Consider the following 57,671-nt stretch of genomic DNA (forward strand, 5'->3'; position numbering starts at 1 on the left):
TAGTTTTTCTACGCTTTCAAAACTTGGCGCCGTGGGCAATATTTGTTGCAGTAGTTGTCGCATTGCCCGTCGCTGCAAGGCCAGGGGTGCTTCGCGCAAAATCGGGCGATTTAACTTGACGGGAAGTTGAAAATTCACCTGCGGGCTGTCTGCAATTGGAGACATTGCTCGCTGTAGCAAGTCGCTGGCTGCAAGTTCGAGATATTCTACGTCGGCGCGGAGGAGTTCGGCTGTTTGAGCTAGGGCTTGTTGGGCTTTTGGGTTGAAATGAGTTTCCAAATAAGGCAATAATTCCGATCGAATCCGGTTGCGACTATATTGCAAGTCTTGATTTGTGGAATCTTCCCAAATGGGTAGTTTTTGCTCTTGACAAAATTGACCTGTTTGCGATCGAGTTATTTCGAGCAAGGGACGAACTAAATAGATTTTAGATTTTAGATTTTGGATTTTCGATTGGGAATTTTCCTCCTGATTTCCCAATCTCAAATCGGCAGATATTTGGGAGTTGGGATTTTCGCCCGAATTCCCCAATCTAAAATCGGCAATCGGCAATCGAAAATCGAGCAGGGGCCGCCTCCAGGTGAGGGCAGAAAGTCCGTCGGCGCCGCTGCCGCGAATCAGGTTGTAGAGAAGTGTTTCGGCGCGATCGCTGGCTGTGTGGCCTGTAACAATGTAGGGGTAGTTGTGGGCGATCGCAATTTCGGTTAAAGCTTGATATCGCCACTGTCTGGCCGCTGCTTCTGTTTTGGAAATGTCCGAGGCTGTTTCCAAATAGTAGGATATTCCCCAATTTTTAGCTAATTGTTCTACATGATTGGCCGAGGCTTGCGAGTCAGAACGCCAACGATGATCGCAGTGAACAATCGCTAGGTTCCAACCCCATTTTGGCTGCAAATCTAGCAGTAATTTAATTAAACACAGAGAATCTTGTCCGCCGGATACTGCTACTAGCAAGCGCTGATTTGATGGCAATATTTGTCGGTACAGCAGCGTCCTGTGAACTTGAGCGTGCAGGTGCGTCCAATTGGAAGATTCAGGCATTACAGTTGACAGTTGACAGTTGACAGTTGACAGTTGACAGTTGACAGTTGACAGTTGACAGTTGACAGTTGACAGTTGCCCGTTGATAGTTGACAGTTGCCCGTTGATAGTTGACAGTTGTCAGTTGTAGGAAGGATGCTGTTTTAAGCTCCTCAACTCAAAACTCTGAACTTAAAATTCAAAAATCTTCCTCCTTTCCCTCTGCCGTAAGTAGCAGCTTAGCTCCACATTCCTATACTTTGGGGGTCGCGGTCGGGATACCTAGAAATAGGAAAATTATTACTTATTTCTGTTGAGTCACATTGATTTAATGCCTCATCTATATCGGTTTGATTTGAGCTATCTACGGCGTAGTTTTGCACGGTGTCTGATCTTTCTGCAGCGGCAGGAAGGGCTTTTTGTTCTTTGATTTCAGGTTCGAGCGGAATGAACTCCAGACGCATTCTAAGTTTTCCTTTAGTCCAGTCTTTTCCAGCACTTAATAACTCGCAATCCAGGCCGTCTGAAAACAATTTTTCGTCTACCAATTTTGATTGCATAATTGCCATAAATTCGCTGACTTTGAATGTACATTGATACATCAAAGCGCTGGTAGGGGCAGACACAACATCGTCTTGTTGGGGAAATATTGGCGATTCGTCCATATCAATTGTCCTTATTTTAATGAATGAAGGAAGTTCGGCAACGGATTTTGTAACGGATGTAACGGATGTGAGGAATACCGAAGTTAGAAGAATGAAGAAGGGTCTTCGGCGAAGCTGAGCGGGTAAAAAAAGGGAAGAAGGAAGAGGGAGTCAATTATTAGAATTTCGCTGGTTGAGTAAGGTGGGAATTGCCCACCCTACAATCGGAGATGATATTAATCCCGATTCTTTGACTTATCCTGTTCTTCTGTGGCCCATTGGTGGATCGGGAGTTAGAAAAACCAACCGTAGGAATGTAAACCTTTGCCTAACAGATTAACGCCTAGATAGCAAATCCAAACTACCACAAAACCTGTGGCGGCTAAAATTGCTGGGCGCCTTCCTTGCCAGCCACGAGTGATGCGGGCGTGCAGGTAGGCTGCAAATACCAACCAAGTAATTAGCGCCCAAGTTTCTTTCGGGTCCCAACTCCAGTATGATCCCCAAGCTTCGTTAGCCCAAACCGCACCGGCAATAATGCCAACTGTCAGTAAGGGGAATCCTAAACCGATGATGCGATAGCTAATGTTATCAAGAGTTTCTGCTAGATTCAATCGCTGGGGCGAGAGAAGTTCTGCGGTTTGAGTTGGGGTGGTTGATGCGGTTTGAACGGTTGCTAATTCGAGCACTGCGGTGGTGCCCAAACCGTTATTGTTGGGGTTGAAAGATGGTTCGCTGAATGCTAGTGCGCTGTCGGCGACTGTTTCGATGGTTGGAGATTCGGGGTTTTGTAGGCGTTGGAGGCGGTAGTTGCCGTTGCGGCTGCTGTTGGTGCCGAAGGAACTGCCGGTGAGTTCGATTTTTTGGCCACGGGTGACGATTAAAAATGCGATCGCCAGTAGCGCTCCTACCATTAAAGTTGAGTAACTGAGCATCATGACGCTAACGTGCATCATCAGCCAGTTTGATTTGAGGGCGGGTACTAGGGGCTCTGCAGATTGCATGGTTGCCGGCAGAGTCAGGGCTGCAAAGGCGGATATTGCCATTGCTACGGGGGATGTGGCTACTCCTACTAAGCGGGAACGACTCATGTTTTCCGCGACTAGGTGGATGGCGGTGATTCCCCAAACTAGGAAAAATAAAGATTCGTAGAGGTTGCTTAAGGGGAAGTAGCCGGCTTCTATCCATCGAGAACCGAGTAAAGCGGCGATGGATAGGTTGGCGACGGCCATTCCTGCGGTGCCTAGGGCCCCCAGGTAGGGAATGCCGGGGAATGCTGCGCCCACCCAGTAAATGAGCATTGTGGAGAACAAAACGGCGAAGGAGATGTTGTCCAGCCAGTTCTGGAGTACGACCAGATCCATAAAAATTACTCCGGTAATGTTTTTACTTATTTTTGCTAACTAGATCGATCGTACTGGGCTTCGGGAGTTTTGGGTTTGGGATTTTGAATTTTTGTGGCAATTATGAGTTTTTGGCGGTTGTTGAGGTGCCCGCGGGCGATCGCACGACGATCGCACGGACGCATCAAACAAGCTACTATTGACCCACCAGACGAGTGTGATCCCGTCAAGTCACGCTTGTTGATTCTGGCTTGCGGATTTTGGATGAGTTGCATAGGCTAGAGGAGATGTTGACTTAATGCGTCGAGATTCAATCTTTTACAAGTTCTTTCAAGAAACTCCAACGCTGCTGTTTGAGCTATTGGAAGAGGCACCATCAAATGCGGAACAGTATCGATTTGATTCGGTGGCGGTGAAGGAACCGAAGTTTGAAATTGATGGGGTATTTTTGCCGCCGGATGCTGAACCTGGAGTTGTATATTTCTGTGAGGTGCAGTTTCAGCGGGATGAATTGCTTTATGAGCGATTGTTTGGTGAGTCGTTTTTGTATTTTTATCGCAACCGTCAGCGATTTACAGATTGGGAAGCGGTGGTAATTTATCCTACACGATCGACTGAACAATCAGAAACGCATCCCTATCGATCGCTCTTGAGCAGCAATCAGGTGCATCTGGTATATTTGGATGAGTTGGGTGCGATCGAACAGTTGCCGCTGGGAGTGGCGCTGATGGCGTTGACGACTATCGACGAAGCGAGTACGCCGACAGTGGCGCGATTGTTGCTGGCGCGATCGCAGCGGGAGGAGTCGGAAGCAGCTAGTCGCGCAATAATAGAGATGCTGACGACGATACTGGTTTACAAGTTTACCAATTTGAACCGAAGGGAGGCAGAGGCGATGTTAGGGATTACGCTTGAGGAAACTCGGTTTTATCGGGAAGCTAAGGAAGAAGGGCGCGAACAAGGACTCGAACAAGGCATTGAACAAGGCATCGAACAAGGCCGCGAACAAGAAGGAAGAGCCTTGATTTTACGTCAGTTAAATCGCCGTCTGTTCAATCGGCGAGTTGGAATTTTGCCGGAATCTATCACCACTAGAATTGCTGATTTGTCGATCGAGCAAATAGAATCTCTAGCAGAGGAATTGTTGGATTTTCAGTCGATCGCAGATGTAGAGATTTGGCTGGAAAATTTGCCGCAGGAAGATTGAGGCGATGTTAGGGATTACGTTTGAGGAGGCGATCGCGCCATTTACGCGCACAAACACATCAAACGCACTCCCTCTCGGATGACCGGTTTTGGGGCGGTATGAAAGTGCGTCCGCTGTTGCTGGGAGGATGTTAAGCGTGCGATCGGGCTGGCATTCTTCCGGCGATTTTCCTCTAGTTTCTGTAACTCACAGTACCTCCGGCGATCGACTTCTTTTTAAAGCAATAGATAATTGCCTCAATCGTTCGCTAACTTCTAAATTCGATTCTTGTGACTTCAAGTTATCAGGTATTTCAGCAAACATAAGTGGATTTCCCTGCAACCACTCATTGAGAGCAACGCCAGTCCAAGTACCTTCTTTGTCTCGGAAACTATCAACTAAACCCTTCAGTTCTTGAATACAGTATGACTCGAAACCAGCAGCACTAAAAATTGCATAGCGTAGGTATTCTTCAAACGCATTAATATCATTTTCCACCTCAAAAACTACAGATTCTTGGGGTAAATTTATGTCTTTAGAAACATCTACCACTATTTGCGCTGCTACCCCAGCACCAGCAATTTTTGTTGCTACTTCTGTAACTCCTAATACTTGTTGCCGAATCTCAGAATTAAATAGTAAATCTGAACCATACTTTACATATTTCTTGAGAACTTTAAAGGCAGCTTCTTCACCACTATAGTAGTTATCAATAATTTCAATATCTACCCCTAAACTTTTGATGATTTTATTTCGAGTATCACTATTAACTGGGCCGCGAATCAGCGCTTCAGCAACTGGACGCGCAAAGCGTAAAAATAATACGCTTAAGCTATTCTCTAGTTTTGCTAAAAAATATTCCTCGGAATTTTCAATGAGCCTGGGTTTTACTTGATTACTTTCCCATAATAAACTTGTCATATATTCAACTAATTTTAATGCTTCATCCTTAAGTTCTAAAGCAAGTTGATGAGCAATTGCAGAAAGAAGCTTAGTAATATCACCGTACAAATCATCACGCCAAGCAAAATTGGCTTTCATACGATCAAACTCTGGATTGGAGTTAGCAAGAAAGATAGTATCTTTCTTTTTAAATGTTTCCTCCCTGAGTTTCTGCATTTCGTTGTCAACGATTTGTAAATATCGTTCTCTAAATTTTTCTATTTGAGTGAATGACTTAGCATTAGAACTATCTAAGGATTTGTTGACAACAGAATATTCATAGTATTTTTGTAAATCAGCTTTGATTGTTTCCCATTTTCGATTCCACCATTCTGTAAATAAAACCCGCCGATTATTTTCTTCAAATAGCTTGGCTTCTTCAGGATTTTCTGGATACTTTTTGCTGACTGTAATATAAATCTGTTCGGAATTGCTGAAAATTTTATTGATAGAAGCTTCGCATCTTTTCTTTAAAATCGAGACACGCTCAGTGTTGATATAGTTAAATATTTTTTCTTTAATTTCGGGAATCCCAGTACCCTTTTTATTCAGAGTTTCTTCATCGGTAATTCCAGTTAATGTTTTTAACCGAGCTTGAATATGGGTTGCGTCCCCAATCTCTAACTTAGTCTGTTCTCCTGCTAAACCATTCAAAATTAGATAGGCTCCGGCTGAACCATATACAATGCGTTCAGGTGGAAGCTTTGCACGCTTTAACCAGTCTTGAGATGCTTCTTCAATATGTGTTTTAAGGGCCTCTGCACTACCTATTGAATCAATTCGACTTAAAAATACAAAAAGCTTATCAGCAACGGTGACGTTTTTATCGCCAAGTTCGGTAAACTTGATTATTTCTAGTTCCTTTTCTCGGAGGCTAGTAAACCGCTGTACCAATATCACCGCATCACAGTCAGAGAGCATTGCTTGTGCTTCATCAACGTGCTTTGCTAAACCTGAATCTAAACCGGGAACATCATAAAAAACAATCCCTTCAGCTTGAGCAAGTTTGTTAGTATAAAGTCGAGCCTCTAAAACAGCGTGAGCATACTTTTCATCTGCTACATACTTCTTGAGTGGTTCTCTAATATCTTCGAGTCTAGTAAAGGGAAAAGTCAGATTACCTTCTCTTCTTACCTGTTGTAAAGTTATTTCGTTTTCTCGTATAGTATTTAGGTCTTCTTTCGCCCCTACTTTCTCAAGTTCCTTGAGTAAATTGATAAACTCTTCTTCGGTTCTCGCTTGTACTTCCAGCCTTTGTTCAGATTCATTTTCAACTGAATAAATTTGTGTGGTGGTAAATGTACATCTTCCTCCTTTAGCTGGAAGTAAATCACATTCTAACCAAGCATTAATAAATGTGCTTTTTCCAGCTTTTTCTAGCCCGACAACAGCGATGCGAAACTCGCGCTTTTTGAGTCTTTCAAGTTGGCGACGAGTTGGTTCTGCTTCTTGTAAAAGTACGTCTTTTAATCGAGCCGGAACTTCAGCCTGGGGTAAGTTGGCTAAATTTACCGCGTGTCTTTGGATGTTTAAAGCGTCAGTGAGACGAGTTTCATAGTAAGAAGATGCTGTTTTCCAGTCCATTGATATATTCCTTACACGCGGTTAAAGTTTTCTAAGCCAGATACAGATAGATATTCCAGACAAGCTAATTGTCCCACCAAACCTTGTCCATTAGAAGGGAGATTTCTCTTCAAAATATATGGTACTTTCTTGCCCATCATTTCTTCTCCATCAGCAATGTTAATCCTGACGTAAAATTCTCTTTGTTCACTTACATCTTTAATATCTTCGGTAGTTAATTTTAGATGCTGCTGTATGGTATCCGCAACTTCAGGACTTGTACATAGAAAATATGAGGCATTTTCTATTAGTATTTCTATGTTAGAGATCTTAATTGTATCATTTTCTATGATATTTCTCACCACCGATGCAGGTACAATAAGACACAAAGCTACAGACACGGAAGACTTTTTTGGAGAAGGAGCTAGAGCTGGTCTATTATGTGATGAGTCTCCTTGCGTTTGCTTCCTCTTTTGTTCTTGAGCATTTGGCCGCTCGACAACTTTTAGGGTAGCTGTAGCAGCATCCTGGATAGCCTCCACAACTTTTTGGGTAGCTGTAGCAGCCGTAGCAACAACATCTTGGATAGCTTTAGCCGCAACCCTCATTTTTTCAATAGACATTTCTTTATCGCTCCAATAGCAGATTTGATTGGTGTTCCTTAATATTCATTTGAATTTAACACTCATTTTTTAGGATTATGTCCAAGCTAGAAAATTCTTCTGCTAGGTTTTGAGCTTTTTGTTCCATAGGTTGCCAAACGTTTCTTTGCTTTTCATAATCTAGAGTAATTTCTTGGTGTGCCTTATCGAGCCTTTCTTGATAACGGTCAATAATATCACTCTGAATTTTGTCTACATTTTTTTTTAGACAATCAATTTGTTTTAGTAACCAGCTTGCAACTTGATTTACTCTTTCTGACTCTTCCCCTTTTGCCTGCATTACCCACCCTTCAAGTAAATTGTCTACGCTTGGTATATCAGCATTATCACTAGAACGTGGTTGATACTCGGTTTCATAAATGGTTTTTTTACCTATCCACAATGTATACCAAGTTCGTTTTTGTTTTTCAACCTGTACTGCTTCTTCCCAAGTCCCTTGTGTAATAGCAAATCCTGCTTTAAACTGAAAATTAAATTTTAAATTACTCTCGACTTTAATCAGTTCTGATTCAGGAAATTTTATCGCTATGTTAGGTGCAAAATCATTTGCTTTATTTTCAAAATAAGACAAGTGGCAACGAAACAATTCAGACACAGCCTGATGAATTCTATTTAATTCTTGACTAGAAATTTGTTTCAGTACATCCTGTATAACAATGTTGAGATGGATAGCTAGTTCATTGAGTTCCTCATTTAGTTGTTTGAGTTTATTTTTCTCTGCCTCTGTTCTTGCTTCCATTGTTTTTCCTTCTTTAGCAACGGAAGCTTTGTAGCCTAAGTCAACTAAACGGTTCAAGTTTCTTGCAAGTAAATTGACATTTAAAATATTTGCTCTTTTTAAATTCGGACTGTCTAAGTCTACCCTTCCAGTTTCTAAAGACTTTGCCACTGCTTCTAATACTTGATTAATGCCTTTTTGAAATTCATTTTCCCATGAAGAAAGTGGAAATAATTTTTCTCCTAATTTCTTGTATGGCTCTTCCTGTTGGAGTTCCCTAATTACGGTTCTTATATAATTCACAACGTCATCTTGTGACTGTTTTGCGAGAACCTGTTTGACTTTTGTATCTAGTTTTTCAAACGGCTGTTTTAAGTTTGCATCGCTAGTTTCTAAGAAGCCTTCAAGTGATGACCTAATATCTGATATATTTTTGCATTCCTGTTGATAATCTGCTTCTGAACTATTAAGAATAGCTGTTGTTGTTTGTGTAGCCCATTCTGCCACGGCATTTCCAGCAGCCAGATTAAAACGTTCTATAATTTGTGGAATTACTAGCTGTGGGAAGTGTTGAGTAATATGTTCCTTTAAGTGCTGCTGAAACTCTTCTGCATAAGATTTTTTCCATAATGCTTCAGAAACTCGGTTTCGGTCGTGTCTAGACCATTTTTGTACGTTACGTGGCAGGTCTTCTAATATATCTTCATCAATTAATCCATTGAAATTGTTGTCCGCTTTTTTACACGCATCAACACTGAATATCTCATCATAATTTTGGATCTGAAGAGCCAGTAAAGCAGGCCATGTACTAAGTTTGACAACTTGTAAGTTCTCAATATCTTCTGTATATTCTTTTAAGTGTTCAGTCAATTCGTTTTTTATATCACGTGTAGCTTTTTCAAAAAAGCGATTTTCTGTTTCAGGCCAATTTCTATCGGCTCGAAAAACGTCAATCCGATTAAGAGTAAACAGCATACGTGCCGGGGAACCACCTAAATCTTTTACCTGCTGTACAACTTCTTGCAGTAAGCTTTTTACTTTATGTGCATCGGTTTCTGCACTATTGTATGTGACTATACATAAAGCTTCTCGGCACTGTTTAATAACATCTGCGTTACCTTGATCGCCCACATAGGCCAAACCAGGTAAATCAAGAATTTTTACCCTTGTTCCTTGTGGTAGTTCCAGTTGAGACTCTTTGACAAGCCGGAAAGGGTAAAAGATTGTAGATTGTGGACAAGCTAAATTCGGTTGTTTTTCTCTGTTTTCGATATAACTTATCATTGCTTCGTATAAGCGCTGATAAATTTTTTCCTCTCTGATACCTCTCCACTCTCCACATTCCCACAATGCTCCTGGTGTTTCATGGATTATTAGAGACTTTTCCTTGCTATATTCGATAGTGACTGCCCCTGCGCTCATTTCACTTACGGCTACAGGAACAATTTCGGCTCCACATAACAAATTTACCAAAGTGCTTTTCCCACTACTGGTGGTTCCTGTAGTCGCAAGAGTCAGAGTCGGATTACGAAGTTGATCAACCAGAGTGCTTAAAGCCTTGTCTAACTTTATAGACAGTTCTTGCATTTCAGGCTGATATGTATCTGGTAAATGCTCTGAAATTTCTGTATAAAAATTATTCCAGTATTTAGCAAGCAGTTGAGCTTTGAATTCTACTTCGTCAAAAACTTTGTATAATTGTTTACTCATGTGTTAAATACTGGTGTTGATAGTGAATATGTATCCTAGTTAACATATTTGAGTCGCAAGTCATAGAGGGCTGACAGCCGCACTGTTTAATTATGACTCTACGGTATTATACTATACCTGTCAAGATACGATCGCACTTTCTTTAAATAATTTGACAAACAGGCTCTTCAGATTGTTGCAGGTCTTCAATCAGATGATCGGCGGGCGTTGCTGGATGCAGGTATCAAACGATCGCCCGATCGCCGAATGATCGCTCTCAATTGTGATAAATTATACCCACATTGCCCAAAGCCCGATCGCACAGTCAAACAGTCGCTTAACTCAAACAAATCCGATCACCAAGGATTACCAATCATTCTAAAAGCAGACCAATAATAGGGATGAGAAAAATTGCGCGTCGCCGTGTTTGCCAATTCCGGAGGTAGCGGCACATTACCAACAGAAGTCCGCAACATCCCCCCTTCAATCTGCACATCTTGGCGCAACATCGCTAATTGCGCTTGCCGGAGTGCTTCTGCTTTAATCGGAGCAGTTTTTAACTGCCCGTAAAACTCCGCCATCAATCCTAAACTGCCCTCGTCGCTGACATACCAGAGAGTCGCCAAAGCCGATTTAACCCCTGCTTGCACGGCTAAGCCGCCAAAACCTAACTCCGCCTGTCGATCGCCCACAGCAGTCTTGCAAGCACTCAAAACTAACATTTCAACTTGCGGGCTGTGCCAATTCATTTGCCGCAACTGATCCAAACGCAATTTAGTATCCCACAACTGAATAAAGGATTCGCTAGGAGCTCCAGATCGAAATTCAGCGTGGGTAGCCAAGTGAATCATCCCAAAAGGCTGCTGCTGGCGCTGCGATTTCAAATTTGCCAGAGTGAAAGCTTCGTTCAAGAAAGACTTACCAGGCCACTCCTGCGGGGTAATTGTCGATACTTCTACCTCCACCGCAGGTAAAGGATTCATATCTGGAAATTGCGACGCGCCCATTGCCAAAACTTGAGTATTTTTGAAATTGGCGGGGCTGGTATCTGTCAAACTCAGACTCGGCATTGAGCCGACGCTGTAACGCTCTATCAGAAAGCCTTTGCCGTCGTGGAGTGCGGCCATTGGGATCGATCGCAACCCCATATCTGAGATAAAAGATAAATTCTGAATGCCTTTGGCTTGCAACTCTGCTTCGAGCGGCGCTACCATCCACTGGTAGAGCTGCTGAGCCAAGGGCAAATAACTTTTAGTGTTGCGCTTTACCGGATTAGTCAGTTCATCGCGAAATTTCCGAACAGCTTCCATTACCTGGGCGCGAGAGGTTCCAGGGATGCGCTGGCGAACGGGTACGCCTTCGGGGGTGATCACCATCAGTTCCAGTTCGTCAGAGGCTTGAATTTGCTGTTCTACGCGCAGCAACGGCGAACTGTTGTATGGTCGAGCAAGGGTAGAACCCTTGGGTACAAAGCTCATATAGACAAGAGCTGGTTTGATGCCTGTGGCTTTTTCGACACTGCGAAGGGTATTTTGGGCATCTTCTAGGGTGGCGATCGCATTTGTTGATGGCAAATTTAGGTAATCGACAAAATCACTGGTAAACCTCTCTTCTACTGGAAAAATAACGGTATTGAGGTTGGTTGGTAAGTTGGAAACGTAAATATTTGGGGAGGCGGGAGTTGAATTGCGCTGTTGTAAGGAATTAGATATCTGGTTTTGCTGTTGCAAGCTGGGGGAAAATAAAGGATTTGCGTTCCGAGGCCCGCTGACGGAGAGCACAGGAGCCAGAACCGGTGCGTTTGACGGCGCGAGATTTATTGGCGCCGCAGCAGGCACAACAGATATCTGGTTGGGTGAAACTGCTGGAGGCGTTACTGTTACTGGTGCAACTGTTTGATTTTGCACTGTCGGGGCGATCGGCAAATTTGAGACCGGTGCTGGATTTGGAGGAATTGTGGGTGCGGGTGGCACATTTGGTACCGGTGCTGGATTTTGACTAATTGTGGGTGCGGGTGGCACATTTGATACCGGTGCTGGATTTGGAGGAATTGTGGGTGCGGGTGGCACATTTGATACCGGTGCTGGATTTTGAGGAATTATGGGTGCGATCGGCAAATTTGATACTGGTGCTGGATTTTGAGGAATTGTCGGCGCTGGTGTCAAATTCGATACTGCTGCGGTAGGTTCAGTAATTGTCGGCGCTGGTGTCAAATTCGATACTGCTGCGGTAGGTTCAGTAATTGCCGGGGCTGGTGGCAAATTTGATACCGATGCTGGCGTCGGCGTCGGCGTTAGCGTTTGTGCAGGCGTAGGTGCAGGTGCAGGTGCAGGTGCAGGTGCAGGTGCAGGTGCAGGTGCAGGTGCAGGTGCAGGTGCAGGCGTCGGTGCAGGTGCAGGCGTCGGTGCAGGTGCGGGTGCAGGTGCAGGTGCAGGCGTCGGTGCAGGTGCAGGCGTCGGTGCAGGTGCGGGAGTTGGTGCGGGCGTTGGTGCTGGTGTTGGCGCTGGTGCTGGTGCTGGTGCGGGCGCAGGCGTCGGTGCAGGTGCGGGCGCAGGCGTCGGTGCAGGTGCGGGTGCAGGTGCGGGAGTTGGTGCGGGCGTTGGTGCTGGTGTTGGCGCTGGTGCTGGTGCTGGTGCTGGTGCTGGTGCTGGTGCTGGTGCGGGTGCAGGTGCTGGTGCAGGTGCGGGTGCGGGTGCAGGAGTTGGTGCGGGTGCAGGAGTTGGTGCAGGAGTTGGTGCGGGTGCAGGAGTTGGTGCGGGTGCGGGTGCAGGAGTTGGTGCGGGAGTTGGTGCGGGAGTTGGTGCGGGAGTTGGTGCGGGAGTTGGTGCAGGTGCGGGCGCAGGCGTCGGTGCAGGTGCGGGCGCAGGCGTCGGTGCAGGTGCGGGCGCAGGCGTCGGTGCAGGTGTTGGTGCGGGCGTACCCGATACTGAAGAAGCCGTAATGTTAATTCGCGTCGGCTCTACTATCTGAGGGCCTGGGCTGGAATAACCTCCAGATGCAATAACATTTTCCTTGTTCGCACCCCCAGTGGCAATGCTACCAGCAGTACCGTTCAAGCTGTTATAGTCGGGCCCGACGCCGAAAAGAGTGTTGGTGGCTTCGCCGCCGTGGCGAATGGTGATATCTCCACCATTAGCGCTACGAGTCGCAGCGGCGGAAATGCTGCAAGCTTGGGACAAGCAGTTGCTATCGTTTGTGAAAGTGCCTGTGGCTCGGAAATGACGGCCGGCTGTAATGTCAATATTTCCTCCGGCTGTTCTTCCTTCGGTGTTGATACGGGTTACTTCGATGTCGTTGCGGGCGTTGAGGGTGACTTGGCCACCTTGTTTTTCTTCGGAGTTGGCGTCTATGAACCCTGTTTGAATGCTGCTTGAGGGTGCTGCAATACTAACGTCTCCGGCGTTGCTGTTTTTGTCGATCGAGCTTGCGTTGATATTGCCTGTTTCTACTTTTCCTGTACGGCTGGTGACGGTGATGTTGCCGCCTGCGGTGGTGTCGGAGTCGGAGTTGATATCGACAGTGCTAATGTCGCCACTAGCTTCTAGGGCGATTCGGCCGCCTTGGGAACTTCTCAGGTTTCCGCTGGCTGCAATGCTGTTGGCTGCTTGAATGTCGATCGCCCGAGCGTTTGCATCTTTTAGCGCAACGTCCCCCGCAGCTACTACTCGGTTAGACGCCGTGAGTACCACTTCACCGCTGGCATTGACGCTGATGCCTGTAGCGTTTGTTTCACCGATGCCTGTGAGCAGTTCCGGCAAGGATGCGATCGGCAATGCCGAAGCTGTTACCGCTGTTCCACTGCTGCTGGTCGCTGAGGGCGGCTCGATTTCCAAACTTAGCAAATTGCCTCGCTGGCTGACGCGCACTAAATTTGTCCCGGAGACTGATGCTACGATAATTTGACCGTCTGGGGCCGAAAGGCTGCCTGTGCTGACAACGGTGCCGCCGAGCAAGGTTAAGTTCTGCCCTGACTTGACTGCTAAGTCTGCCGTGCTGATAATTGCCCCTGCTTGATCGGCCCCAAAAGCAAAGGAATTGGGCGCGCCTGTCAGAGATGTGTAGGTGTTAGTACCCACAGCGTTAAACGAGTTAGTACCAAATCCAATAGCGGTGGCGGTGGTTGCTGTGAAAGAAGCCGGCACGTTTAAGCTGGCACTGTTGCCAAATATGATGCCCGATGGATTCATCAGAAACAAGTTAGAATTGCCGCCTGTTACTTGAATTAAGCCGTTAATAATCGACGGGCTACCGCCGCCTATGCCCGCTAAAATGTTGCGAATGTTGGGGTTTGATATAAAGTTGGCAATCTGATTTTCCGACAAGCCGAATTCTGTAAAGCTGTGGAAAAGATTTTGTCGATCGCTCGATAATTGCCCGCCTTGAATATCGAAGCGAGTTTGCTGCCCAGGAGTTCCGCTTTGGGGTTCGCTAGTGACTGTTGTGTTCGTTCCCTCCGCCGCTGGAACAATAGTTTGACCTTGGGCTTTTGCTTGTAAAAAGTAAAGATTTATTAAGATAATTGGCAGAGAAAGTGCCAGTTTGCTTATTCTTTTTTTAGACAGACATCTCGCCTGTATTTGAATATTTTTGGCGGTTTCCATAGGTTTTTAAGGGGTAAAATATATACACAGAAATTAGGTAAAAAAACCTAGTTTCTCTGAAAATTTGGGGTTAAAGACTGTATATTGATGAAGCTACCGGGTTTCGGACTGCAAGTGCGTTCCAGACTCACTTTCCCAACTCACTGAGGAAAATTTCCCTGTAAAATTTGCCTCTGCATTTGCAATTCCCCGAGCGTATCTTCTGCACAATCTAAATATAACTCGCAATGCCTAGAATCTGTATCTTCCCGATGACATATAAAAAAAACTGGCTTTCCTAGACGCACTCCGACCCCTAGAAACCGTTTTTTTTACATTAGTGAGAGTTTGAAGGAAGTATGGCGGTTTAAAAAATCGGCTTCTGCGCCCAGAACTGACCGGTAAAAATCCACGTAAAAACTTTTTCCTTTCCTTTTATAAAGAACAAAAAAAGCCGGCTCTACAATTGCCGACCCTTAAAATTATGACAAAAATAAGAAGTGCTGGACGCAACGGGTACATAAAGTGTAAGGTGCGTCAGAAACGGTCGATTGCTTTTTCCTTCCTGGACGTAGAAACCGAGTTTTTTAACAAAAACACTTAGTTGCAGTCCAAGGCTTAAAAAACTCGGTTGCTTTGGTATTCCTAGACGCAGGGCTGCATAGAAACAGGGTTTTTTAACGAAAATAATTCGTTGCAGCACACAGAAACGATAAAAAACCCCGGTTTCTTTAGTGCGTATGCGTAAGTCTTGTTCTTGCTTCTTGCTTCTTGCTTCTGGCGGCTGCCTTTCGGTTTTAATTTGTTGCCCTGTTGCTGTTTAATGGGCTCTCCAGGCGGATTTGTTGAACTATTTAAGAGTTAGTTGGGAGAAGTTTGGACGGTGGGCGAGGGACTTGGTGAAGCAGGGCTCGGTGAAGCAGGGCGCGGTGAAGCAAGACTCCGTGAAGGATTTGCAGGAGGAGTGGATTGCGTGGATTTTTTGAGGCCGACAAAAGCGTCGTAACGGGTGGTACGATCGCCAATGACGGCCGCTGTAACGCCGATCGACCGCGTGGCGTCTATCCACATTTTTTGGTTGGGAGGAAACTCCGGCAAAGCTAGGTTTTTCGGGTTAAACGCACTCTCGGTGTCGATGAAGAAATTGCCATTGTGGGGTTGAAGTTGCGATCGTACAGTTTTCTGGAACAGTTCGCTGCTTAAAAGCGGACTTTTCGGTGCCGGAACGATCGCATCAACCACGGGAGCTCCTACCGTCATAAACGCTACATCGTTCATCCAACCGCGAGTTACCGTAATCCCTCCAAACGGCGATGTCCATTTAATCGCCGGTTTGCCGCCGACTTGAATTTCCTCCACTCTAAACCCTTTCATTTTCATCGTTTCATCAAGCTGTTTCAGGGATTTGTTGGCTGCGCCCCGGTTGTTTGTTTCCACCATAAATACAAATCCAGCAGCATATTTGTCTCTGGGATTCTGGGCGGGCGCGGGTATTAATGATAGAGAAAATTCTCCCGCCATCCAATTCATCAAGTCTTTATCTAAATCCATGCCGGTAGTGGATTTTAAACCTGTGCGTAAAACTTGGGGATTAATCGGGGAAATCGGGTTTGCCTCGGCTCCCAATACATAGTCTTGCCACAAACGCTGCAAGTTGCCGCCGGATACCATCATTATTGTATTGTTTGGCAGGCGGTTAACCATTTTTAGAGCATTGTTTTCTACTGCTATCCTTCTGGTAGAATCTGGTTTTAGCCAAGAGACTGATTTGAAGGCAATTCCTTCTACATCCAGCGTCGCTGTGGTGGCAAATCCCTGATTTTGTTGCAGTTTTTCGAGGCTTTCTGGCGAAATTTCACGGGCTGAGTTGGCGGCGGCATAGGCGGTGGCAACGGGCATATTGACGTAGATTTGACCGAAGGCGCCCGGACTTTTTATTTTGTCTATGGCGTCTGCATAGCCAGGGGTTTTGGCTAGGGAAGGTTCGCCTTTGTAGGTGTCGATTATTCTGTCTGTAGCGCTAGGATCTGTGGTGACTGCTAGATAGCTTGTGCCGAGTACCGCGACGGAGAAATTGCGATCGGGTACGCCTTGAGTTTCTGTGACTTGGACGCCTTTATAATTACGCTCAACTATTTTTCCTTGGCTCAGAGGTCTGGGTTTTGTTAATAATTCTTTGGCTTTGATCGGGTTGGCAATTGGCAGGATAATTGCCACTGACTGTTGAATTGGCGGAGATGGGGGCGTGTTGGGTGCCGGCGAGGGGGCTGGTATAGCTATTTTGTTGCGGAGAAAGGCTACCATTGCTGTGTTACCCACCCAGGGTTGAATGTCTTGCTGGTAGGCGTAGCCGTTGCTTGTGAGAAGGCGATCGCGCATTTCGCTTAAAAACCTTTCAAACGAAGCTTTGGACTCCGGCGTGCCAAACTCTCGCAGTCTATTCCACTGCGATTCATCGGTGCTGATGGATAGGGCCATCATCGTATCTTGCGGGACAACCGTTGCCCCCGCCGGCAAATCTTTGGCGGAGCCACGGGAAATGACGAGGTAGTAGGTGACAAAGCCTAAACCGATCAGAAGTGTGGCGGCTCCGATCGTAAACAGCAGGGAAGATTTATCTTTCTTAAACATTATTCGTAAGGTTCGGGTGCTCGCAACATCATAAATTATATTGGGGATTGGGCATGGAGCATCGGGCATGGGGCATCGGGCATGGGGCATGGGGCATTGGTAATTTGTTATTTTTTATTTCTTATTATAAAAATTACTAACAAGTAACCACTAACCAGTAATCACTATAGTCCTAGATACGGAAACCGCTTTTTTACTAAATAGTGCATTTTCGCCTTTAATACTGGTGAAAAACCCGGTTTATTTTGTATTTACGCGAATTTTTACACTATGCCCAATGCCCAATGCCCAATGCCCTAATGTTAGTTTCTAGCCTTAAAGTCTTTAAAGATAGTTTGAAACGAGTACATCAGTCGATGGACATCGTTTGTGGCTGTAGGAAAAATGTTGAGTTCCCATTTTTTGCGAGCAGTAGTTAGCAGTTTTGCTACGGGTTGGGAGTAACTGTTAGAAATGAAATAGCTGCCACCTTCGTAGCGAATATCTGACGCTAATCCGATAAAAGCACCAGCCATTTCTAGTTTAAGTTCTGAGGTGCAGTGCTGAGATTTTACTGCTAAAATTACTTGCGAGTGCCGGGGTTCGCGGTTGAGCAATCGGCAGATATTTGCTTCTTTTTGGTACAAAATTAAAACGTTGCAGTTGTGCAGAACTCCGGCTCTACCTTGGACTTTTACTCCTAGGTGAACTTCCAGGGCTGGTTTGTCGGGAAATTCCACAACAGCATGAGTGTATGGATGTGCAGTTCCGTGAATTTTTCCCGCTGTTTTTCTAAATGTTAAATATTTCGGTGTTTCGTCCTCTAAAACATTGTTATAATAAATATTCCCCCCTTCATTAGCAACTGCTTTTAGCAGAATAGTGAAGAGGTAAGTGTCAAAAATTCTGGCTTGTTCTGCAGCTGTATTAAATTCGGGATCGATCGAGCTTTTTAATTTGCTTTTAATTTCGGAATTTATGGCGTAGTTGCTGGGCTCAGAGGGCAGTTTTTCGAGTAAGTGCTTAAGGGCGATCGCCTGTTTGTGGCGGGGGGCTGTGACGCTGGAGGTAAACTCGATTGTTTTAGCAGTTTCGGCACCTGAATTCGCAAATGTAATTTTTGTGCCGAGGGGAGAGGTTTCTGATTCTACTTTCAAGAAATAAGCAATTTCGTCTTCCATTTCGGAAGTGTTCACAGTCGCTTGCTCGACAGCATCAATTAACAGCAAAAGTTGTTCTTTTGCGGTATAATCTTCTATCTTGAGCAGGGGTGTTTTTCTTTTGAGCGATCGCTCTTCAATTACTTTGCCTATCTCTACAGTATCCGCTACTTGTTGAACTACCCAACCCAAATTAAACTCATCCAGAATTGCCGCCAGTTCCTGATAGAGTTTGGCGTACTCGATCTCGTCCATAATTGTTTCTGCGCTGCACACTATTTTGATTATACAAGCAGATTTGATTTTTTGGTCAATGGCTGTTGAGCAAGTACGCAGATTGCCTGTAATGGCGGATTGGCAGAGTGTTCGAGTGTTCGAGTGGGGAAAATCTTTGTCTTGGCCCAACATCCATCCGTTACATCCGTTAAATCCCGTACACTGCTGGTTGCCGAACTTGCTGCTGCTTGAGAGAGACAATTGGGAGTAAGCTATTCTACGACATTTGTAGCGATCGAACTATGGCAACTATCAACGACAACTACCTCAAACTCAAAGCCGGCTACCTGTTTCCCGAGATTGGGCGCAGGGTGAAAGCCTTTGCAGAGGCGAATCCCGAAGCGCCCATCATCCGGCTGGGGATTGGCGACGTGACTGAACCACTACCGGAAGCTTGTCGGGAGGCGATGGTGAAGGCGGTGGAAGATATGGGCTCGCGGGATACCTTTAAAGGATACGGCCCGGAACAAGGTTATGAGTGGCTGCGGGAGAAAATTGCCGAGCACGATTTTAAGTCGCGGGGATGCGATGTTGATGCTTCGGAAATCTTTATTTCTGATGGTTCTAAGTGCGATTGTGGGAATATTCTCGATATCTTTGGCAACAATAACACGATCGCAGTTACCGATCCAGTTTATCCGGTGTATGTAGACACTAACGTGATGGCTGGACACACGGGAGATGCCAACGAAAATGGCGAATACGGCGGCTTAGTTTACCTGCCAATTACAGCGGAAAACAATTTTACTGCGGAAATACCCACCGACAAAAAAGTCGATTTAATTTACTTGTGTTTTCCGAATAACCCGACCGGGGCAACTGCAACTAAGGAACACTTGCAAGCTTGGGTAAATTATGCTAAAGCTAACGGTTCGATTATTTTCTTCGATGCGGCTTACGAAGCGTATATTACCGATCCGAGTTTACCGCATTCTATCTACGAAATTGAAGGGGCGCGGGATTGTGCGATCGAATTTCGTTCTTTTTCCAAAAATGCTGGTTTCACGGGTACTCGCTGTGCGCTGACAGTTGTACCGAAGACTTTGACTGGAAAAGCAGCAGATGGTTCCGATGTCGAAATTTGGAAGCTGTGGAACCGCCGCCAATCTACTAAGTTTAACGGAGTTTCTTACATCGTGCAGCGCGGTGCTGAGGCGGTTTATTCTGAGGCTGGCAAGGCACAGATTAAGGCTTTAGTCAATTTTTACATGGAAAATGCTGCGATTATTCGCGAGAAATTGACAGCGGCGGGAATCGAGGTTTTTGGTGGCGAAAATGCACCTTATGTGTGGGTGAAAACGCCTCACGGTTTGTCGAGTTGGGATTTCTTTCAGAAGTTGCTGGAAACTTGCAATGTGGTGGGAACTCCGGGTTCTGGTTTTGGTGCGGCGGGTGAGGGTTATTTCCGCATTTCGGCGTTTAACAGTCGGGAGAATGTGGAGGAAGCGATGAGACGAATTGTGGAGAAGTTTAAGGTGTAAAAAGGCGCGAGATAAGTCTTTTTGGGGCGGGTTCTTCGGCCCACCCCACAAGAAAATTGATCTCTTCTGGAACAGGCATCTTGCCTGTTCATGCAAATGCTGAAAAATGTGAGTTATAATCAGCTTACTGCCGAATTTTCAGGCAGCCACTCCACAAATTCCTCGAAGTTTACGAGCTTGGGTAAAGTTAGAGTTATAGGTTTTCAGAATTACTGATAATATAAATTATATCTCTATCCATCTGCGTTTATCTGTGTGCATCTGCGGTTACAAACTCCCAATCTGCCAGTAGTGCCAGATTCAGACAATTTAAAATACTGGATTTAATCGGGCGCTTTTCATCCCAAAATACGATCGCTGAATAAAAGTTAATCGCCGCCGGTGAATTCAAAAGCTCAAAAGTTTGACGCGCAACTCCCTCGTCGTCAAAGCCGAGAAAGTAAACAGTATCATCAAAAACCACAGGTTTATCAGCTATTTCACCGATCAACCTAAAATCCAGTTTTTTATAAAGCCCGCAAATCGCAATTTTCCAAAGTTTGAAGGTATAATCGCCAACTCCAAAAATCGAAAATCGAGGGTTGTTTTGATAAATTTTGCTTTTTCGATTATCTAAATATTGCCCGCAATCCTCCAGATAGCGCCCGGTTTTAGGAGCTATTTTTTTGATATTTTCAGTTGACTCCCCGATAAATTTTTGAGTAATGAGCATATATCGATCGGTAGCATTAATTCGATTTTGAGCAACACCAGAACCTTTGATTAGCGGAAACAGATAAGTGTCCTCAATATCGACAACTTCTCCGAATGTATTTACAAAATAATTGTCTATTTTGCGAAACTCCATCACGTTAGAACAGTCGTGCTTTACACCCGATCGCCATTTTGTCCCTGAATTCACAGCATATAAATTACTCAATTTACTGAAAGAATTTATATCCTTAACCAAGAGATTGTTGTGATATCCAATTCGGTGACAGTCTGAAGTTTCTAAACTGCTAAATACATCGCAGAAGTAGTTTCGCGAATGAGCATCAAATTTGCAGACTAACAAACAAGCATCAACATTTGCATCAAAATATTTTTTAGCATCTATTTTGTAAGTTGCACAGTCAGCGAGATTGAGTTTTTGAGAGTGAAGGTAATTCAATAACTTTCTAGCAGTCGAAGTCTTGCAAAGCATCGCTAGATCGGCATCGCGCTTTTGCAGCCATTGCACCGCCTGAATCAGCATCCATTCTGAGATATCGAAGTTACTCTTACCTGTGAGAGCATCTAAGCCACTGTGATTTTGAAAATTGTTTTTTTTAGGTAAATTTTCGCTACCAATAGTTCCTTGTTGCGAGTTGGTCACCCACGGAAAGTTGCCGAGTACAAGCAGTCGAGTGCTACATCGATCGACTAATGATTTCCAATCAAAATCAAAGAAATCTCCGTGCCAAATATCGCATCTCTCATCCTGAAATAATTGCTTATTTAGTCTGACTTCTTTTAAGTAATTTTGATTTATTTCAACCCCGATAATTTTGGCTGCGGATGGAAACGAACGTGCAGCAGCTTGAATAAAATTACCGATACCGCACGTCGGCTCAATTATGGTGCCAGGATTGACATTAAGTTCTACTAATTTTCGACATACCATCTCGGCTAATGCCGGCGGTGTCTGAAAATCGCCGTATTCTAGTTTGGTTTTGCGATTGTTAGAACTCATTGGTTAGATTTATAAACTGCGATAACACCTTCCTGTTGTCCGGCACGCTCAATGACCCTTCCATACTGAAGTCGCCATTGCAACGCATTAGAAATGGTCAAAAAACCTTGCAAGGGTGGGTTTCTCAGTATTTCGTCTGCAATGTTACCTGCTTCAATTTCGTCAACAGGTAGATTTTTGTCAAACATGAAAGCAAGCAAATCATCTTTATTGCCTTCGTTATCTAAAATATAGCGAATTCCACGGGTCATTTGAAAATCTGCTGTTCTTTCGGCACTAACGTAAATTGTATGCAAAATATTCAGCGTTGCAGTTCGGATGGTACTGTTGTCTGTCTTTTCGTAAACAAAGATAATCAGTGAATATCCCAGCCCAAAAATCTTTTGCCTTGCAGATTTGAAAGGACATGACGACTGCGGTTGCCTAACACTTGTTACCTTCACGTCAACCAATATCCCTGGGAAATCGATGCCGCTTGCTGAATTGCCATCTATAAATTCATATTGCTGCTTGAGATAGAGTCTGAACTTTTGCTCCAAATATGTTCCAACAGCCTTTCCGTCTGTGATTCCGTAAAGCAGAGGTTCCGGGTGTTGAGACTCGGCTGCTGAAAATATTGCCGCCTCAGAACAAAGAATTTCTACGGTCAGAGTTGTCATTTTGATGAACCACCACATTTTTAAGTGGCTGAGAAGGTAAACAGTATCATTATTATTTGCCACTCTTAATATTCTATCGATCGCCCTCGCTGGGAAAACCAAATTGGTCTGGTAATTCATCGGAAGTAATTTGCAAAATCTTTAACAACTTCTTGTATTGAACAGGCGTTAGCTTCGGTACAGATCGCCCGGATTCCCAGTTCCTTACCGTCGCTTCCGTAACTCCAAGTGCTTCTGCTAGCTGCTTTTGAGTCAAAAACCGCTGAACTCTCAGTCGCATTAGGGGCGATCGCTCGGCTCTTTCTGAGATTTCCATAGGCTATTTGTTACTTTATGTTAAATAATGCACGCTTTTATTAAATACGTTGACGTATACCGTTATTTGATTTACGCTTGTAGCAAGAGAGATTAGACAGCACCAGAACCGCAACTTGTGGTGTAGGGGAATTGCTGTCTTTTCTTCAACTTGTTATTGTACGCGGTTTTACCGTTACAAAGCATCAAACCTATCCAAAATTATTAGTCAAAGCTATGTTGCAAGATTCATCATCGAACCAAACATCGCCCAATGTTTTAACCAACCAAACCTTTGAGGGCGATCGCGAAGCAGTCCGTCACGTCATCATCGGTTCGCCGCTGGGGGTACGGCGAACTATCCACCAACTGCACGCATTGCGCTACGAGGAAGCTGTTCGTTGGACTCATCCGATCGCCATTCCCGACAATCGCATCATTATTACACCCGATCGGGGAGAAATCATGAGCCTGTTAGTCAAATTAATCCGGCTGCAATGAAGTCATAAATGTGCGATCGACCTTTCTAGAATTGAGCCAAAAGTGCGATCGCGAATCTCTTCTCGTTGCCCGTGCTAAACTCAACAGATATATCCAAAAACTCTTGTGGGGTAGGCATCTTGCCTGCCCTTGGCACAAACTTAACAACTAGCTCCCAATTCAGCTTATGATTGTTATCACTCCCGTCCTAAAACCCGTTAGCCAAATAACGCTTTCTCCCGGTAGTGTCGTAACTATTCCCAATATAAGTTGGCTGGAATTCGAGTCGATTTTGCAGGAATTAGGGGAAAAACGAAGAACCAGAATTGCCTACAGCAACAGTACCTTAGAAATCATGGTTCCCTTACTAGATCGGGAAATTCCGAAAGATTTAATTTCCGATATTGTAAAACATTTACTGAAGTCTGCGGGCAGAAGATATGAACCCTTTGGTTCTACTACTTTTAAACGGAAAGGTGCAGCAGGAGTTGAACCTGATGCTTGCTTTTATATTCTAAATTATCAGCGGATGATTAATCGCCGCCGACTTTTACCGGACGATCCGCCGCCCGATTTGGCAATTGAGACGGATGTTACTTCTAAAACTAAGATCGATGCCTATAAAATTATTGGAGTTCCAGAAGTCTGGGTTTACGACAGCGGCAGACTTCGCATTTATTTGCTGCAAGATGGAGAGTATGTAGAATCGGATATTAGTCCGAATTTTCCAGAAATCGCGATCGCACAACTTATCCCCACTGCGGTAGAACGTGCTTTACAGGTGGGAAGTTGTCAAGCGCTAGAAGAATTTGAAAGTGCGATCCTCTCCGAGGGCTTCGCTAACGGCTAAACTGGCAGGATGCGTTACGCGCTTGGCGTTTCGCATCCAAAAAACTACACAATTACTGCCAATTTGTCAACCCCCAAATGTCGATAAATTGTATCTCTTTGCTGATAATCCCGCCCCAAAGAACGAATCGCATTTTGCAAATCTTCCACAGACTGACAACTGCCGCCAACTGCACCGGCCATTGTAGTAATGTGCTCTTCCATCAAAGTGCCGCCGATATCGTTGCAGCCCCATTTCAGGGCTTCTGTAGCTCCATCTAAACCTAATTTTACCCAGCTTGGCTGGTGATTGGAAATCAAATTTCCCAAAAAGATTCTAGATACAGCAGTGAGCAACAATGTATCTGCTAAAATCGGTTGGTCGCGGCCGACTCGACTGCGTAAAGGAGCCGGTGCATCCTGTCCGACAAAGGGCAGTAAAATGAATTCTGTGATGCGCGCTGGATAGTTATTGTTAATTGCAGTTTGTTGGAGCGATCGCACTTTTTCTAAATGCAAAACCTGCTGAGAGGCAGTCTCAATATGCCCGCAAAGCATCGTGCTAGTTGTCGGCAAACCCAGACGGTGAGCCGTTCCCACAATTTCTAACCAAGTTGCAGAATCTAGTTTTTCCGGGCAAATTATCCTCCGCACCGCATCGTCGAGAACTTCCGCCGCAGTTCCCGGCATCGAACCAACTCCCGCATCTTGCAAAGCTGAAATTACATAGCTGAAACTCAGATTATCTTGTCGGGCAATAAATTCTATTTCTTGTGGCGAAAAAGCGTGCAAGTGCAACTGCGGAAACTTATCTTTAATAGTTTTTACCAATTGCAGATAATAAGGCAAAGATGCGCCGCCCTGTTTAGCTTGAAGATTTAAGCCACCCTGCATACAAATTTCTGTCGCATCCCGTCGCACTGCATCAGTTGCCTTCTCCTGAATTTGGGCTGCATCTAACCAAAAAGCACCTTCATCTCCGTCGTCGCGGCGGAACGCACAAAAACTGCAATGCTGCTCGCAAATGTTGGTAAAATTAATATTGCGATTTATAACATAGGTAACAGTATCCCCTGATTGTCGGCGGCGGAGCAAGTCAGCGGTTGCTTGAATTTGGGCGATCGCCTCTGGATCTCTTTGCTGCAAAAGTACCAATGCCTCGGCGGTAGAGATGTTATAACCTTGTAAAGCGCGATCGAGAATTGCATCCACAGTTTTACTTTGTACTCATTTATACCATGACTGCCTAGAATTAAGGCGTTTTTAGATCTTAACAAATCAATCATAGAGGAACGATCTGCTAAAATCTCAAGTCTTACAAAAACATCTTTTAGTTTGTGACACTTAAATTATGGGCATCAACCAAACAAATCATCTGTTGCCAGTGCCTTCTGGGCCTTTGCAAATTCCTGCTGTACCGACTTTCGCTTCAACTTTTACAGACGCAGATACAGCGCCCATTTATTTTTCCCTCGTCATTCCCACCTATAACGAGTGCAAGAATGTCAAGAGTATTGTGGAACAATTGAGCCAATTGCTTGATGGCATGATTCCTGGCAACTACGAGTTAATTGTAGTCGATGACGACAGCCCCGATCGCACCTGGGAAGTTGCCCTGTCCCTGACACCAGAATATCCGCAATTGCGCGTGATGCGCCGCTCAGACGAGCGGGGACTTTCTACCGCCGTAATTCGCGGGTGGCAAGCCTCTAGGGGCGAGGTTTTGGGGGTGATCGATGCCGACTTGCAGCATCCGCCGGAGACACTATTGCAGCTTTTAGCAGAAATTCAGCGGGGAGCCGATTTGGCCGCTGCGAGCCGCCACGTTGACGAGGGCGGGGTGAGCGACTGGAGCGTTGTCAGGCGATTTTTGTCGCGGGGAGCTCAAACAGTCGGATTGATTGTACTGCCGGGAGTGGTGGGCCGAGTTTCCGATCCGATGAGCGGCTATTTTATGGTGCGCCGCAGTTGCATTGCCGGCAAAACGCTAAATCCTGCGGGTTACAAAATTTTGATTGAAGTCCTCGGGAGGGGAAACATCCGCTGGATTGGAGAAGTTGGTTACGTGTTTCAGGAGCGGAAGGAAGGCGAGAGCAAAGTTACTGGAAAACAGTATATTGAGTATTTGCGGCATTTGCTCATATTGCGGTTTGCCCGCTGGCCGATGGGTAAGTTTCTGCGGTTTGGCCTTGTGGGTTTCAGCGGCGTATTTGTGAATATGGCGGTTTTGTACGTGCTGCGCGAAATATTCAATTTGGAGCTGACTCGCAGTCTGATTCTTGCTGCTGAATTGGCAATTATCAGTAACTTTTTTTGGAATGATTTGTGGACTTTTGGGGATATTTCTAAGCGGCAGCCGGGAATGAAGCAGCGCTTGAAACGGCTGTTGAAGTTTAATACAATTTGCTTGATGGGTTTGATTTTGAATGTGCTTCTGGTTAATGTGATGTTTAATATTTTGGGGATGAATGAATATTTAGCGACTTTAATTGCGATCGCAGTCGTGACTCTGTGGAATTTCTGGATCAATATGAAGCTGAGCTGGCGGGTGACGGAAGTTGACAGTTGACAGTTGACAGTTGACAGTTGACAGTTGACAGTTGACAGTTGACAGTTGGCAGTTGGCAGTTGGCAGTTGGCAGTTGGCAGTTGGCAGTTGGCAGGGAGGGTTTTAAACAGTTGATAGTTAACAACTAGCAACTAGCAACTATCAACTGTAAACTGTCAATTATCAACTATAATAACTGTTCTTGCCAAGACCTTTGAATGACTGAATTGATGATTAAGAACAAACAACTGTTGTTGCTCTTGCTGTGGATGGCGATCGCCCTAATGCTGCGTTTTGCCAATTTGGACTCGAAACCGCTGTGGACAGACGAGTTTTCGACTCTGGTGTTTAGTTTGGGCAACAGTTTTCGCGGGATGCCGATCGATCGCGCGATCGATCTTTCTACATTATTACAACCGCTACAATTGCGCCCCGATGCTGACACCGCCGACGTGCTCCGCAATTTGCTGCTAGAAAGCAACCATCCACCTGTATATTTTATACTCGCTCATTGGTGGATGCGGTTGTTTGGGGTTTCTGAGGATAGTTTAGTTTGGATTGGGCGATCGCTCCCGGCGTTATTAGGCGTAATTTCAGTTCCAGCTATCTACCTTTTAGGCAAATTTGCATTCAATTCTCGTTTAGTTGGTCAATGTGCGGCCGCAATGATGGCAGTTTCTCCCTACGGCATTTATCTCGCTCAAGAAGCCCGCCATTATACGTTAGGAATCTTATTAGTTATTGCCTCTCTTTTTTGCTTGACCTTAGCTGCCAAAAAACTGCAACAGCGCGCTCCGCTGCCTATTTGGGCGCTGCTGCTTTGGATATTTTTTAACTGTTTGGGAATTGCTTCTCACTACTTTTTTGTGCTGACTTTGTGTGCTGAAACCATCGCCTTAATTGCTGTAATTTGGCTACAATTTAATCAGAAATTGGCAACTTCAAATAATCAGCATCCGAATATTTGGCAATTTCAAATTATCTGGCGGCTTGTCGCAGTAGCCCTGGGGACTTTAGCTGGCGGTTTAGTTTGGTTGCCGATATTTTTGTCAAATAAATACGGCAGCGAACTAACTAATTGGATTGTCAGTGGCGATCGCACTTTTGTAGATTGGATCGCGCCGATTTTCCAAGCCTTAGCGGGATGGATTACTGTCGTGTCGCTGCTGCCGGTGGAATCGCCAAATTTGGCCGTAGTGGCTGTATCGGCGATCGGCATGGCAATATTTTTTATCTGGGCGCTTCCCATCCTGTTTGACGCTATAAAAAACACCTGGAAAGCCACCGAGACTCGTTTAGGTACTGTTATTTTTGGCGGATTTGCGATCGGAGCAATTTTCCTATTTTTCAGCTTTGCATACATTCTAGGAATTGACCTAACTCGCGGCCCTCGATACAATTTTGTCTACTTTCCGGGAGTCATATTACTATTAGGAGTAACCTTAGCATTTATTTATGACACACCTACAACAAAAACTCGATGGTTTAATTTACCTGCTGTGGAAATTGCTGGCAAAAAAGCAGTTATGCTAATTTTAGCAATGGGTTTTGTGAGCAGTGTAACAGTAAATTCCAATCTCGGCTATCGCAAATATTACAAACCAGATCTGTTAATTCCGATTATCCGCGAAGTCTCGAAAGTTCCCGTCTTAATTGCTACTACTCAAAAGACTCATGTAGAAATAGGAGAGTTGATGGGAATAGGATTGGAATGGGAAAGAAGTAAGAAGGAAGAAGTAAGAAGGAAGAAGGAAGAAGGAAGAGGCAAGAAGGAAGAAGTTAAAGCGTTTGATTCTCCACAGTTTCTTTTCGTTAAGCAGAGAAGGGATGCGCCGGAAATTGTGGCGGGGATACTTTACAAGACACTAAATCAATTGGAACGTCCGCTAGATTTGTGGTTGGTAAATTTTCGCGCACCTGTCAATTTAGCAGCACAAAATTGTCAGTTTGAATCTCGCGATTTACCTGGTGTGGATGGGTATGAATATCAAGTTTATCATTGTTCTCGGTTATAGGTAAGGGGCAACCACGGGGGAATTGCCCCTACAAAGGCGGGAACTAGACCGTGATTAAGAGTCGGCAGCAAAATATTTAATTAAGACGCTCATCACTTCACCAGAATTTTGAGTGGGGACAAGGGGACTCCAGTCAGAAACGCAGGCGAAATTATTGCAGTGCAAAGAATGAATGATGCGGGAAACAGCAGGACGAGAACTGATAAGGAAGATTTTTAGGAGTTCTCGGTTAACTGAAGTTGGCAAGTTTGGTTCCTTAGCAGGGGGCCCAATGAGTTCGGTGGTTGGACTTTCGGCGCCAATCTCGAAAGCAAGTATTAATTCGGTATTGGGTAGCAGTTGCCGGATGACTTTCAAGGAAGATTCTGCTTCGCTGCGGCTGCGAAATTGTCCGACGGGTAAGCGCTGAAAGTTCGGCAGCAATCGGTAAATAATCCAGGAATTCGTAGTTTCTGGGGTGTTCATGGCTGTATTCTGAATTGGGTATGTTTGCCCATAGGAATCTGACAGAATTGCACCTTTGATTTTTAGTGCAGTCTGTTTTGGCTATGGCTGTGCCATTAAAACGCTTAAATTAAGCGCTTAAATTAGATACTTAATATAATATGGTAAAAAAAAGGCAACGTCAACGGCAACCAGAAAATGAGTTGCCTTTTCGGAGACTGCGGGAGGATGCTAATTTCAGCCAAGAAGAGTTGGCTGTGCTGATGGGGGTGTCGGCTTCATCGGTGCGACGATGGGAAAAGGGAGATGAACCTACGATGACTGTTCGCCAAATGAGGGATTTTTGCCGTTTGGTGGGGGTATCTTTTGATGAGTTGCCGGATTATCTCAGTCGGTGGGTAGATGAGGAGGAGTCATAGGAGGTCGATCGGGCGATCGCGCTTTCGCTTAAAATAAGTGTATTAGCCAAGCTTTCGGCAGGAATCGAGCTTTAATTTCAGTACAAATTTCTAGGCAGAAGTAGCCGCTCAAAGTTTGAGTAACTCTCAGTATGCTCAACTTTCTGATTGAATTAAATCGCCAGCAAGAGGATGTCGTTTTATAGCTTTGTCAGCGGCCCGAATATTAAGCACTCTCTCGATTCAAGACTAATGCTGTAACTGTACCTCGTCCAATTCGAGTCAAACCAACTATTGATAATCCATCCGCAGACCAAATAAAATGTTCGTTCCAACTATCTTGTCTGGGATTAAACAAGGGTACTTCTACATCTGACTGAGCATCTACCGCTGTAGTTTTATCAGATTTCTTGCGGTTGCAGTGAAAGCAAGCTAGTGCCAAATTGTCAATATCATTAGTCCCATTTTTAGTCAAGGGAATGATGTGTTCGATAGTAAACTCTACGTACTGCCATTTTTCGGAGGCATGACAATATTCGCACAGACAGTTTGCTCTCTGGCGAACTTGATTTTGGATATTTTCAGGGATTTGACGGCGAGGGGACATTTCTATGCAGTAGGTTGAATCTGGTTGAAGAAAAGATTGCGGACAGTCCGATTGACAAAACTGAGGTAATCGTCGATTTCTTCGTAAAGATTTAGTTCTTGTTCTTCGTCAGGATTGAGGGGTAAAGTTTGTTGTTTGTCTAACAGTTCTTCTATGCGATTTTTGATGGTTGTGGAGGCTCTAAACATGGGTATGCCTTCCACTAATTCAATGCGAATAGCTCCTTCTATGGGTAGAGTATCGCGCAGGTTTTCCAGTTGTGGTAGGATTAGCATAGTTGTGGATTTTATGGGTTTCCCTCTTGATTATATCAATAATTCTCAAGGGTAACTCAACCGATCGCACTTTCGATTAAAATAAGTACGTTACCGAAGCTGATTAAGACGATGAAAGTGCAAGTTTTGTCTGTTTAACCTGCGACCTAAGCAATTAATCGAGAAACTCGTCAAAGGGCGATCGCGATCGTTGAGAAATTACCAGAAGCTATGCTGGATGAGGCAGTTAAGTTTCTGGAATCTTTGTCTATCAAGGCTAATTTGGTAGAGTAGCGATGTTTTTATTTCAATCTTTTCTAACACTATCGGGCACACCCACGGCCGAAATACCCGATATCGCCCTTAAATTCTGACACCGAATCAACCCGTTAAAATCCAAACTGTGCCCTTCAATTTGCGCCACAGCTTCGATCGCACCCAGCAGATGTCCGGCCGCCTCAGCTTCACTGTAACCACGCCTTCCCGCGACTCTAATCGCCGTTTCATCAGCATCTAACTCTACTTGGGAACTGCGGTTGTCGCGCCAAATTCGAGTCATCGCCAGTCCCGTCAAACCGCCCGCGATCGCAATTCCGATCGCATCTCCCTGCAACAATTCTACAACAGTCCCGACAATTCCCGCTAGAGCCGCACCTTGATAAATATCCGGTTTAAACCACTTAAAATTGCACAGAAAACTTACATTCCTTAATATCAGTAAATCCCGCTGTGGCTTAGATAGCAGCCGCCACAAATCAAAATTAATATAAATCGGGCGAGATTGATTCCAAGGTAAAGGAAAATCGCAATCAATTACCGTAGATTGTTGAGGCTTATTAATAATTTTACACGTCATGCGCCCGGAGGCGGGCATCACATCTAACAGACGGCGAATTTCTGGTTCTGGGTTCATATTTTTTGGGGATAATTGATAATTGCATCTGCCTAAAAAACAATCCTATCTGTCAGGGACTCGTAGGGGCGGGTTAACCAACAATATTTAACTCTCATCAATAATCTACAGAAACCCGCCCCCACACAACCAATAAACTACATCAACCTTGATTTCGATCGAATACGAAAATATAACTGTTAGTATGCGGGGATTTACTGTTGGGTGAGGGCGGGTTTTAGAGATTGTCAATTATTGACAAATACTGTTGGTTAACCCGCCCCTACGAGTGCTTAGAAGATATTAAGGGCTTTTCTTGGATTCAGATTTGGGAGATTCTTGATCTCTGGGAGCAGCTTTTTCGGTATTAGCCGAAGGCTTCGGACTGGCAATTTCTGGAGCAACTGACGGTTTTGAATTCGCGCTTGCGGGGGATTGTTTCGGAGAATCAGGGGCTGTTAGCGGGGCAGCAGGGGCTGTCTTAGCGCCTAAAATGCTGGCGTCTCCGGTGTCGAATGTGCCGGCGATGCAAGCGATCATCATTGTCGCTAAGGTGCCGACAAATAATGCTTTCCAACCGAGTTCGGAAATGTCTTTACGGCGGGATGGAATTAGGGCGATTGTGCCGCCGACAAATATGCCGACGGAGGCTAAGTGGGCGAAGCCGGAAAGGGCGTAACTGACAATCAAAACTGTACGATCGCTCACCAGTCCTTTTGCCGATGCTTCTGCTAAACTTTGATAGGGCGGAATGGCTGTTTCTAATAGCCTGCGACCGATGATTACTGATGCTTGCCAAGAGTCGTCAATGGAGACTCCTGTTAATAGCGTCAGGGGATAAAATAAAAATCCCATAATGTTGGCTAAGGTGACTATTTTGAAAAAGCCACCAATTGGGCCTGGCAAAATTGCCAGCCAACCAAAGAATTGATTGATTAAGGAAACTAAGCCTAAGATTAAAATCAAAACAGCGGCAATTGCCACTGCCATTTTTACGCCGTCCAATGCACCAATTATCGCTGCATCCAAAGGGCTGACTCGTTCGATGGGTTCTCCCCCAACAGTCTCTTGTTTGAATTCTTCGCGCTCCATGTCTGAAATTTCTTCTCCCACAAACTCGCGGCCTTTGGGCTTTGGTTCTTCCTTGGGAATACCGCCCATTGTCAAAGGCACGCCTGTTTCCGGTACTAAGATTTTGGATAAAACAAAACAAGCGGGAATGGCGATAATTGAAGCTGAAACTAAGTGTCCTAAAATATTGGGAAAAACTGGCTTGAGAAAACTTACGTAAATTGCTAAAGTTGAAGAAGCGGCCGTCCCAAAACAGCAAGAGAGGATTGCACAAAGTTCGGAACGAGTCATTTGTGGCAAATAAGGCTTGACGACAATTGCCGCTTCAATTCCTACGAAGATATTAGCAGCGCCACTGAGGGCTTCTGCGCCGCTCAACCGCATTGTCATATAAAAGATTTTGGCAAAAACTTCGGTGACAATTTGAATTACGCCGATGTTGTATAGCAAGGCCATGAGGCCAGAAAAAAAGATGACTGTCGGTAAAGCTCGAAAGGCGAAAATATATCCTAAATTAACTGCCGGCTCTTTACCAGGTATTGGTACAATATTGCTGCCGAATACAAACCTCGCTCCAGCGTCAGCAGCGGTGAATACTCCATCCAGTAAGCTAGTAAACCACTCTAGGGCGATGCGAGTTGGGGGGAACAGGAATACTAAAAATCCTAGGATTAATTGCAGGCCAATGCCCCAGATGATGACGCGCCAAGGTATATACCGAACTTGGCGGTTTTCTGAGAAAATCCAGGCGATCGCACATAAGCCAAAAATGCCCAGAAACGAGATAAGATTGTAGATAGACATGAGCCTAGTCCTTGAAATAGTTGAGAATGCCGATCGACGGCTTGCACCACATCAGTTATACTATTCATCTGACGGCAAATGCTAAAAAAAATAAGGGGCAGATGAATTACGCACTCAACAGCGTATTTATGTCATTGCTTAGGTGATTCCGAACTCTGCGGATCTTGAGCAACCCTTGATTTGCCGTAATTACCAGCAGTTTAGATAGAAACTCTAACACATGGAAGCTTTTGCTCCACATCCTCCTGAATGGACTGCAACGGCGGTTCACGCTAATGAGTTTTGCTGTCCCAAGTGCGGCGCTAACTGCACGGATGCGGCTGAGGTCTGGATTAATCGCCGATCGCCAGTATACACCGAGTTCAACCGTCGCAAGTGGCAAGAATTTTACCGCTGCCAGTGCGATTGCGTGTGGTGGGCCTGGAGTAACGATAGGCCTCTTTCTGAACTTGTACGTCGTGATCAGAGTTCGGATGACGGCCCGGATGACAGCCCGGATGATGATTTTTAGAACCGTGACAGAATTTTCGCTTTTCGCTTTGCGATTTTTTTATTTAAAATTAGGGTAAGGTGCGCGGCCTAGCGCACCTTACGTTTAGATAAGTTATCGCCCCTTCTCAACTAATTGAGTACGTCAAGTATTCCCTTGACTACGCCTTCCATGACTCTTTCAATTAAGCTCAATTCATTTTCGCCGATCGACTCATTTAACAGCATTGACTGAATTCGCTGTCTGTCATCGCGAGTCAGTTCGCCTGACGAAAATATCTGCTCAACTATTTGTTCCGTTAGAAATGGGAAAGTTGGAGTTTGCATGGTTGGTCTCTAAAAGCATCAATATTTTGTTTTTAACTTCATTAGAGGAGCCAGTTATTGTATGGGTTTTTACTTTCCCACCCAATCCGTGCTCCAATCATAGGACTCTGGGGGCATTTTGTCAATACACTGGTTACAGATCAATACAAAATTTGCGTTGTATTTCCCACATTCTGGCAACGGGTGGTTTTGGAGTGCGATCAACCCCCGGCGGTGGCGGTGTTCGATCGACCTTTTTAAGTTTATGGGTACTTTCGCGGAACATTACTGCTCAAAAAAAATCTCAAGTACAAGAGATTAGAATTGGTAATGGGGAATTGGTAATAGACAATGGGGAATTGGCTTTTCTGACTTCCCTCAGACTAATGACAGGAGCATCCAATTTTCCTTTCAGGAGTGTTCGCCCTGGATATCTCGAAGCGATCTAGGTAAGCGAGCTGGAAAGCTCTTTTAAAAAACGCTTTTCACCAAATCGGGATGCTCCCCTAATGACAAATATCAACCATCAACTGCCAACTGTCAACTGTCAACTGATTAATGACCTATTTTCGTTCTGCTCTAATTTTGACATTAGGTTTTTGGCTGCTACCGCTAGCAGTGCGATCGCAACCTGTAGTTCCTGCAAATGACGGCACTAATACTGTTGTTAAGTCCGAGCAAAACCGCACAGACATTAGCGGGGGACAACTGTCTGGAAACGGGGCAAATCTGTTTCACAGCTTCAGCCAATTTAATCTCAGCGAAGGTCAAATTGCTAATTTTCTAACTAATCCAAATATTCAAAATATTTTAGGGCGGATTTCCGGCGGCGATGTTTCCATCATTAACGGTCTGATTTCGATCAGCGGCGGCAACTCGAATTTATTCTTAATGAATCCGGCGGGAATTGTCTTCGGTCAAAATGCTAGATTGAACGTGCCGGGGTCTTTTTTTGCGACAACTACTACGGGTATTGGTTTCGGTGACGGCTGGTTTAATGCCACCGGAATTAATGATTATAAAGCTTTAGTGGGAAATCCCAATCAATTTAATTTTAATAATTCACACATTGGTACAATTGTCAATGCGGGAAACTTGGCAGTTAGCAGCGGTCAAAGTTTAACTTTGCTCGGTGGCACAGTTATTAATACAGGACAATTATCCGCTCCCAACGGTCAAATTACAGTGGCTGCTGTTCCGGGACAAAATGCAGTCCGCATCAGTCAAATCGGCAATTTATTGAGTTTAGAAATTACTCCGTCTTTGCAGTCAGAAAAATCGGCGATCGCCCCACAAGCTTTGCCTCAGTTGCTGACGGGGCCCGGCGTAGCGTCAGCCACAGGTTTAACGACTAACGAACAAGGTCAATTAATCCTGACTGGCGGCCAAACAGTGCCGATAAATGGAGGAAGTGCGATCGTCTCGGGTTCTGTAAATGTATTTGCTCCTTCTGGCATTGCTGGCGGCACAGTCAATATTTTAGGGGAAAAAGTCGGACTCTTCGGCGCAAATATCAATGCTTCCGGGACTGACGGCGGAGGATTTGTGCGCGTCGGAGGCGGTTGGCGGGGGATGCAACCCGTGCCAAATGCCCAGGTAACTTATGTTAGTCCTGATTCTACGATCGCAGCAGACGCGATCGACCGCGGCAATGGCGGCACTGCGGTAATTTGGTCAGATAATACAACTCGCTTCTTCGGAAATATTAGTGCTCGCGGGGGCATCGCCGCAGGTAACGGCGGAAGAGTAGAAGTTTCGGGCAAAAATGCTTTAACTTTCCAAGGAGAGGTCGATACCCGCGCGACTAACGGTGCGATCGGCAATTTGTGGCTCGATCCGGCAAATATTACGATCGTCAGCGGTAACGGCGACACCAGCGCCGGATCGACTGGCGGGGAACTCGAATCGGCACCAGAACCCAATGAAACATCGATCTCAGAAGTGCAGTTGGAACAGATGGCGGCCGGCAGCAACGTGGTTATAGATACCCCCGGCTACATCACCGTCCAAAACTTGCCCGATAACAAACTTTCCCTGCAAGCGAGAACGGGAGACACCGTAACATTTAGAGCGGGCGGAGTGTTTGTTGTCAATGACTTCAAGGACGCAATCGAGACTCAAGGTGGCAACATCAACATTTTTGCCAGCAGCATCTCTCTGGGCGGACTTAATGCCAACAGCGGCAATATCGCTCTCACTGCTAACGGTATTGACTTCAGAGGCGGCAGCAATTCCGTCACCAGTGCGGGGGGAACAATTCGCTTGCAGCCCAACGACAGCCGAGGAATTCGCATCGGTGGCACCGGCGATATTTTGGGCATTTTGGACTTGACGGCAAGGGATCTGGGCGCTTTGACGGGGGGTTTTCGTTCGATCGCGATCGGGCGCGAAAACGGTAGCAGCTCGTCGATCGCGATCGTCGCACCCATTACCTTCAACAGCCCGCTGACACTTCAAGGCAGCTCGATCGCGATCGACAATCCCCTGAGTACAAGCGGCAGCGCTAGCTTGACTCTCGACGCGCCCCAAACTGCGATCGGCGCCAACATTGCCACATCCGGCGGCGATCTCACTTTGACCGGCAACCTGTCCCTCAATGCTGACGCAGCTTTCAGCACTCAAGCTACGGGCAGCATTCTGTTCTCCGGTAGCCTAGACGGAGCTCGCGCCCTGAGACTAGACGCTCAGCGAGTGCTGTTCGGCGGTACAGTCGGTCAAGCTGCACCGCTGGCTAGTTTGACTGTAAACGCCGGCAGTACCCAGGTTTCGGGCAATATTGCGACATCTGGCGACATCGCTTTCAACAGTAACGTCACAGTCGATCGCCGCGCCACCCTAGCCGCCACTACCGGCAACATCACTTTTGCCAATACCCTCGACAGCACTCCGGGCCGGGCTAATAATTTGACGCTGCGCGCTGGCGGCAACATTACTTTTGACGGCAGAGTAGGTCAAACTCAGAGGTTGGGCCTGCTCTCGGCCGATGCTGCTAGCGTGACGGCTGCTTCCACAATTGCAGCGCGCAGTTTGAGCGTTAACGCGCGAGATTCCGCTAGCTTCGGGGGGGAAACTACGGCCGCTTTGGGAGCCGATATCAAGGCAGAAAATGTCCTCTTAGAGGGTAATTTAAGGACGAATGGCGGTCGCGTGAATCTGCAAGCAAGTGGCGAGGTTCGGACTGGCAATATTACCTCGAACGGCGGAAGCATTCGGGTTGAGGGAAATACTGTTGCTGCAGGCACGATCGACTCTTCATCGGCAACGGGCACTGGAGGCGCGATCGCTCTCCAAACCAATGCTGGGCCTTTAACTGCGGGAGCTTTGAACGCTTCGGGGGCGATCGGCGGAAATATTGCTCTCACCTCTTCATCGGGCATTTCGGCTCTCGATCTCAACTCCAGCAGCACTTCAAACGGCAACGGCGGGGCCGTTTCCCTGAGCGCGACTGATAACATTCAGTTGGGTTTTGTCAACGCTCAAGGCGGCACTGGCGGCACTGGCGGCAGCGTTGATGTGACCACCCTCGGTTTGTTTCGCTCGAACAGTGTTTTCAACGATATATCGGGCAATATTTCCAGTATTTCTACTGCCGGAGGTGCGGGGGCGGGGGCGATCGAAATTCGCCACGGAGGCGGTATCGATCGACCGTTTGTAGTTGGCGGCGCGATCGACAATGGAACCACGGGAAGCATTAATGCTGGCGCGGGAAACGCCATTTTGCCCAATTTTTCTTTTGGACAAACTTACACGCAGGGAAGTTTCCCAAATCAGATTTCCCTAATTACACCGGGCGCGCCCTCTGCTCCTGCACCAATTCCCGCACCAATTCCCGCACCAATTCCCGCACCAATTCCCGCACCAATTCCCGAACCGCCTGTAGTGCCAGTAGTGACCGTAAATCCTGATGCTGCGCTGTCACTTCCTGCATCTTTGCAAGTAGAATTGCGATCGTCAAATCGACACAGAAATTCCCCAATAACCCAGGATATTTTCGTTCCTTTTCGCAGATTAGATTCGATCGGCTCGGGAGTTTTAGCATTTGAGAAAACCTTTAGTCGCGAGTACGAAAAATATCTGGACTTGCCCGCAAGAACGCCGATTAGTAATATGTCGGTAATTTACGAAACTCTTCGCAAAAACGAAAAAATTACCGGGGTAAAATCTGCAATCATTTATATGAATTGGGTCAGCGGAGCTGATGCAGGCGCTGCCAAAGAAAATGATTCTGTAATGGTGGCAAGTCAGGATTTATCTAATCTATTGCCTGTGAGAACAAACCTCGCATCCCAGCCCCCTCATCCCTTAGAAGATAAGTTTACCCAGAGGTTGCAGCCGGATGGCAAAGAAGTTTCCGATGTTCCTAACGGGGAGCATTTAGAATTAGTGTTAGTAACAGCTAACGCTCAACCCCAGCGCGTTTTAATTCCGGCGACAACGCGCTGGCAGGTGTTGCAACTAGCCGACGCCCTGCAAAGCGAAATAACTAATCCCCGCAAAAGAAGCAGCATTAGTTATTTGGATACGGCGCAAAAACTTTATCGGTGGTTAATTGCACCAGTTGCCGCAGAATTGACAGCTTTAAAGATTGATAATTTAATTGTAATTCCGGCAGCAGGTTTGCGGAGCGTGCCGTTTGCGGCCCTTCACGACGGCAAAGGCTTTTTAGTTGAGAAATACAGCATTAGCGTGATGCCGAGTCTGAGTTTAACTGATATCGGCTACGACAATATTGCGGATGATGAAATTTTGGCAATGGGGGCGTCGGTATTTGAAGATAAAGCGCCATTACCAGCGGTACCGGTGGAGTTAGAGTCGATCGCGCCACCCGATCGCGGAAAATCATTTTTGAATCAAGATTTTACTCTCGCAAATTTGCAAGCTCAGCGGGCAAATCGGCCTTTTGGCATCATTCACTTAGCAACTCACAGCGAATTCCAGCCCGGGGAACCGAAAAATTCTTACATTCAGTTGTGGGATACTAAATTACGCCTCGATCAAATGCGGCAGTTGCGGTGGAATGAACCGCCGGTGAATCTGTTAGTTTTAAGCGCGTGCAGTACCGCTTTGGGCGACGAAGAGGCGGAGTTGGGGTTTGCGGGTTTGGCGGTAGCTAGCGGTGCTAAATCGGCTTTGGCGAGTTTGTGGGAAGTCAGCGATGAGGGGACTTTGGGGCTGATGACGGAGTTTTACCGGCAGTTGCGAACCCCCAGACGCGGTGGTAATTTGATGATTAAAGCGGAGGCTTTGCGGCGCGCGCAATTGGAGATGCTGCAGGGGCGCGTGCGGATTCAAGACGGGATGCTGCGAGTCGAAGGGCTTTCTATGAGTCTAACTTTGCCTCGGGAAATTGCGGCGCGGGGCGATCGAGTGCTTTTGCATCCTTATTATTGGGCCGCCTTTACAATGATCGGCAATCCTTGGTAATGAAGATGTGGAATAAAGAAGGAAAAAGAGGCGTTGCTGAATCAAGGTATCAATAGTGCAGGAACTCGAATATCCTGAAATTTTAGGTAATGTATATAGCACTCCTAAATCATTTGTGAATTTTTTACTCCCTCCCTTCTTGATAAGAGGATGATTGGGGTGCGGTAAAAAATTTACGACTCCTGCAAGGATTGCTATATGGGGTGATTTGCACTCGCTTTCATTACATGGTAATTCCCCCTATTTATACTCTAATTATGTAGCGCCCAAATCTCCTAGGAAGACTAACGGCGATCGCACTTCACTCTGTTTTGCCGGATTTTACGGGAAACTGTGGAGCGATCGTACTGCTGACCTGAATCTTTATCCGTACTTTATTAAGAAATGTTAACAAAAAATAACTTTTCTTTGAAACCTTAAGCTTTTCTTAAAATTTAGGGTATAGTTATGTATTAGAAGATACATCTACTTAATAAATTGACACTTTATAAAAAGAAATTGAGTATTAATACTTAAAGGAGGCTGTAAGAATGATTAACTTAGCTGGCTACGAGATTACCAACCAAATTCATGAAAGTAATAATTCTTTAGTTTGCCGGGGACTGAGAAAGCAAGACAGCCAAGCGGTAATTCTCAAATTTCTCAAGCAAGATTATCCGATGCCAGCTTCGTTAGTCAGATACAAGCAGGAATACGAAATTACACGCAATCTTCACCTAGAAAGTGTGCCTAAAACCTACAGCTTAGAAAGATATCAGAACAGTTTGGCTATTATTTTCGAGGATAGTGGTGGAGAATCATTAAAGCTCTTGTTGGCTTCTCACCAACTTACATTAGAAGAGTTTTTCTTAACAGCTATTAAAATAACCAGAGCTTTAGGTGAAATTCATCAACATAAAATTATTCATAAAGATATCAATCCCAGCAATATTATTATTAACTCAACCACAGGGCTAGTTCAAATTATAGATTTTGGTATCTCTACTGTTTTAAGGCGCGAAAATCCAACCCTTAAAAGTCCTAATGTTTTAGAAGGCACTCTGAGCTATATATCGCCGGAACAAACAGGCAGAATGAACCGATCGATCGACTATCGCACTGATTTTTACTCATTAGGAGTCACTTTTTACGAAATGCTAACGGGGCAATTGCCATGGGATTACAGCGATGCAATGGAATTAATCCACAGTCACATTGCCAAACAAGCAGTACCGCCCCATCAAATCAATCTAGCAATTCCTAAAGCTGTTTCTAATATTGTAATGAAGCTATTAGCGAAAACCGCTGAAGCCAGATATCAAAGCCCTTGGGGAATTATCGCTGACTTAGAAGAATGCCTAGAACAATTAAAAACTATGGGAGGAATTGCAGATTTTGCGATCGCCCACAAAGATATTACAGATAAGTTTCAAATACCTCAAAAACTCTACGGCAGAGAAACAGAAGTTGAAACCTTATTAGCAGCCTTTGAGCGAGTCAGCAGAGGCAGCACCGAAATGATGCTAGTATCCGGTTACTCCGGCATTGGAAAATCCGCCTTAGTACAAGAAGTTTATAAACCAATTACTAAAGCCAGAGGTTATTTCATTGCCGGAAAATTCGACCAATTTCAACGAAATATTCCTTACGCGGCAGTTGTCAAAGCGTTTCAATCATTAGTCAAGCAACTCTTAACTGAAAGCGAAACCCAACTCAATACCTGGAAAGAAAAAATATTAGCTGCGGTTGGCGCTAATAGTCAAATCATTGTAGATGTCATTCCTGAAGTAGAATTAATCATTAGCAAACAGCCGGTCGTACAAGAATTAGGCGCTACAGAATCACAAAACCGCTTTAATTTAGTATTTCAAAAATTTATCCGCGTGTTTTGTTCATTTGACTATCCCTTAGTCATCTTTCTCGACGATTTACAATGGGCTGATTCTGCTACATTGAAATTGCTACAAGTAATGATGGCAGATGAGCAAACGAAATATCTATTTCTAATTGGTGCTTATCGAGACAACGAAGTTAACCCATCTCATCCTTTAATGATGACCTTGGATGAACTGCAAAATCAAGGTGCAAGAATCGAGCGAATTACTTTAGCTCCCTTACACCTTCACCAGATAAGTAACTTAATTGCTGATACCGTCCGTAAAGACACAAAATCCGCACTCCCCCTAGCAGAGTTAGTTATCAGTAAAACTCAAGGTAATCCTTTTTTTGTCAATCAGTTTCTTAAAACTCTCTATCAAGAAAACCTGCTGAAATTCAATTTTCCAAAAAGAAACTGGGATTGGAATATCTCAGAAATTGAATCAGTAGGTATTACTGATAACGTCATTGAATTGATGCTTGGCAAAATGAAAAAACTGCCCGTATCAACTCAGCAAGTTTTGCGTTTGGCTGCTTGCGTGGGTAATAGTTTTGACTTAAACACTCTCTCAATTATTAATGAGAAATCTTGGGGAGCCACGTTTCAAGAACTATTGCCAGCCATCCAAGAGGGATTGATTCTCACTACTTCTGAGTTAGGCGCTACCGAATCAGAAATAATTAATTCAGACTTAGTAATTACTAATTATAAATTTTTGCACGACCGCGTTCAGCAGTCAGGTTACGCTTTGATTGACTCAAAACTGCAAACAGCAATTCACCTACAAATTGGTCGTCTGTTACTGGCAAATATTTCTCCTGAGCAACGAGCCGAAAGAATTTTTGAAATTGCCGATCATTTAAATTCGGGTCGGAATTTAATCATTGATGATCACGAGAAAACTGAACTAGCTATTTTAAATTTAACAGCCGCTCGCAAAGCCAAAGATGCAACGGCTTATGCTGCTGCCAGAGACTACTTAAAAATCGGTCGAGAAATTTTACCGGGCGATATTTGGCAAGAATCCTACGAACTAGCTTTTACCTTTCATAAGGAGCTGGCAGAGGCGGAATATTTAAACGGCAATTTTGAAGAATCAGAAGCTTTAATAGAACTGGCATTTGCTCGGGCAAAATCTGAGCTAGAAAAAGCCGAAATATACAACATTTTGATCGTGCAGTACACTCTGCTGAGTAAATATGAAGCAGCAGTTCAATCTGGACTAAAAGCCCTTCACTTGCTGGGCATAGACTTGGCTGAAGATAATTTAAGCGAGGCGGTTAATGCGGAAATGGCGGCAGCTAAAGCCAACTTGGCAAACCAAGAAATTGCTTCATTAATTAATGCAGAAAAGATGAAAGATCCGGCTCAACAAATGGCCATAAAATTATTGGGTAACATGGGGCCGCTAACGTTCTTTTCATCTCAAGAGCTGTGGAAGTTGACTGTGATCAAAGCGATTAATCTTTCTCTCAAGTACGGTTTTGTAGCGGGAGGGTCTTACTGCTATTCATGTTATGGAATTATCCTAAATTCAATTTTAGGGGATTACCAATCGGCTTATGAGTTTGGCAGACTCGCTCTGACTCTCAGCGAAAATTCAAATAACTTGTCTCAAAACTGCCAAGATAGTGTGATCTTTGCCAATTACTTAAACTGCTGGGTGAGACCGCTCAAAACCACGGCTGAAATTAATAACGAAGGTTATAAAGTTGGCTTGCAATCGGGCAATTTGCAATGGACGGGTTATAACCGGATGTTTCAAACTATTACCTATTTCTTCCAGGGCATGAATTTGAATAATCTCTGGGAAGATATTGGCAAGTCGCTCCATTTTTGCGAGCAAACTAAAAATTTCTGGGCAATTGATATAATTATTGCTAATAAAATAGCAATTTTAAATTTGATGGGCGAAGAGGATGAAGTTAGCGAAAAACAGCATTTAGAAAATTTCCACAGCCGTAAAAGTATGGCAGCGCTGTGCGAGTTTTATGTTTTAAAAGCGCAGACTTTATATCTTTACGAACAGTATAGTGAGGCGCTAGAAGCATCCGATCGCGCGGCAGAACTGCTCGATTATTTGATGGGTCACATTTCTAGTGCTCACCATCATTTTTACCGTTGTCTGATCTTAACGGCTCTGTATTCAGACGTTTCTGAATCGGAGCGAAAAGATTACTGGGAGCAATTAGAAGCTAATCAGAAACAAATCAAAATTTGGGCGGACAACTGCTCGGAAAGTTTCGCGCATAAGTTCTGGCTGGTGGCGGCAGAAATGGCGAGAATTTCAGGTCGAGATTTGGAGGCGATGGATTTGTACGATCGCGCGATAGCTGAGGCCAGAGAGCATGATTTTATTCAGAATGAAGCGCTGGCGGCGGAACTGGCTGCTAAGTTCTGGTTGGGGAAAGACAAAGAAGAATTTGCCCAAATCTACTTGACTAAAGCCCACTATGGCTACCAATACTGGGGTGCTAAACGTAAAGTGGAGAGTTTGGAGGAAAAATATCCACAATTAATCGCGAGAACATCAGGGAAGACAACCACTCAAACAAAAGTTAACCGAACTACGACGGCGACTACTAGCAATAATTTGGGAGATACGTTAGATTTAACTACTGTGATGAAAGCTTCCCAAGCGATTTCGGGTGAAATAGTTTTGAGTAGGTTGCTGGAAAGATTGATGAAAATTGCGATCGAAAATGCGGGGGCCCAAAAAGGTTTTTTGATTTTAGAAAAAGCTGGAAACTGGGCGATTGAGGCGGAAGGTTCGGTGAAGGAGGATGAAGTTAGTGTACTGCGATCGCTTCCTCTCAATCCAACAGCAGCTTCTGGAGGGACTCTTTTGCTGGCAAGTGCGATCGTCAACTACGTCATCCGCACCCAAGAAAATGTGGTTTTAAATAACGCTACCCAAGAAGGACAATTTACCCGCGATCCTTATATTGCAGCCACTCAACCGAAATCTATTCTTTGTACTCCTCTGCTACACCAAGGTAAGCTGACAGGTATTATTTACCTAGAAAATAACCTAACAGAAGGGGCTTTTACTACAGATAGGCTGGAGCTGTTACAATTGTTATCTGCCCAAATTGCCATTTCCATTGAAAATGCCCAACTCTACAATAACTTGCAGGAGTTCAATCAAAACTTAGAGCAATTAGTGAGCGATCGTACTCAACAATTATCGAACACCCTAGAGGCTTTAAAAGCCACCCAAACTCAGCTAGTCGAATCGGAAAAAATGGCATCTCTGGGAGGATTAGTTGCTGGTGTTGCCCATGAAATTAATACTCCCATCGGAGTGGGTGTCACTGTTGCTTCAGCTTTGGCAGAAAATACCACCGAATTTGCATCTATTTATAAAAGTGGCAAAATGAAGCGCTCGGATTTAGAAGAGTTTGTCGATATTGCTACCCAAAGCAGTAAGGCACTTCTAATTAACCTAGATCGGGCGGCAGCATTGATTCAAAGCTTTAAGCAAGTAGCAGTAGATCGCTCTAGCGAAGAACGACGTACTTTCCAGATCAGACCTTATCTTGATGAAATTTTATTACAATTAAAACCAAAGTTGAAAAATAGCCAACATTCGCTTAAAATTAAGGGAGATAGCAAGATTGCCATAGATTCTTATCCAGGAGCCTTATCCCAAGTTGTGACGAACTTGCTGATCAATTCTCTGATTCATGCCTACGAACCAGGAATTTCTGGGGAACTAATCTTTGCTTGGAAGCAAGAAGGTAAGTGGCTAAGGTTTGAATACGCCGATGAAGGTAAAGGTATTCCCCCAGAAAACTTAAGTAAAATTTTTGAGCCCTTCTTTACCACTAAGCGTGGTCAAGGTGGCAGTGGATTAGGGTTACATATTGTTTACAATTTAGTCACCCAAAAACTCAAAGGTGAAATTGAATGTCTAAGTGAGGTGGGAAGAGGAACCAAGTTTATTATTAAATTACCCATGCAAATTGATGCACAAATGTAGAGTTCCAATTCCGATTTCCTGGCAAAGATAACTAAGTAAGTCCACCTCATTAAAAGTAAAATAAGGACGAGTGAAAAGGTTGCTGTGTAACTCTTCTTCCTTCTGCCTTTTTCTTAACAGGTTTTGTAACTTCAAACCTAACAATTAGTAAAAAATAAAGGTGTACAGCAATGAAAAGTGATTTTGACGATTTGTTAACTAAACCATCTCCAGAAACAGTATTCTTTGCCGAATCAATCGACTCCAATGATGAGATATTGTTTGCAGATGAAACCACAGAAGAAAAACTGACTGAAAGTTGGAAAATTTTAGTTGTAGATGATGAGGATCAAGTTCACACCGCTACCGAAATTTCACTAAGGAAGTTTGTCTTTGAAAACAAATCTTTAACCTTCATTAATGCTTACTCGGCTCGTGAAGCTACACAGCTAATCCAAGAAAATCCTGATGTTGCCATTATCTTACTTGATGTAATTATGGAAACAGATGATGCTGGCTTAAACTTTGTTAAATATGTCCGCGAAGTCTTAGGCAACCAGTTAGTGCGAATTATTTTACGCACGGGTCAACCCGGACAAGTACCCGAAAAAAGCATTATTATCAATTACGATATTAATGACTATAAAACTAAAACTGAATTAACGACATCAAAGCTATACACTACGATGCTAACAGCTTTGAGAAGTTTTTCTCTAAGTCATAAATTGCAGTCGGAAATAGAGCGGCGCGAACAAGTAGAGAAAGCACTCCGTATCAGTCAAGAAAAAGAGTACCAAAAATCTATTGCCTTAGAACATTTTGTCAAAGAACTGCAAGAAACACAACTCCAGCTAATTCAAAGTGAAAAAATGTCTAGTCTCGGTCAATTAGTTGCAGGTGTCGCTCATGAAATCAACAATCCGGTTAACTTTATTTACGGCAATCTCTCCCACGCCAACGACTATATTAAAGAACTCATTAATATGTTGAATCTTTACCAAAGATATTACCCGCAACCCGAAGCAGAAATTGTCCATGAAATAGAAGATGCAGAGTTGCCATTTATCATAGATGATTTACCAAAATTGCTTTCTTCCATGCAGTTAGGGATCGAACGCATTCGGAATATTGTTCACTCTCTACGCAATTTTTCGCGGTTGGATCAAACTGAAATTAAATCAGTAGATATCCACGAAGGCATTAATAGCACTTTGATGATCTTACAGCACCGACTAAAGGCTAAGTCTGATCGGCCTGCTATTAATGTGATAAAAGACTATGGTGCATTGCCGCTTGTGAACTGTTATGCCGGTCAGCTCAATCAGGTGTTTATGAACCTTTTAGCGAATGCTATAGATGCTTTAGAAGAGCGGGTAAGTAGAGAAGATGGTGCAGTTTTTCACCCCCAGATTTTGATTCGGACTGAAGTTGTACCCGGCAATTCGCATGACAACATTGGCTCGGCTTCCCACATCCTGGTAACAATTGCTGATAATGGTGTGGGCATGACAGAGAAAGTTCGTGCTAAACTTTTCACTCCCTTTTTTACTACTAAGCCCCTAGGAAAAGGTACAGGCATGGGATTGTCTATCAGCAGAAAAATTCTGATAGAAAAACACTGCGGTCAATTGGAGTGTATTTCTACGCCAGAGCAGGGAACGCAGTTTATTATTGATCTGCCGACTATCTGTAAAGCCACTAATATCGCCGTAGCTAATGCCTAGAAAACTTATCTGGCTGAATTGATCATATACCGGTTTTCAGTTGCATGAGAATCGGGTAATTGCTAATTCCTCATTCATCGGAATTCTGACATAATTTTTTCCCGCATCAAGTCCCCACCCAGAAAAGGGGGGACTTGATGCGGCTTTAGACACATTTTTCTAACTTAATTGTGTTGGTTTTCAATATATTTTTTAACAATCTCTTCCGAGGCGTTACCCACTGTGCCGTAAAAATACAGCCTATTTGATGTATATTTAGTAGACTGCATTCCGTAGAGAAGCAGAAAAAATGAAACTTTATGCGATCGAGTTTCGTAAAAAAATAGTTAAAGCCTATGAACCGGTGCTACATCAGTTAGGATGTTGCTGAATTGTTGAGGGCGTAAATACAAGATTAACACATCCTGATAGTTCGTTTGACAGGAAAAACTTTTTGTTATTCTACATCAGGCAACAAGTTGCTCAGACATTCGCTTCGATGATTAATTCACTATCTAAAATTTGCTAATCTTCCGATTCCCTATCAAAATCAAAGAAATTATTTTGGTTTTATACGATCGCCCGCGTTGCTTAGTGATACCCTAATTAAGCAACGGCTTTTTTTGTAGTAATACCATCGAGGCGATCAACGCTTTTCGCTTTGCTGGAAATGCCGCCAAACTTCATGATGACAGACGTACCAAAAATACAGGGCTAAATTCACTAGACCTAATAATTTAGTGCCATCTTCTAAAATCGCGTGTAGTCCTTGATTTGGAGTGTTTACAATATCCTCCAACCGCGAGATAGCAAACAAGATGAATGCTGCAACTAATGGCAGGTAAGGAGTAGTTTTGATGTATCGCCAAAACTTAACTCCGTAAAGGAAAACTGCACTACCATAACACAAATAAATTAATTTCTTAGATATTCCCAACCGAGACATAATCAAAGTCATCCGAAACCTGTCATCCAGGTAAAAAACTCCCAGGAGTAAAGCACTAAAAAATAAGAATATCGTCGCTCTACTACCCGGATCTTTTTGGCGCAACACTCCGAAAGTAAATGCACAAATTGCGACTGGGAGACACCCGATAACTTCGGAAAGTCCGGTTAGAATTCCTTCATAAGGGAGCCAGAAATTAAAAGGATCGCTAAATAGGCGTTCAACTCCGCGTCCCTTGTTGTTAAATTTGGCATATACGCTCAGCCCGCCCAAAATCACAATAGTCAGAATGTTAAAAAAAGCTAAAAGGGGTACACCCAAAAAGTGTTTCTTGAAAACTTTTAAAGAATTTGATAACTTGGGAATTTTATCGAATAAAGGCAGATGCTTCATAAAAAATGTCTCCTAGCAGTAGAGTTCGTTACTTATTCACGGGTAGCCAAACCACAAAGGTAGTGCCGCGATCGGTTGGATATAATAAATTAGTTTCTGCAGATGGCAGCCATTCACGATTGACTGGGGAAAATACTTCTATTTCTCCTTGCATTTGGCGGACTAAATCGCGGGCGATCGCCAAACCCAATCCTGTGCCGGGAATTTCTGTCTGCGCTTTTTCTCCCCGGTAGTGTCGCTCAAATAAATGCTCTAAATCCTGGGGAGGAATGCCGGAACCTGTGTCGCTGACGGCAACTGCTATGGCAGGCAATTGGCTGTATCCTGCCCGATCGCCATCCGCTGCTTTGTACCTCACTTTAATATAAATTTGGCGGCCGGCAGGGGTATATTTCAAAGCATTGTCAATTAAATTGCTCAAAACTTCGCGCAAAGCTCGATCGTTCGCCCCGACTGGTGGCAAATCCGTCTCCAGGTCGGCTAGCAATTTCAGATGCCTTTCAGATGCGATCGCCTCGGCGGAAATTAACAGCGGTTTTAATACTTCTATCACAAAACAGGATTCCTTCAAATTGGCCGCAGGTGACAGCGACAGAGGAGAATGCCGGATTGATTCCACATTGGAGATTGCTTTTTCTGAAGTGCCCGATCGCAGTTTTAGATGTGCTTCGCCGGTGTCAACGGTTCGATCAAACTGGACCAGCAACTCTTGCAGCCGATCGCTCTCTCGGACAATACTAAAAGCCACATTGCGGTTTTTGTCTTCCGGTACCAGCCGCCGCGCTAACAACTTGCCAAAAGTTCGCAACGCTGTCAGCGGACTTTTGAACTGGTGCAGCAAATTGTGCATCGTGTCGTAAACCTGAGCCTGGATTTGCCGACTCGCGCCCAATTCCTGGTGCATCCACTGCGATCGCTGGTCTAAAATGCAGGCTAGGGCTAAGGTGCGAGCAATTTGTTGTATTTGAGCCTCCTCTCGCTCGTTCCAAGGCCTGTCTTGCCGACCGCTGACTAGGAGTCCCATTACAGCTCCCTCGTGTATCAGAGGCGTCACAATTTGCCTGCGCTGCTGCCACACATTCTCCGGGCCTTGGCACTGATGGGAACTGCGCTCATTACCCCCAAGCGCCTCGGGTGCGATCGATCCTACGGTTGATTCTTCCACAGGAAGAACCGGCGGCGCTAGCAGTAGCGGCACTGGTTTTACTGTCGAGCTTTCGGGAGATTGCAACCTCAACCCCTGATTTTCTTCCGATTCGGCTGAGGTTTCTGGGTAAACCGCGATCGGCACCAACTTTGCTTCACTGCCTTCTACCAACTCTTGTGTCAGGTATACCGCGCTGAATTTCGCTCCCAAACTAACGGCGATGGCCACCTGCGAGCGGCAAAGTTTGACAAATTCTGAACTGGCTGGCATTAACATGAGCGCCACATTAAGATATCTAACGGAATTCTAAGTAAATTACAAATGATCGGCCACCGATTACTGATGAGAGACTTCTATTTTTCAGGTTTCTTCCCTTTGATAGAAGGCAGCTATCTTGAAGGCATGGGGCTTTCATGAACCAAAATTGCCCCGCATCGCCGTCCGCGTAGCTTCCACCGATCCCCAAGCTTGGCTTTTGGCGGAACTTGCGGCCAGCCATACCACAACCGCTACACTTTTGTCGATCGGCACGAATGTTAAGATTATGTCGATATATTAAAAACAGTTGATTTTTTGAGCTAGAACGGATATACTGACCTCGGATTTGGTAGCTATCATTACAACCTGTCTGCTCATACTGTCTGCTCACAGAGGAGGTAAAGAAATTGGCCAGGAGACGCAAACGCAAGAGTCGCCGCCGACAAGAAGGACGCAGAATTTTAGAGTGTGTGCCTCAATATAGCATCGAGAGCGGCGAAGATAAACCCGTAACAGCGGCTCGCAAGTTCATCCATGCAGAAGGCATTGCTCCCCCAGCTTTGCTGTTAGTCAAGCGTAACGAGCATACCACTGACAGATACTTCTGGGCTGAAAAAGGTTTATTTGGAGCCCAATACGTAGAAGAGAACCATTTCTTGTTTCCCAGCTTAAAGGTGATGTTGGAAGCTACCACAGAAAAAATTCCTGTGGTGTCAGCCAGCCGCGCATAGCTCAAAATGTTTAGCTCAAAACATTGACAGCAATGTTTTTCTAAGTCTTTTAACAAAAGCGCGAGAGTTCTCATTGTCTGGAGAGTGCCAACTGAAATTTCTGCGAAAAGTCCTTAGAAATTAGGGTATAAGGAGCCATCGCAACAGGCTTGATCGCAGCCCAAAGGCGATAGCCACAATTGGCACTTTCACGATAATGGTTTTTTTTGACTGTTTTGTCGATCGAACAAGGGGAGCAAAAAAACAGCCAACGAGAGAGCCACTCTTGAGTCATCCGTTTGTCAGCTCGAAGTCTAACTACGGCATCTAGCATATCAAAAAACGTTCCGCGTCAAACTTTTAATCGATCGGTTTCAAATCTAAAGCTTTTTGCATGGCTGCTAGTTCATCGCGGTGAGCTCTGACAGTAACCAAGCTCTTGGTTTGGCTTCCAGACTCAGCAACTGATTCGAGTTTGAGCGAGACTTGCTCCGAGCGTCCAGCTTTTTTCCAGTAAAATATGCCCGCCAGCGGGGACAGCAGTACCAAAGCTAGGAAAATTTGACCTGAAGAAGGAACTAGCATTCCCAAAACCAGTCCCAAGCACAGAGTGCCACCTGCACTTAGCATGGTTAGAAAAATAGCTAAAAACCAACTAGGCCGCACAAAACCTTCAAAAGTGACTTTATAGTTGGGAGCATCGACGGCTACAACTCGGTAAGCCCTAGAAGCAAAATACTCTTGTAGCTGGGTTAACAGTGACTCTTGGGCGCTCTCGGAAGCCAGCTTGATTTGTTCGATTCGAGCTTTGACTGAGGCCTTGATGAAGAAAAACAAGCCTACAGCCAGCAGCAGCGTGATTACAAACGTTGAAGAAAGAACAGTAGTATCCATCGGTAGAAGTTTGTGTAATTGAAATTATCTACTCTTACTTTACAGAACTTTACCGATGAAAGCGATCGAGGACTTACGCAGACACTTTTTTACCAAAATTCGCAGAAAGCTTTGTAGCAAAACCTTTTTCTCCCCATCACCAAATTCCCATATCTCCCCATCATCCCTAATTCTCAAGTGACAATGCGTAAGTCCTGACGTAGTGTAGCTGCTTTAATCGCTGTGCGGCGGGCGATCGAGCAAAGCGAAGGCAAGGAAGGCAAATCGCTTTGCAAGTAGCGCCAGCATCTCCAGGGTTTAGGCATCCGATTCCAACTCGGCTAACCTGTGTGACCAGTTTCTAAGGCGCGGGAACGACGCTCTGACGCACCGTTTCCCTGACCAATGTAATCGTGCCAGAGACGAGCGAGGTCTTGAGCTTGGTGCCGCCACTCAGCGAGGATTTGATACATCCGGCGGGGGCGGCCGCGTCCTTCTACTTTTTTCCAGTAACCGGTGATTACGCCTTCATCTTCGAGGAATTTCAGAGCGCTGTAGAGAACGGTATCAGAAAGGCGGTAGATGGGGAATTCCCTTTCTAGTTGGCCAATCAGTTCTGTACCGTAGGAATCTCCGCGCAATAACACGGAGAGAATGTAGCACACAGCTAATTCCTTGTTTAGATAAACAGGAGGGGGATCTTGAAAAAATTGATAGATATGTTCAAACTTCATCTGTCTTGTCCGCTGGAAACTCTCGTGATACCGTCAGGTTAACGAGAGAGGAAAGCGGGGCGGGGTGTGCCGCTTCCCAATGATTAAGTGGGACACCGGGGAAACAGAGGTGCAGTATTTCCCCAGTGAATATTGATAGCCCCAAACGCTTGTCCTGCACTTCGGTAATGTTTGCCTGGGCCTTGGTTGAGCAGCACTGGCGTAACTAGGGCAATTTTGTTCCTCTTCCAATCTATCGCAGCGACTATTGTCAAGTGTGCGATCGCCTGCAAGAGTTGGCAGTTACTTTGGGAGTTAGTGTTTTAACTGAATTTGCAGTTAATGTTTGCGCTCTAGCTTGGCTTTAAACCGAACTCAGGCCTAACATGGCGCGCAGTGTAAAAGTTAGAAAGACAAAAGTCGCTACAATCGAACTAATCAGGGCGATCGCAGTTGCCGGTCGATCGAGCAGGGGTTTGAGTCGCTCGAACAGGAAAAAGAAAATTCCCAGACATATCGTAATGAAAAACCGGGGGTAGCGAGAGACGTTATTAATAAAATCTTGCATTTGCTTGGTGGGGTAAAGTGTCACAGCACGATCTTTGACTGGTAACACTTGTGAGCGAGTTAGACAATTTTGGCACAGCCGAAGCTAAATCTGCCGATCGGGCGATCGGGCATTTTTGCCGGCGAGGCTGACATATATAATTCTAACGAAAATTTTTGGTCGATCGAGCGCTGTCTGTTTAATCCCGTGCCACATCCGCTGACAACTTCAGAAGTATTTATTATATTCAGTTCTAGTTGCGATCGACATTATAAGGCTGTTATTTATAGATAAATGTCTGCTTCCGCACCTTTTTCCGTCTTGCCGCGTCCGTTTCAGAAACGGGCCTTACGGTAGAACTAGGTTGAAGGTACTAAAAGCCCGGAGAATCAAACTATGCGAATTTTAGTCTTTGATTTGGAACCAAATCCAAGAAATCCACCCTCGGACAGTAGAATAACGCCTTTTTATAGTTGTATCATTAATATCTGAACGATTTTCTGAGATTATTTTACAGATTGCATCTTCTGGCGGAATTTGTCCCAGTTCAAGCGCTAATTGAAACACTAAATAAAAAACTTGACGTTCTAAAATCTTATTAATCAAATCTAGATATTTTAATTTAGGTCTTTTATGTAAAATTGACCTTCCTTCACTTGTCAACCGAAAAGTTACTTTTTTTGTCAGGTAATCTTTATACTTTTCTATCAGTCCAATATACAATCCAGCATTAGTATAATAGTCAGTTTGCCTGCGGTCAAATTCATAGTTTTCTGTAAAATCATCTTTGGTTAAATCTCTTTCTAATAACAATGATAATAAATCTACTATCCTCTCAAATTTATCAGCTTGTGGCAATGGAACATCTGGCTCTGGAATTACTTTAATATTATTGAATACCCGATCGACATCACTCCGTTGTATTTCTTCGGGAGCGATCGTATAATTCTTTTGTTCTCTCATTTTCAGAGAGTTATAATTTTCATCATTGCTAAATTCATAAATAAAAAAGCTAAAAACGTCGTTAGAGTATGTCATCAATACTGGAATTACTTTTTTAGTTATTTTTTTTGACCACAATCTGTAAGGATAGTAAAGTTGTCTAATCAAAAAATCCTCGATCGAATAGTTCTTAGCTTCTATCAATACAAAATAGTTGTTACTTTCAAATCCGGCATCTATCTCACACTGAGAATTTTTAACCTTGATTGAATAGGGTTTGTTGGTGGTGGAATTGATAATGTTAAAATTAAAGGACTCTGTAGACATTCTTCCAGAAACAGTATAAGCTGTTTTTTCGCCTAATAAATCATCTATAATGCCGATATTAAATGCACAGTGCAATGCGGAACTTTCAGAATATAAATTTGTGTAATCTATACTCTCTATCTCTGAAGGAAAGTCAAAAGGAATCACTTCTATTTCAGGATCGTACTTAACTTCAAAGTGTGTACCAAACTTACCAATCACATATTTTGAGCGAGAGATTGGCAAGATTGATAGATAATTTTCTCGAAAGATATCTGGCAAATTGACAGAGTGATCGAACTTTGCCATCAGCCTGCTTTCTCTTAGCTTGTTGATTTGAGCCGATTCTATTTCAAAACAGCCATTTTTATCTACTTCTTCTAAAATGTTATGCGTTTCAAATAGTGTTTCCCAGGCTCTATCGTTAGCAGTTTTTTTGTTTTTACTCATATTTATTTGTCCTGAACTTGATAATTTAAAATTAATACTTCATCAATCTTACCTCTTTTTAAGGCATTTGAGTTGATACTTCTCGTTGCCCTAACTTTTTTGATTGTATCCCGATAATCATTGTACAAATCAAGAATAAAATCCGTACAAGAATTACTCATCATCACTTTACAACCTTTAGCCGTTAGGTCGTCAAAAACTTTTTTTAGTCGTTCTTGTTCGTGTCTATTAAAGCCATTTACATCATATCCAGTAAAAGAAGCTGTTTCCGAAACAGGATCGTAAGGAGGATCTAAATAAATAAAATCTCCTTTTTTGGCATCTTTAACAGCTTCTTGAAAATCCAAATTTAACAGTGTAATGGTGTTGCTACTTAAGTATTTGTTTACTGCTCTTAAAACAGCCTCATCTAAAAAATTGGGATTTTTATATCTGCCAAACGGAACATTAAACTGACCTTGGGAATTAACCCTAAATAAACCATTGTAGCAAGTTTTATTTAGATAAATGATTCGTGCTGCTTTTTCAACTGCCGACAAATCGGCATATTTTTTAGCTGAACGATCTAAGTCTCTCATATCATAATAAGAAGTTTCGCTATTGCTATATTTATCCTTGCTTAATTCCTCCATTAGCTCATCTAATGAGTCTCTAATTACTTTATAGCAGTTAATCAGTTCTCTGTTGCTATCATTGATAACAGCTTTTTGGGGTTGTAACTCAAACAAGAGTGCACCTCCACCTATGAAAGGTTCATAGTATGTATGTTTGCTTGTCAGCTTGGGAACATACTTAACAATTTCTGGCAATAACTGCCTTTTACCTCCTGCCCACTTTAAGAAAGGTCTTACTAAGGGATTAATTTTCCCTCTTACTAACGTATCGCTTTTCACTCAGATGCCTCTAACGCTGAACAATTCATTGTACTTGAATTTTTGTTCAAGTCAAGAGGAAAGGGTGATATTGATTCAAGGTGTAAGTCGCAGTTAAATAGATCGACCAAAACACCTTGACATAAATCCATTCATCTGATAAGTCTGGGAAAACAATCTAAATTAAGCCGATCGCACTTCGATCACTCCCCTGTCAAAAACCCGTTTGTCAGTACCAATAGAACTGACAAACATCCGGTCTTCATAGACATCAAAAGTCGCAAAACTCAGGCGGCTAGCAGAATACTCCGTCCATTCAGAACGATTCACCGGACGAGTGCCACCGCCGGCACCGCAAATTAAATAAGTCGTACCGTTAATCGAGCGAGTGCGTTCGTAACTATGCTCGTGTCCGTTGATATAAAGCTGCACGCCGTACTTTTGAAACAAAGGCGCGAAAGTCTTAATAAAAGATTGATTCGATCCGTAGACGCCAGAGGAATAAATCGGGTGGTGGCCGAACACAACTTTCCAAGGTGCGGTGCTCTGACTCAACTCTTTTTCCAGCCAAACAAGCTGATTTTTCCAATCCGCATTGTGATTGGTATCTAAAGCAAAAAACTGTACGGAATCGCGGCGAAAAGTATAGTAGCGACCTTGCATATTAAAACCCGCATATTTAACTTGCGGATCGCCGTTAGCAGTGCGGATGTCGTGATTTCCCAGACAAGCATAAAATTTTACACCTTGCTGTAATAATGGCTGATAAGGCCGCTCGAAAACAGCATTAATTTTTTCAATTTCGCCGTTATTGTAGATATTGTCCCCGGCGAGAACAGCAACATTAAAAGGGTTTTTCCGGTGATATTGCGCCATCGCCTCAGCCACAGCATACTGACCTTCAGCGCCGGTACCGGTGTCGGCCACCGAAATAAAGCGTAAAATAGGCGGTGAGGCCGGCAAAGGGACGATCGCCCTTTCTGCCTCAACGTTAGAAGGCACAGCAGCATTGGTGTCTCTACCCGAGGAAGTCCGAACCTGAATCATTTTCGAGACTGCGGCAAAACCTAAGCTGCTGAGACTGCCTAAAATTAGAAAGTGACGACGTTTGATGCTCATTTTGATTCGGTTACAACTAATAAAATGATAAATTAAGGTTGAGATGGCTCAATTAAAATTTATCTCGTTTAGATATATTTGCAACGCCCCAAGGCAGAGAAAATGTCAGAAGAACAACTAAACCCGTCAACTCCAGAACCCTCTCAATCTCCGATCCCGGAGGTTGATTCGGCCCCAAAGTCTGCCCCCACTGGCAGCAAAACTCAAAATGCCAGCAGCGCGGTTCCCAAAAATCAGAGAATCAAAACTTTGATGGCCTCGATTGGGAATTTGGGAAAAAAAGGCAAAAAATTACCAGCCGAACCCCCGTTGCAGCAAGAAAAGCCGATCGCGCCCACCGCTTCTGACTCAGCAACAGTAACTCCTCCCGCTGTTGCTGCGGAAGTTAACAGCGTGCCACCACAAGTTGCTGTAAAAGTTGATAAAAAGCCTGTATCCCAACGCAGGGAAGGGAGCTTTTTACAGAACGTCGGTGTACTTTGGCAAAGTATTGTGCGGCTAGTGCGATCGCTACTGCCACCATCTACGAACCAGAAGCTGTCCGATCCAATTTTAAACGCCGCCATAGCAGCAATTCTGATCGTTGTAGTCGGTTTAACTTTCAACAGTTTCTCAGCAAAACCACCGGAGAAAGTAGCAAAAGTGCCTCTCCCAGCAGCGCAGCAGTCGTCGCCAACGTTTGATGATTTTCTGGCATCGGGAACGCCGCAATCGCCAGAGGCGATCGTACCATCTGAGCCAATCTCTGCTAACTTCAAAAGCAAGTTGCCCGATTTAGTGGCGCCGGAAAAACCGCAACCAGTAGAAATTATCCCACCGCCACCGCTGACGCCCGAACAGTCTCTGATTGCTGCGATTCAAACTCAAGTTACTGACATTAAGAATCGACTGGGCGGCGGTTTAGTTGAGTCTGTTCAAGCTAATTTTTCCAGCAGCATTTTGACGGTAAAAGTCGCTGAAGATTGGTACAAACTCAGCGAAATCGAGCAAAATCAACTAGCAACAAAGATGTGGAAGGAGGCTAACTCACTCGATTTCAGCAAGTTAGAAATTGCGAATATGGAAGGCAAGTTAATAGCTAGAAGTCCGGTTGTTGGTTCGGAAATGATTATTTTAGACAGAGGGATTAATTAGAATTTAAATAGTCTGTATCTGTAAACCATCTTACCAGCCTTACAGTCCCGGACGCAGCACCTAATTATGTAGGTGTGCAGTGCACACCTTACCGCTGTTTATTTTTTTGAGGAATATCGAACTTTTCCCAACTCCTACAGAATGCTGGCATTAAATTAATTAAGTTTGAGGAAAATTGAAAAATGACAATTTTAACTCAAGTAGAACAAGTAGAAATTGAATATCCCAGCAGCGACGGAGAGCCGATGGCTGAAAGCGACATCACGCGCGATTACATGACTTACAGCGTAGAAGCTGTCAAGCTTTACTTTCAAGAACGTTCGGATGTTTACGTGTCAGCCAATTCTTTCATTTATTATGAAGAAGGGAACAATCAGGCAGTTGTGGCCCCGGATATTTATGTGGTGTTTGGAGTTGCCAACCGCAAAAGGGATAATTATAAAGTTTGGGAAGAAGGCGGAATTACTCCCGATTTTGTGTTAGAAATTACTTCGGAAACAACTCAGACGAAAGACCAAGAAACCAAACCGGAAATTTATAGGGCTTTGGGAGTTAGGGAATATTTTCAGTATGATCCGTCGGGAGATTATCTGAATCCGATTTTACAGGGAGTACGTTTGATAAACAATCAGTACGAGCCA

48 protein-coding genes (2 of these 48 running past the window's edge) are annotated in these 57,671 nt (G+C 44.4%); 18 read left to right on the forward strand and 30 right to left on the reverse strand.

Annotation, left to right across the window (positions count from 1 at the left end):
- From tilS to QUA58_RS05815, 4 genes are all read right to left on the reverse strand, one after another.
- Positions 1–1,041 carry the 5' portion of a tRNA lysidine(34) synthetase TilS gene (gene tilS / locus QUA58_RS05800; RefSeq protein ID WP_333393301.1) on the reverse strand. 105 nt of this gene lie to the left of the window's left edge, so only the first 1,041 of its 1,146 coding nucleotides appear in the window; the start codon lies at positions 1,039–1,041; its stop codon lies off the left edge, out of view.
- Positions 1,042–1,259: 218 nt separating this feature from the next.
- Positions 1,260–1,685 carry a KGK domain-containing protein gene (locus QUA58_RS05805; protein ID WP_333393302.1) on the reverse strand — a complete coding sequence of 142 codons (426 nt, stop codon included), beginning with the start codon at positions 1,683–1,685 and terminating at the stop codon, positions 1,260–1,262.
- Between the two features lie 272 nt (positions 1,686–1,957).
- Complete coding sequence (gene ccsB / locus QUA58_RS05810; RefSeq protein WP_333393303.1) at positions 1,958–3,028, reverse strand: c-type cytochrome biogenesis protein CcsB; 1,071 nt, start codon at positions 3,026–3,028, stop codon at positions 1,958–1,960.
- Between the two features lie 35 nt (positions 3,029–3,063).
- Complete coding sequence (locus tag QUA58_RS05815; protein WP_333249447.1) at positions 3,064–3,282, reverse strand: hypothetical protein; 219 nt, start codon at positions 3,280–3,282, stop codon at positions 3,064–3,066.
- A gap of 23 nt (positions 3,283–3,305) precedes the next feature.
- Between QUA58_RS05815 and QUA58_RS05820 the strand changes: the two genes are divergently transcribed.
- Positions 3,306–4,214, forward strand: a complete 909-nt coding sequence (locus QUA58_RS05820; RefSeq protein ID WP_333393304.1) for an Rpn family recombination-promoting nuclease/putative transposase — start codon at positions 3,306–3,308, stop codon at positions 4,212–4,214.
- Between the two features lie 186 nt (positions 4,215–4,400).
- Here the strand turns inward: QUA58_RS05820 and QUA58_RS05825 are convergent, their stop codons facing one another.
- The 6 genes from QUA58_RS05825 to QUA58_RS05850 form a co-directional block, all read right to left on the reverse strand.
- Positions 4,401–6,719 (reverse strand): dynamin family protein, encoded by a 2,319-nt coding sequence (locus QUA58_RS05825; RefSeq protein WP_333393305.1) that lies wholly within the window; start codon positions 6,717–6,719, stop codon positions 4,401–4,403.
- 11 nt (positions 6,720–6,730) lie between these two features.
- Positions 6,731–7,321, reverse strand: a complete 591-nt coding sequence (locus QUA58_RS05830; protein WP_333393306.1) for a hypothetical protein — start codon at positions 7,319–7,321, stop codon at positions 6,731–6,733.
- 55 nt (positions 7,322–7,376) lie between these two features.
- Complete coding sequence (locus QUA58_RS05835) at positions 7,377–9,788, reverse strand: dynamin family protein (protein WP_333393307.1); 2,412 nt, start codon at positions 9,786–9,788, stop codon at positions 7,377–7,379.
- 335 nt (positions 9,789–10,123) lie between these two features.
- Positions 10,124–14,368, reverse strand: coding sequence for a CHAT domain-containing protein (locus tag QUA58_RS05840; protein ID WP_333393308.1), 4,245 nt, complete (start codon positions 14,366–14,368; stop codon positions 10,124–10,126).
- An 840-nt stretch (positions 14,369–15,208) separates the two neighbouring features.
- On the reverse strand, positions 15,209–16,978 hold the full coding sequence (locus QUA58_RS05845) for a DUF3352 domain-containing protein (protein WP_333393309.1): 1,770 nt from the start codon (positions 16,976–16,978) through the stop codon (positions 15,209–15,211).
- 302 nt (positions 16,979–17,280) lie between these two features.
- Complete coding sequence (locus QUA58_RS05850; protein ID WP_333393310.1) at positions 17,281–18,372, reverse strand: hypothetical protein; 1,092 nt, start codon at positions 18,370–18,372, stop codon at positions 17,281–17,283.
- A gap of 25 nt (positions 18,373–18,397) precedes the next feature.
- On the opposite strand from QUA58_RS05850, the gene QUA58_RS05855 reads away from it, so the two are divergent.
- Positions 18,398–18,604, forward strand: coding sequence for a hypothetical protein (locus tag QUA58_RS05855; protein WP_333393311.1), 207 nt, complete (start codon positions 18,398–18,400; stop codon positions 18,602–18,604).
- 31 nt (positions 18,605–18,635) lie between these two features.
- Positions 18,636–19,874, forward strand: a complete 1,239-nt coding sequence (locus tag QUA58_RS05860; protein WP_333393312.1) for an LL-diaminopimelate aminotransferase — start codon at positions 18,636–18,638, stop codon at positions 19,872–19,874.
- A 247-nt stretch (positions 19,875–20,121) separates the two neighbouring features.
- Here the strand turns inward: QUA58_RS05860 and QUA58_RS05865 are convergent, their stop codons facing one another.
- From QUA58_RS05865 to QUA58_RS05875, 3 genes are read right to left on the reverse strand one after another with little or no spacing between them, the layout of a single operon-like run.
- Entirely contained in the window at positions 20,122–21,585 is a 1,464-nt protein-coding gene (locus QUA58_RS05865; RefSeq protein WP_333393313.1) for a class I SAM-dependent methyltransferase, read from the reverse strand.
- Complete coding sequence (locus QUA58_RS05870) at positions 21,582–22,307, reverse strand: restriction endonuclease (protein WP_333393314.1); 726 nt, start codon at positions 22,305–22,307, stop codon at positions 21,582–21,584. The genes QUA58_RS05865 and QUA58_RS05870 overlap by 4 nt, the downstream gene beginning before the upstream one ends.
- 10 nt (positions 22,308–22,317) lie before the next feature.
- On the reverse strand, positions 22,318–22,560 hold the full coding sequence (locus tag QUA58_RS05875; RefSeq protein WP_333042059.1) for a helix-turn-helix transcriptional regulator: 243 nt from the start codon (positions 22,558–22,560) through the stop codon (positions 22,318–22,320).
- 131 nt (positions 22,561–22,691) lie between these two features.
- On the opposite strand from QUA58_RS05875, the gene QUA58_RS05880 reads away from it, so the two are divergent.
- Both QUA58_RS05880 and QUA58_RS05885 read left to right on the forward strand, forming a co-directional pair.
- Positions 22,692–23,039: a hypothetical protein gene (locus QUA58_RS05880; protein ID WP_333393315.1), complete on the forward strand. Its 348-nt coding sequence runs from the start codon at positions 22,692–22,694 to the stop codon at positions 23,037–23,039.
- Positions 23,040–23,205: 166 nt separating this feature from the next.
- Complete coding sequence (locus tag QUA58_RS05885) at positions 23,206–23,868, forward strand: Uma2 family endonuclease (RefSeq protein WP_333393316.1); 663 nt, start codon at positions 23,206–23,208, stop codon at positions 23,866–23,868.
- A 44-nt stretch (positions 23,869–23,912) separates the two neighbouring features.
- Here the strand turns inward: QUA58_RS05885 and cofH are convergent, their stop codons facing one another.
- A complete protein-coding gene (gene cofH, locus QUA58_RS05890) occupies positions 23,913–25,058 on the reverse strand; it encodes a 7,8-didemethyl-8-hydroxy-5-deazariboflavin synthase subunit CofH (protein ID WP_333249472.1) in 1,146 nt (381 codons plus the stop codon).
- 139 nt (positions 25,059–25,197) lie between these two features.
- Here cofH and QUA58_RS05895 point away from each other — a divergent pair, with 139 nt between their 5' ends.
- Both QUA58_RS05895 and QUA58_RS05900 read left to right on the forward strand, forming a co-directional pair.
- A complete protein-coding gene (locus tag QUA58_RS05895; protein ID WP_333249473.1) occupies positions 25,198–26,415 on the forward strand; it encodes a glycosyltransferase in 1,218 nt (405 codons plus the stop codon).
- Between the two features lie 197 nt (positions 26,416–26,612).
- Positions 26,613–28,409, forward strand: a complete 1,797-nt coding sequence (locus tag QUA58_RS05900; RefSeq protein ID WP_333393317.1) for a glycosyltransferase family 39 protein — start codon at positions 26,613–26,615, stop codon at positions 28,407–28,409.
- Positions 28,410–28,463: 54 nt separating this feature from the next.
- On the opposite strand, the gene QUA58_RS05905 is transcribed toward QUA58_RS05900, so the two are convergent.
- Entirely contained in the window at positions 28,464–28,874 is a 411-nt protein-coding gene (locus tag QUA58_RS05905) for a hypothetical protein (protein ID WP_333249477.1), read from the reverse strand.
- A 140-nt stretch (positions 28,875–29,014) separates the two neighbouring features.
- Between QUA58_RS05905 and QUA58_RS05910 the strand changes: the two genes are divergently transcribed.
- Positions 29,015–29,272, forward strand: coding sequence for a helix-turn-helix transcriptional regulator (locus tag QUA58_RS05910; RefSeq protein ID WP_333249479.1), 258 nt, complete (start codon positions 29,015–29,017; stop codon positions 29,270–29,272).
- Between the two features lie 205 nt (positions 29,273–29,477).
- Here QUA58_RS05910 and QUA58_RS05915 read toward each other — a convergent pair whose 3' ends face one another.
- The 4 genes from QUA58_RS05915 to QUA58_RS05930 form a co-directional block, all read right to left on the reverse strand.
- Positions 29,478–29,858 carry an HNH endonuclease gene (locus tag QUA58_RS05915; RefSeq protein WP_333393318.1) on the reverse strand — a complete coding sequence of 127 codons (381 nt, stop codon included), beginning with the start codon at positions 29,856–29,858 and terminating at the stop codon, positions 29,478–29,480.
- 2 nt (positions 29,859–29,860) lie between these two features.
- The gene (locus QUA58_RS05920) at positions 29,861–30,133 is read right to left on the reverse strand and encodes a hypothetical protein (protein ID WP_333393319.1); all 273 of its coding nucleotides are present in this window, start codon (positions 30,131–30,133) and stop codon (positions 29,861–29,863) included.
- A gap of 286 nt (positions 30,134–30,419) precedes the next feature.
- On the reverse strand, positions 30,420–31,025 hold the full coding sequence (locus tag QUA58_RS05925; RefSeq protein ID WP_333249485.1) for a DUF3318 domain-containing protein: 606 nt from the start codon (positions 31,023–31,025) through the stop codon (positions 30,420–30,422).
- Between the two features lie 282 nt (positions 31,026–31,307).
- Positions 31,308–32,879 (reverse strand): nucleoside transporter C-terminal domain-containing protein, encoded by a 1,572-nt coding sequence (locus QUA58_RS05930; RefSeq protein ID WP_333249487.1) that lies wholly within the window; start codon positions 32,877–32,879, stop codon positions 31,308–31,310.
- 220 nt (positions 32,880–33,099) lie between these two features.
- Here QUA58_RS05930 and QUA58_RS05935 point away from each other — a divergent pair, with 220 nt between their 5' ends.
- Positions 33,100–33,390 (forward strand): hypothetical protein, encoded by a 291-nt coding sequence (locus QUA58_RS05935; protein ID WP_333249489.1) that lies wholly within the window; start codon positions 33,100–33,102, stop codon positions 33,388–33,390.
- A 110-nt stretch (positions 33,391–33,500) separates the two neighbouring features.
- Here the strand turns inward: QUA58_RS05935 and QUA58_RS05940 are convergent, their stop codons facing one another.
- Positions 33,501–33,695 (reverse strand): hypothetical protein, encoded by a 195-nt coding sequence (locus QUA58_RS05940; RefSeq protein WP_333249491.1) that lies wholly within the window; start codon positions 33,693–33,695, stop codon positions 33,501–33,503.
- 194 nt (positions 33,696–33,889) lie between these two features.
- Here QUA58_RS05940 and QUA58_RS05945 point away from each other — a divergent pair, with 194 nt between their 5' ends.
- From QUA58_RS05945 to QUA58_RS05960, 4 genes are all read left to right on the forward strand, one after another.
- Positions 33,890–34,123 carry a hypothetical protein gene (locus tag QUA58_RS05945; protein WP_333249493.1) on the forward strand — a complete coding sequence of 78 codons (234 nt, stop codon included), beginning with the start codon at positions 33,890–33,892 and terminating at the stop codon, positions 34,121–34,123.
- Between the two features lie 109 nt (positions 34,124–34,232).
- Positions 34,233–39,098, forward strand: a complete 4,866-nt coding sequence (locus QUA58_RS05950; protein ID WP_333393320.1) for a CHAT domain-containing protein — start codon at positions 34,233–34,235, stop codon at positions 39,096–39,098.
- Positions 39,099–39,628: 530 nt separating this feature from the next.
- On the forward strand, positions 39,629–44,938 hold the full coding sequence (locus QUA58_RS05955) for an ATP-binding sensor histidine kinase (protein WP_333393321.1): 5,310 nt from the start codon (positions 39,629–39,631) through the stop codon (positions 44,936–44,938).
- A gap of 170 nt (positions 44,939–45,108) precedes the next feature.
- Positions 45,109–46,641 carry an ATP-binding protein gene (locus QUA58_RS05960; protein ID WP_333249499.1) on the forward strand — a complete coding sequence of 511 codons (1,533 nt, stop codon included), beginning with the start codon at positions 45,109–45,111 and terminating at the stop codon, positions 46,639–46,641.
- Positions 46,642–47,266: 625 nt separating this feature from the next.
- Here the strand turns inward: QUA58_RS05960 and QUA58_RS05970 are convergent.
- Positions 47,267–47,959 carry a hypothetical protein gene (locus QUA58_RS05970; protein ID WP_333249500.1) on the reverse strand — a complete coding sequence of 231 codons (693 nt, stop codon included), beginning with the start codon at positions 47,957–47,959 and terminating at the stop codon, positions 47,267–47,269.
- A gap of 28 nt (positions 47,960–47,987) precedes the next feature.
- A complete protein-coding gene (locus tag QUA58_RS05975) occupies positions 47,988–49,376 on the reverse strand; it encodes an ATP-binding protein (RefSeq protein WP_333393322.1) in 1,389 nt (462 codons plus the stop codon).
- Between the two features lie 124 nt (positions 49,377–49,500).
- Here QUA58_RS05975 and QUA58_RS05980 point away from each other — a divergent pair, with 124 nt between their 5' ends.
- Together QUA58_RS05980 and QUA58_RS05985 are read left to right on the forward strand one after the other, a co-directional pair.
- Positions 49,501–49,665, forward strand: coding sequence for a hypothetical protein (locus QUA58_RS05980; RefSeq protein WP_333309603.1), 165 nt, complete (start codon positions 49,501–49,503; stop codon positions 49,663–49,665).
- A gap of 106 nt (positions 49,666–49,771) precedes the next feature.
- Positions 49,772–50,095 carry a DUF3155 domain-containing protein gene (locus QUA58_RS05985; protein WP_006635576.1) on the forward strand — a complete coding sequence of 108 codons (324 nt, stop codon included), beginning with the start codon at positions 49,772–49,774 and terminating at the stop codon, positions 50,093–50,095.
- Positions 50,096–50,165: 70 nt separating this feature from the next.
- Here QUA58_RS05985 and QUA58_RS05990 read toward each other — a convergent pair whose 3' ends face one another.
- From QUA58_RS05990 to QUA58_RS06010, 5 genes are all read right to left on the reverse strand, one after another.
- Positions 50,166–50,408 (reverse strand): hypothetical protein, encoded by a 243-nt coding sequence (locus QUA58_RS05990; protein WP_333249503.1) that lies wholly within the window; start codon positions 50,406–50,408, stop codon positions 50,166–50,168.
- Positions 50,409–50,434: 26 nt separating this feature from the next.
- The gene (locus QUA58_RS05995) at positions 50,435–50,968 is read right to left on the reverse strand and encodes a cofactor assembly of complex C subunit B (protein WP_333393323.1); all 534 of its coding nucleotides are present in this window, start codon (positions 50,966–50,968) and stop codon (positions 50,435–50,437) included.
- Between the two features lie 173 nt (positions 50,969–51,141).
- Positions 51,142–51,273 carry a hypothetical protein gene (locus tag QUA58_RS06000; RefSeq protein WP_333078057.1) on the reverse strand — a complete coding sequence of 44 codons (132 nt, stop codon included), beginning with the start codon at positions 51,271–51,273 and terminating at the stop codon, positions 51,142–51,144.
- 15 nt (positions 51,274–51,288) lie between these two features.
- Positions 51,289–51,681: a PadR family transcriptional regulator gene (locus tag QUA58_RS06005; RefSeq protein WP_333249507.1), complete on the reverse strand. Its 393-nt coding sequence runs from the start codon at positions 51,679–51,681 to the stop codon at positions 51,289–51,291.
- 343 nt (positions 51,682–52,024) lie between these two features.
- Positions 52,025–52,228: a DUF751 family protein gene (locus QUA58_RS06010; RefSeq protein WP_190657763.1), complete on the reverse strand. Its 204-nt coding sequence runs from the start codon at positions 52,226–52,228 to the stop codon at positions 52,025–52,027.
- Between the two features lie 69 nt (positions 52,229–52,297).
- Here QUA58_RS06010 and QUA58_RS06015 point away from each other — a divergent pair, with 69 nt between their 5' ends.
- Entirely contained in the window at positions 52,298–52,501 is a 204-nt protein-coding gene (locus QUA58_RS06015) for a hypothetical protein (protein ID WP_333249509.1), read from the forward strand.
- Between the two features lie 111 nt (positions 52,502–52,612).
- Here the strand turns inward: QUA58_RS06015 and QUA58_RS06020 are convergent, their stop codons facing one another.
- The 3 genes from QUA58_RS06020 to QUA58_RS06030 all read right to left on the reverse strand — a co-directional run bounded on the left by QUA58_RS06020 (position 52,613) and on the right by QUA58_RS06030 (position 55,896).
- Positions 52,613–53,905, reverse strand: a complete 1,293-nt coding sequence (locus QUA58_RS06020; protein WP_333249511.1) for a type II restriction enzyme — start codon at positions 53,903–53,905, stop codon at positions 52,613–52,615.
- Positions 53,906–53,907: 2 nt separating this feature from the next.
- On the reverse strand, positions 53,908–54,798 hold the full coding sequence (locus tag QUA58_RS06025) for a DNA adenine methylase (RefSeq protein WP_333249513.1): 891 nt from the start codon (positions 54,796–54,798) through the stop codon (positions 53,908–53,910).
- A gap of 162 nt (positions 54,799–54,960) precedes the next feature.
- Entirely contained in the window at positions 54,961–55,896 is a 936-nt protein-coding gene (locus QUA58_RS06030) for a metallophosphoesterase (protein ID WP_333393324.1), read from the reverse strand.
- Between the two features lie 102 nt (positions 55,897–55,998).
- Between QUA58_RS06030 and QUA58_RS06035 the strand changes: the two genes are divergently transcribed.
- Both QUA58_RS06035 and QUA58_RS06040 read left to right on the forward strand, forming a co-directional pair.
- Positions 55,999–57,030 (forward strand): hypothetical protein, encoded by a 1,032-nt coding sequence (locus QUA58_RS06035; RefSeq protein WP_333393325.1) that lies wholly within the window; start codon positions 55,999–56,001, stop codon positions 57,028–57,030.
- Positions 57,031–57,212: 182 nt separating this feature from the next.
- Positions 57,213–57,671, forward strand: partial view of a Uma2 family endonuclease gene (locus QUA58_RS06040; protein WP_333393326.1) — the 5' portion only. It continues 282 nt past the right edge of the window; the window shows 459 of its 741 coding nt (coding positions 1–459); the start codon lies at positions 57,213–57,215; its stop codon lies off the right edge, out of view.

The sequence above is a fragment of the Microcoleus sp. N9_A1 genome, from assembly GCF_036701795.1.
Lineage (GTDB): Bacteria > Cyanobacteriota > Cyanobacteriia > Cyanobacteriales > Microcoleaceae > Microcoleus.

What these genes read in the sequence shown, in the direction of transcription:
- QUA58_RS05805 (WP_333393302.1), bottom strand. Translation starts at nt 1,685, where the DNA reads ATGGACGAATCGCCAATATTTCCCCAACAAGACGATGTTGTGTCTGCC.
- ccsB (WP_333393303.1), bottom strand. Translation starts at nt 3,028, where the DNA reads ATGGATCTGGTCGTACTCCAGAACTGGCTGGACAACATCTCCTTCGCC.
- QUA58_RS05815 (WP_333249447.1), bottom strand. Translation starts at nt 3,282, where the DNA reads ATGCAACTCATCCAAAATCCGCAAGCCAGAATCAACAAGCGTGACTTG.
- QUA58_RS05820 (WP_333393304.1), top strand. Translation starts at nt 3,306, where the DNA reads ATGCGTCGAGATTCAATCTTTTACAAGTTCTTTCAAGAAACTCCAACG.
- QUA58_RS05825 (WP_333393305.1), bottom strand. Translation starts at nt 6,719, where the DNA reads ATGGACTGGAAAACAGCATCTTCTTACTATGAAACTCGTCTCACTGAC.
- QUA58_RS05830 (WP_333393306.1), bottom strand. Translation starts at nt 7,321, where the DNA reads ATGTCTATTGAAAAAATGAGGGTTGCGGCTAAAGCTATCCAAGATGTT.
- QUA58_RS05835 (WP_333393307.1), bottom strand. Translation starts at nt 9,788, where the DNA reads ATGAGTAAACAATTATACAAAGTTTTTGACGAAGTAGAATTCAAAGCT.
- QUA58_RS05840 (WP_333393308.1), bottom strand. Translation starts at nt 14,368, where the DNA reads ATGGAAACCGCCAAAAATATTCAAATACAGGCGAGATGTCTGTCTAAA.
- QUA58_RS05845 (WP_333393309.1), bottom strand. Translation starts at nt 16,978, where the DNA reads ATGTTTAAGAAAGATAAATCTTCCCTGCTGTTTACGATCGGAGCCGCC.
- QUA58_RS05850 (WP_333393310.1), bottom strand. Translation starts at nt 18,372, where the DNA reads ATGGACGAGATCGAGTACGCCAAACTCTATCAGGAACTGGCGGCAATT.
- QUA58_RS05860 (WP_333393312.1), top strand. Translation starts at nt 18,636, where the DNA reads ATGGCAACTATCAACGACAACTACCTCAAACTCAAAGCCGGCTACCTG.
- QUA58_RS05865 (WP_333393313.1), bottom strand. Translation starts at nt 21,585, where the DNA reads ATGAGTTCTAACAATCGCAAAACCAAACTAGAATACGGCGATTTTCAG.
- QUA58_RS05875 (WP_333042059.1), bottom strand. Translation starts at nt 22,560, where the DNA reads ATGGAAATCTCAGAAAGAGCCGAGCGATCGCCCCTAATGCGACTGAGA.
- QUA58_RS05885 (WP_333393316.1), top strand. Translation starts at nt 23,206, where the DNA reads ATGATTGTTATCACTCCCGTCCTAAAACCCGTTAGCCAAATAACGCTT.
- QUA58_RS05895 (WP_333249473.1), top strand. Translation starts at nt 25,198, where the DNA reads ATGGGCATCAACCAAACAAATCATCTGTTGCCAGTGCCTTCTGGGCCT.
- QUA58_RS05900 (WP_333393317.1), top strand. Translation starts at nt 26,613, where the DNA reads ATGACTGAATTGATGATTAAGAACAAACAACTGTTGTTGCTCTTGCTG.
- QUA58_RS05905 (WP_333249477.1), bottom strand. Translation starts at nt 28,874, where the DNA reads ATGAACACCCCAGAAACTACGAATTCCTGGATTATTTACCGATTGCTG.
- QUA58_RS05910 (WP_333249479.1), top strand. Translation starts at nt 29,015, where the DNA reads ATGGTAAAAAAAAGGCAACGTCAACGGCAACCAGAAAATGAGTTGCCT.
- QUA58_RS05915 (WP_333393318.1), bottom strand. Translation starts at nt 29,858, where the DNA reads ATGTCCCCTCGCCGTCAAATCCCTGAAAATATCCAAAATCAAGTTCGC.
- QUA58_RS05920 (WP_333393319.1), bottom strand. Translation starts at nt 30,133, where the DNA reads ATGCTAATCCTACCACAACTGGAAAACCTGCGCGATACTCTACCCATA.
- QUA58_RS05925 (WP_333249485.1), bottom strand. Translation starts at nt 31,025, where the DNA reads ATGAACCCAGAACCAGAAATTCGCCGTCTGTTAGATGTGATGCCCGCC.
- QUA58_RS05930 (WP_333249487.1), bottom strand. Translation starts at nt 32,879, where the DNA reads ATGTCTATCTACAATCTTATCTCGTTTCTGGGCATTTTTGGCTTATGT.
- QUA58_RS05935 (WP_333249489.1), top strand. Translation starts at nt 33,100, where the DNA reads ATGGAAGCTTTTGCTCCACATCCTCCTGAATGGACTGCAACGGCGGTT.
- QUA58_RS05940 (WP_333249491.1), bottom strand. Translation starts at nt 33,695, where the DNA reads ATGCAAACTCCAACTTTCCCATTTCTAACGGAACAAATAGTTGAGCAG.
- QUA58_RS05950 (WP_333393320.1), top strand. Translation starts at nt 34,233, where the DNA reads ATGACCTATTTTCGTTCTGCTCTAATTTTGACATTAGGTTTTTGGCTG.
- QUA58_RS05955 (WP_333393321.1), top strand. Translation starts at nt 39,629, where the DNA reads ATGATTAACTTAGCTGGCTACGAGATTACCAACCAAATTCATGAAAGT.
- QUA58_RS05960 (WP_333249499.1), top strand. Translation starts at nt 45,109, where the DNA reads ATGAAAAGTGATTTTGACGATTTGTTAACTAAACCATCTCCAGAAACA.
- QUA58_RS05970 (WP_333249500.1), bottom strand. Translation starts at nt 47,959, where the DNA reads ATGAAGCATCTGCCTTTATTCGATAAAATTCCCAAGTTATCAAATTCT.
- QUA58_RS05975 (WP_333393322.1), bottom strand. Translation starts at nt 49,376, where the DNA reads ATGCCAGCCAGTTCAGAATTTGTCAAACTTTGCCGCTCGCAGGTGGCC.
- QUA58_RS05990 (WP_333249503.1), bottom strand. Translation starts at nt 50,408, where the DNA reads ATGCTAGATGCCGTAGTTAGACTTCGAGCTGACAAACGGATGACTCAA.
- QUA58_RS05995 (WP_333393323.1), bottom strand. Translation starts at nt 50,968, where the DNA reads ATGGATACTACTGTTCTTTCTTCAACGTTTGTAATCACGCTGCTGCTG.
- QUA58_RS06000 (WP_333078057.1), bottom strand. Translation starts at nt 51,273, where the DNA reads ATGCCTAAACCCTGGAGATGCTGGCGCTACTTGCAAAGCGATTTGCCT.
- QUA58_RS06005 (WP_333249507.1), bottom strand. Translation starts at nt 51,681, where the DNA reads ATGAAGTTTGAACATATCTATCAATTTTTTCAAGATCCCCCTCCTGTT.
- QUA58_RS06010 (WP_190657763.1), bottom strand. Translation starts at nt 52,228, where the DNA reads ATGCAAGATTTTATTAATAACGTCTCTCGCTACCCCCGGTTTTTCATT.
- QUA58_RS06020 (WP_333249511.1), bottom strand. Translation starts at nt 53,905, where the DNA reads ATGAGTAAAAACAAAAAAACTGCTAACGATAGAGCCTGGGAAACACTA.
- QUA58_RS06030 (WP_333393324.1), bottom strand. Translation starts at nt 55,896, where the DNA reads ATGAGCATCAAACGTCGTCACTTTCTAATTTTAGGCAGTCTCAGCAGC.
- QUA58_RS06035 (WP_333393325.1), top strand. Translation starts at nt 55,999, where the DNA reads ATGTCAGAAGAACAACTAAACCCGTCAACTCCAGAACCCTCTCAATCT.